A 57,671-nucleotide genomic window follows, 5' to 3' on the forward strand; every position below is an offset into this window, starting at 1 on the left:
ACCCCCTCGGAGAAACCGGTACCGTCCGCCGCCGCCGCGAACGCCTTGCACCGCCCATCCGGAGCCAACCCGCGCTGCCGGGAGAACTCCACGAAGCCGTCCGGCACCGGAATCACCATCGCCCCGCCGGCAAGTGCCAGCGAGCACTCGTCGTTGCGCAGGGCCGTCACGGCGTGGTGGATCGACACCAGGGACGACGAGCAGGCCGTGTCCATGCTGACCGTCGGCCCCTCCAGGCCCAGGACATAGGAGATCCGGCCGGAGGCGACGCTGGTCAACATCCCGGTCATCGCGTAGCCCTCGATACCCGTCGAGGAGGCGTCGACGGTGGAGGCGTAGCCGGTGTACATCACGCCGACGAACACCCCGGTATCGCTGCCGCGCAGCGAGCGCGGGTCCATCCGGGCCCGCTCGATGGCCTCCCACGTGGTCTCCAGCAGCAGGCGCTGCTGCGGGTCCATCGCCAGCGCCTCGCGCGGCGAGATCCCGAAGAACGCCGAGTCGAATCCCTTGACGTCGCTGAGGAACCCGCCCTCCCGCGCGTAGAACTTGCCCATCGCATCGGGGTCCGGGTCGTACATGCCCGCCACGTCCCAGTCGCGGTCGTCCGGGAACTCGGTGATCGCGTCGACGCCGTCGGCGGCCACGCGCCACAACTCCTCGGGCGTCGACACGTCGCCGGGGTAGCGGCAGCCCATGCCCAGGATGGCGATGGGCTCGGACCGGCTCGACTCCAACTCGTCGACTCGCGCCCGGGCCTTGTGCAGGTCGGCGGTGACCCACTTGAGGTAGTCGAGGAGCTTCTCGTCCTTGTTCAGCTGCCTGTCGCTCATGAGGACACCGCCCGAATCGAGTTCTCCAGTCCCGTGGCGGGACCCTGCTTGGCCAGCACCGACGAGCCGAGCCGTCCGGCCAGGTACAGCGCGAGGTGCAGGCGAAGGTGGTCCTCGCGCAGGGACCGGCCGAGCAGTTGCTCCGCCTTCTTGACCCGGTAGACCACGGTGTTCTTCGCGATGTGCAGGTGTTTGGCCGTGACGGCCACGCCCCGCTCGTTGTCCAGCAGACACCGCACGGTCTCGCGCAACGCGGCCATGGTCCGGTTGTCGGCGGCGAGCGGGCCGAGTTCACGGCGGACGAAATCGGCGGTCGCCTCGGCGTCGTTGCCGAGCAGGATCACCAGCTCCAGGTCGCCGTAGTCGCAGAGCCTGGACGGGCCCGGCTCGGTGATCCGGCCGACCCGCTCCGCGGTGACCGCCTGCTCGTGGGAGCGCTGGAAGCCGGCCACCCCGTCGCCCGGCAACCCGGACGCGACGTGGACGTGCGCGGGCAGATCCACCGGCTTGGGCGATCGCCCCAGCTCGCCCGGGTGATCGGTGGCCCGGCCGCCCCACGCCCACAGCCGACCCGGGCCCGCGGGGAGCAGCAACATCGAGGAGCAGCCGACCTGGTCCAGCAGGCGCAGCGCCGTGGTCTCCAGTTCGCGCCGGCTGTCCGGGGTGATCTCGTCCTGCCACAGGACCAGCGCGACGTGGTGCAGCGTCAGGTCGTACTGCAACCGGCGCAGCGCCTTTCGCGTGTCGACCGGCTTGCCCTTCAGGATCGCCGACACCAGTTCGAAGCGTTCCCCCACGGATCCGGCGAACCAGCGGTTGCGTTCGGCGGCGAACTTCTCGGTCACCGCGGCGGAGAGGCTCTCCATTCCCTCGAACAGGTCGGCGGAAATGGACCGCATCATGGCCGGCTGGTCCTGCGCCGGGATCTGCGCCTCGCACAATGCGAACAACTCGCGCGTGAAACGCGCGTGGGTGGCCCGGACACAACGAAGCAGCAGGTCGACCGTGGTGTTGTCGGCGATGCGTTCCCGAATGGCATTCGTGAGTTCCGTGGAAATCAGCCCGGTGATGGCACGCACGCCGCTGAGCCGCAATACGACCCAGAGTGCTATCGCCTCGACCAGCCGCGTTTCGCTACACGATCTTCGGTCGAAGCGGGCGAACGGCTCCCCGGCCAACTCGGCCAGCAGCAGACGGCTGTGCTCGATTGCCCAACCGGTTGCACCCGGACCGACACGGACGACGACCTCCTCGACCAACTGCGCGTTCGTCGCCGGAAGATGGAGAACGGAGTCGTCGGTGGGGCGCAGCAGATGCAGCAGCGAATAGGTGGATGTGATCTGTCGTTGCGCAGGAATAGCAGCCTGCGATATCGGATAGGCCGACAACGAGTAGCCTCCGTACCGGAAAGCGGGCGCGACTGGTCGTCGGCAGCCTTACACGGTTCCATCCACGGTGGGTAATCGACCGGTAACCGCATACCCGCGGCGAAATTACCGCGCGATGGGCGGCCGTGACCGGCCTACGGGATCGGCATGTCCTGGTGTTCCGCGCCGCGAACACCGTCCTGCGCGTGCTCGAACCGGCCGGTGTTTGCGGCGGTATGCCCGTCTCGGGTCGGCGTGCGCGCAGAGCCGCACGCGCCCTGCGCGGGTTCGGGCCGCGCAGGACGCGTGGGAGATCGTGGTGTGCGGCGCCGGCCCCTGCCGGGCGGCCGGAGGGATGCGCCGTTCGTCAGTTCGGTACGCGGTCGCCTTCGGCCCGCACGGGCGCCGGCGCGACCGGGAGGCCGGCCCGCTCCGCCTTCGGCCGGTGTCGTCCGAAGCGCCGTACCAGCGGCGTCTCCACGTACCGGTACAGGAGTGCGGAGCACACCAGTGCGACCCCGAGCACGGCGAGGATCAAGAGCACGCCGGTGCCCGTCGAGAACGTGCGGGTGGGGCCGATCAGGTCGGCGGCCTCGACGATGACGAGCCAGTGCACCATGTAGAACGCGAAGGAGATCTCACCCAGGAAGACCATCGTCGGTCCGCGGAACACCGAGGCGCCGCCCTGCCGGTCGGCGACCGCGGCGGCGGCGATCAGGGGTGCGGTCCACACGGTCGCCACGCCCGCCGTGCCGGCCAGGTACGGCTCGTACCGGGTGAGCACGTATCCGAAGACGGCCAGGCCGAAGGCGGGCGCCAGGCCGATGCGCGGCCATCGACCCGCCGCGACGATCCTGGCCAGGAGAATGCCCAGGACGAATTCGAGCGCGCGGGCCGGCGGGAAGAAGTAGACGAACCACACCTGGTCGAACGACACTTCGCCGGACACGGCGAAGGCGGCGAGGCGCGGCTGATCGTTCACCACGAACGTGCCGACCAGGAACACGCCCACGATCAGCGCGAGTACCGCCGCGACCGCCGGCCACAGCCACTCCTCGCGGATCCGGCGCAGCCCCGGCAGCAGGGCCGGAAAGAGCAGGTAGAAGAAGAACTCGCAGCACAGCGACCAACTCACCCCGTTGACCGCCGAGACGGTCCCGATGTCCGGGAACCACGACTGCTGCATGGTCGCCGACGCGAGCCAGTCGACCATCCGGGTGGGCCGGTCCGTCTCCAGCACGAGAAGGGCGGCCAGGCCGAAGGTGACCAGGTGCATCGGGCCGATCTTCACCAGGCGGCGGCGCCAGAAGGAACCGGCCGTGTCGTCCGAACGCGCGGTCCAGGTCAGGACGAAGCCGCTCAGGATGAAGAAGAAGCCGACCCCATAGGAACCGGAGAGGGCGAACGTCTTCCTGAGTTCCGTGCCCGCATCCCCCGGGACGAGCCGGGTGTACCACAGGATGTGCGTGGCGAAGACCAGCATGGCCGCCAGGAATCGCAGTCCCGTCAGCGACGGCAATCGTGCGGGTTCCGGGTGGGTGGGCGCGTGGGCACGGCCCACGCGGCTCGGGCCTGTTTCGCTGGTCACCATGTGAATGTCGGGGGTCGGAGGTCACGAGCCGGTTCTGCGCTTTCCCGAGCGGGACGCGGCGGATTCGATGGAAAATGGGTGGACGTGATCTGCGGGTGCGCAGGAATAATTGCCTGCGATATCGGATAGCCCGACAACGAGTGGCCTCCGTACTGGAAAGCAGACGCGACTGGGTGTCGGCAGCCTTACACGATTCCTACAGTGCCGGGTAATCACCCGGTAACCGCATCCTTTGTGGCGGAATTACCGCGCGGTGGGCGGAAATACGCGACCTGCGGATATCCTGCCATTCGCAGTCCGCCGATCGGTGACGACGAGGAGCGCTCGTGAACAAGCCGGCCACACAGGAGATCCCGATCGGAGTCGGCGCCGGAGCCGGCACGGTGCCGTGGGTGCTGTCCGGGCGAAGCGAGAAGGGTTTGCGCAGTCAGGCCGCGCGGCTGCTGGCCCGGCTCGACTCCGACGCGGCGCTGGACGTCGTCGACGATGTCACCGAGGTGGGCCGGTCGTTGGTGGCGGCCGGCGCGGCCTTCGAGTATCGGGCCGTGGTGCTGGGACGCGACCGGGCGGAGCTGGTCGTCGGGCTGCGGGCGCTCGTCGAGGAGCGGGCCGTGCCGAACCTGATCTCCGGCCGGGCGACCCGACAGGAGCAGGCCGACGGCCGGCCGGTGTTCGTCTTCCCGGGCCAGGGCACCCAGTGGGTCGGCATGGCGGTCGAGCTGTTGGACACCTCGCCCGCGTTCGCCCGGGAGATTCGGGCCTGCGAACAGGCGCTGTCGCCGCACCTGGACTGGTCCCTGGAGGACGTGCTGCGGGGAGCGCCGGGGACTCCGCCGCTGGACCGGGTGGATGTCGTGCAGCCCGTGCTGTTCTCGATGATGTTGTCGCTGGCCCGGCTGTGGGGCCGGTTCGGCGTCGAACCGAAGGCGACGGTCGGTCATTCGCAGGGCGAGATCGTCGCCGCGCACGTCGCGGGCGCGTTGTCGCTGGAGGACGCGGCGCGAATCGTCGCGCTGCGCAGCCGGGCCCTGACCGCCATCCGCGGCCGAGGCGAGATGCTGACCGTGCTGGCGCCCAACGACCGGGTGCGCACGATGCTGGCCGACTGGGACGGCGTATTGGCGGTGGCCGCGGTGAACGGCCCGGCCACCATGACCGTATCGGGCGACGTGGGCGCGATGGCCGAGTTCGGCGCCGCGTTGTCCGCGGCCCGGATGATGCGCTGGCGGGTGCCGGGAGTGGACTTCGCCGCACATTCGGCGCACGTGGAGGACCTGCGCGAGACGCTGCTCGACCTGGCGGCCGGGATCCGACCGGCGCGCGGCGACGTGCCGTTCTACTCGACGGTGACCGGCCGGCGGATCGACACCGACGAGCTGGACGCGGAGTACTGGTACCGGAATCTGCGCCAGACGGTGCGGTTCGACGATGCCGTGCGTTCGCTGGTCGCCGACGGCCACACGATCTTCGTCGAATGCAGCGCCCAGCCGGTGCTCACGGTCGGCATGCAGGACATCGTCGAGGAGCTCGGTCGTTCGGCCGTCTTGATGGCCACCCTGCGCAACGGGGACGGCGGCATGGGCCGCTTCCTGGCCGCGCTGGCGGAAGCGTACGTACACGGGATCGCGGTGGACTGGACGGCTGCGTTCGCATAGCGGGTCCAAGGGCCCGGCCTGCCCGCCGATCCCGCGCCGAGGCTTGGGCGCACCGGCTTCGGCGCCCGCCGGCATGCCGTCGAGCGCGGTGGTGGGCCGGCCGATCCCGGCGCCCGGCGCGGCCGTGTCCGGCACCCGCCGGGGTCGGGTCCCCGCCGGCGCCGGCCGCGGAGATCTCCTCGATTCGGCGTAGCGGGCGCAGTCCGGCCTCGACCGCGAAGAAGCCGGGCAACGGCAACGAGCCACGGCCGCAGTGCCGCTTCGGCGCATGCCGCGCGGCGGGTCGGCTTCGTCCGCAGGGGACGAAGGCGGCCCGCCGAGGTGGGGCGGGGTCGGTCAGGTCGACTCCGGGGCCACCGGGATGCGGCTGGTCATGCGTTCCATGCCGCTGATCCAGTTGTCGCGCAGCGCTGCGGTGGCGGCGGGCACGTCACCGGCGCGCAGGTGCTCGGCGATCCGGCAGTGTTCCTCCGCCTCGCGCTCCAGCAGCGTGTCCTCGCCGGCGATCAGGTGGGTATAGCGGCGCATGCCCGCCTTCACACTGGTCACCAGATCGAGCAACCGCTCGTTCGGGCACTTGCCGAGCAGCAGATCGTGCCACTCGTCGTCGTGCCACTCGATCTCCGACTGCTCCGCCACCGGATCCGGGAAGCCCCGGGCCAACCGCAGCAACTCCGGTGCCATCTCCCGTAGTTCATCGGGGTCCGAGAGCTCCAGGGCGAGCGATTCCAGTCCCGCGACGATCTCGCACAGCTCGCGGAACTCCTTGCTGCTGACCGGCGCGAACCGGAAGCCGCGCCCCTGATTGCTCTCCAGGACGCCTTCGCCGGCCAGGGTGATCAGGGCTTCGCGCAGGGGGGTGCGACTGACGCCCAACTCGGCGGCAAGCACCACCTCGTTGATGTCCTTGCCCGCCGCGAAGTCGCCTCGGTCGAGGCGCAGAAGCAACTCCTCGCGGATCTGCTCCCGCAGAGGTCGCCGCTGGATGGCCATGTGTCGGTTACTCCTTGTGTCGATCGGCGCCGATAACTGGTGCTTGACATGACGCACCGCACACACCTTGAATTATGAATACAGAATACATGAACGGGAGGTCGACGTGCGGTTGACGCGAGTGCCGGGATTGCTGTTCGGGGGTGACTACAACCCCGAACAGTGGCCGGAGGAGGTCTGGGCCGAGGACGCCAAGCTGATGGCCGAGGCCGGCGTGAACATGGCGACCGTCGCGGTCTTCTCCTGGTCACGCCTGGAACCCCGGCCCGGGGAGTACGACTTCGGCTGGCTGGACCGGGTGCTCGACCTGCTGCACGAGCACGGCATCGCCGCCGACCTGGCCACCGCGACCGCGACCCCGCCGCCGTGGCTGATCCGCGAGCACCCCGAGGCGTTGCCGGTCGACGCGAACGGGACCCGGCTCGAATTCGGCTCCCGCCAGGGCTACTGTCCGAGCTCGCCGATCTTCCGCGCGGCCACCGTCCGGCTGGCCCGGGCGATGGCGGAGCGTTACGCCGAGCACCCCGCCCTGGCGATGTGGCACATCGGCAACGAGTACGCGGACCACACGCTCGAGTGCTTCTGTGCCGAGTCCGCCCGGCACTTCCGGCGTTGGCTGAGCGAGCGATACGAGCACATCGACGGCCTCAACGACGCCTGGGGCACCTCCTGTTGGGGCCAGCACTACACCGACTTCGAGCAGATCGCCCCGCCGCGCAAGGCGCCGGGCCCGATCAACCCGGCCCAGGTGCTGGACTGGCGACGGTTCTGCTCGGACGCGCTCCTGGAGTGCTTCGAGGCGGAGAAGAGCGTGCTGCGCGAGGTCACCCCGGACATCCCGGTGACCACGAACTTCATGAGCATCCTGCACGGCCTGGACTACTGGAAGTGGGCCGGCGCCGAGGACATCGTCAGCGACGACGCCTACCCCGACCCGGCCGACCCCACCTCGCACGTGGGCATCGCGGTCAGCTACGACCTGATGCGCTCGCTCAAGCGGCGCCCCTGGCTGCTGCTGGAACAGGCCCCGAGCGCGGTGAGCTGGCGTGAGGTCAACGTGCCCAAGCCGCCCGGCAAGATGCGCCTGGACAGCCTCCAGGCACTCGCGCACGGCGCCGACGGGGTGATGTTCTTCCAATGGCGCCAGGCCCGGTACGGACCGGAGAAGTTCCACTCCGCCCTCCTGCCGCACGGTGGTGTGCAAACCCGCGGATGGCAGGACACGCTACGCCTGGGCGGCGACCTGCAAAAGCTCGCCGAGATCGCCGGCACCCACACCGCCGCGGACGTCGCGCTGCTCCTGGACTGGTCCTCGTGGTGGGGCCTGGAGGCCCCCGAGTCGATGCCGTCCAAGCGGCTGGAGCTCAAGCGACTCCTGAACGCCTGGTACGCGCCGCTGCACGCCCGCGGAATCACCGTGGACCTGGCCCCGCCGGACCGCGACCTGTCCGGGTACCGCGTGGTCATCGCCCCCAACCTCTACCTGTGCACCGACGAACAGGCCGAGAACCTGCGGACGTTCGGCGGCGAACTGATCGTCGGCCCGTTCAGCGGCGTGGTCGACTCGGCCGACCGGGTACACCCCGGCGGCGCGCCCGGTCCGCTGCGCGACCTGCTCGGCCTGAGCGTCGACGAGTTCTGGCCGCTGGCCGACGGGGTGGCCCAGAGCGTGCGATACGCCGACGGCACCCCGGGCACCGCGACCCGGTGGGCCGAGTGGCTTCGGCCCGAGGGCGCCACGCCGATCGCCGACTACGAGGGCGGCGACCTGGCCGGACAACCCGCGATCACCCGGCTCGGCCGGGCCACCTACGTGGGCTGCGCCCTCGACGACGTCACCCCGATCCTGACCGACGTACTGACCCGCGCCGGCGTGCGCCCGGTCGCGGACGTACCGCCCGCCGTCGAGGCGTGCCTGCGGACCGGGCCCGACGCCGACTACCTGTTCCTGCTCAATCACGGCACGACCACCGCGGCACTGACCCTGCGCGCCCCCGGCACGGACCTGCTGACCGGGCGCGACCTGCACGGCTCGATCGAGATCGGGCCCAGGGACGCCGTGGTGCTGCGCACCGCTCACGAGGGAGAGAAGTGACCCACCCCTACATACCCAATGCCGAGCCGGCCGTCCGGGCCGAGATGCTGGCCGCGATCGGGGTCGAGTCCGTCGAGGACTTCTACACCGACATCCCCGCCGCGCTGCGCCTGAACCGGCCGCTCGACCTGCCCGCGCCGATGAGCTCGGAAACCGAACTGGTCCGGCACATGCGCGGGTTGCTCGGTCGCAACACCGACACCACCGAGGTGCTCAGCTTCCTGGGCGGCGGCTGCTACCCGCACCACGTGCCCGCCGTGTGCGACGAGATCAACTCGCGCGGCGAGTTCCTCACCGCCTACGCGGGCGAACCGTACGAGGACCACGGCCGCTTCCAAGCGCTCTTCGAGTACGTCAGCATGATGGGCGAACTCCTGGAGCTGGACGTCGTCAACGTCCCCACCTACGACGGCTTCCAGGCCTCCGGCACCGCGCTGCGGATGGCCGCGCGCTACACCGGCCGATCCAAGGTGCTGGTCACCGCCGCGATCGGCGCGGACAAACTGAGCAAGCTGCACGACTTCCTCGCGCCCGACATCGAGATCGTGATGATCCCGGTGGCCGAGAACGGCGAGGCCGGCGCCTTCACCGTCGACGACACCGTCGCCGCGGTCTACCTGGAGAGCCCCAACCTCTACGGCGTGGTCGAGGCCCGGACCGCAGAGATCGCCGAACTCGCGCACGCCGAAGGCGCGTTGCTCGTGGTCAGCGCGGACCCGATCTCGCTCGGCGTACTCGCCCCGCCCGCCACGCTCGGCGCGGACATCGTCTGCGGCGACATCCAGTCGCTGGGCATGCACCAGAACTACGGCGGCGGTCACGCCGGTTACATCGCCACCCGCGACGAACCGCGCCTGGTCGCCGAGTTCCCCTCGCGTCTGTTCGGCATCGCGCCGACCGCGGTGCCGGGCGAATACGGCTTCGGCGACGTCTTCTACGACCGCACCTCCTTCGCACTGCGCGAGGAGGGCAAGGAATGGGTGGGCACCGCCGCCTCGCTGTGGGGCATCACGGCCGGCGTCTACCTCGCGCTGATGGGCCCGGAGGGCATGCGCGAACTGGGCGAGACGATCCTGGCCCGGACCCGCTACGCGATGGACGAACTCGGCGCAATCCCCGGAGTACGGGTGCGGCACGCCGCCGCCGTGCACTTCCGCGAGTTCGCGATCGAGGTGGCCGACACCGACGCGCTGCTCACCGCGCTGCGCGCACACGGCATCTACGCCGGCATCGCGCTGGACGCCACAACACTGCTGGTCTGTGTGACCGAGCGGCACACCAAGGACGACATCGACACGCTGGTGCGAGCGGTACGAGAGGTGCAGGGCTGATGGGTGCCGTCGGAGAATCCTTCGCGAAGTTGCCGATCGAGGCCAAGCCGCCGCTGCGCCGGTTCCACCAGGCGCGCTGGGACGAGCCGATCATCTTCGATCACTCCAGCCCCGGCCGGCGCGGCATCGGGGTGCCCGAGGCGGGCGTACCCGCCGTCGAACTGCCCGCCGGGATCCGGCGCGAGACGCCGCCCGCACTGCCGCAGATGTCCCAACTGCACGTGCTCCGGCACTACATGCGGCTGTCCCAGGAGACCGTTGGCGTCGACCTCGGCATCGCCGTCGGCCAGGGCACCTGCACGATGAAGTACAGCCCCAAGATCAACGACCGGCTCGTCGGCGACCCGAAGATCGCCGAACTGCACCCGGCACAGCCCGAGGACAGTGTGCAGGGCGTGCTCGCGATCTACTGGCACCTGGAGCAGATGCTCAAGGAGATCTCCGGTATGGACCGGGTCAGCCTGCAACCGGGCTCCGGTTCGGCGGCGATCTACGCCAACATCGCGATGATCCGCGCCTACCACGCCTCCCGGGGCGAGGGCGAGCAGCGCGACCAGGTGATCACCACGATGTTCTCGCACCCCACGAACGCGGCCTCCCCCAAGACCGCCGGGTACGAGGTGATCACCTTGATGCCGGACGCCGACGGCTACCCGGACATCGAGGCGCTGCGCGCGGCCGTGGGCCCGCGTACCGCCGCGCTGATGATCACCAACCCGGAGGACACCGGGATCTACAACCCCCGGATCGCCGAGTTCGTCGAACTCGTGCACGAGGTCGGCGGGTTGGCCTGCTACGACCAGGCCAACGCGAACGGCATCCTGGGCATCACCCGGGCCGCCGACGCCGGTTTCGACCTGTGCCACTTCAACCTGCACAAGACCTTTTCCACACCGCACGCGTCCGGCGGTCCGGCCGCGGGTGCCTGCGGCGTCGCGGAGAAGCTGGTGCCCTTCCTGCCCGGCCCGACCGTCGAGTTCGACGGCGAACGCTACTTCCTGGACGCCGACCGGCCGCAGTCGATCGGCAAGATCCGGCCCTACCTGGGGGTCACCCAGAACGTGGTGCGCGCCTACGCGTGGATCATGGCGCTGGGGGCCGAGGGCCTGCGGCAGGTGGCCGAGACGGCGGTGCTGAACAACAACTACCTGATGCACAAGGTGTTGCAGATCCCGGGCGCTTCCGCCCACTGGGACAAGCGCCGGCTGGAGCAGGTCCGCTACTCGTGGCAGGGCCTGTACGAGGACACCGGCGTGCACTCGGAGGAGATCGGCGTGCGCGCGGCCGACTTCGGGGTGCACTACTGGACCAGCCATCACCCGTACCTGGTGCCCGAGCCGTTCACCCTGGAGCCGACCGAGTCGTACTCCAAGGAGGACCTGGACGAGTACGCCGCGATCCTGGCGCACGTCGCGGACGAGGCGCGCAGCGAACCGGAGTTCGTCAAGGGCGCGCCCTACAACCAGACCGTGCACAAGATCGACCCGACCTGCCTGGACGACCCGGAGCAGTGGGCGATGACCTGGCGGGCGTACGTCCGCAAGCACCTCTCATGAGAGTCGGCCTGATCGTCAACCCGGTGGCCGGCCTCGGCGGTGCGGCCGGGCTCAAGGGCAGCGACGGCGCCGACGTGCAGCGCGAGGCGCTCGCCCGCGGCGCGACCGCCCGGGCCGGGGAGCGCGCGGCGGTGGCCGTACGCGCGCTCCTGGCCGCCCGCCCGGACGCCGTCGTGGTCACCGTGCCCGGCGCGATGGGCGAGAACTCCGTGCGCGCCGCCGGCGCGGTGCCCGAGCTGGTGGCGTGCGCACCGGGGGAGCCGTCCTCGTCCGCCGACACCCGGGCGGGCGTCCGGGCGTTGGCGGCGGTGGACCTGCTGCTGTTCGCGGGCGGCGACGGCACCGCGCGGGACGTGCTCGACGCCGGGCCGACCGCGCCGGTGCTCGGCATTCCGGCGGGCGTCAAGGTCTACTCCGGCTGCTTCGCGGTCGGCCCGGCGGCGGCCGGCCACGCCGCCGCCGAGTTCGCCGGGGACACCGCCGACGCCGAGGTGGTGGACCTGGACGAACAGGCCTACCGCGAGGGCCGGGTCAGCCCCCGGCTCTACGGCACGCTGACCGTGCCCGCGGCCCGGGTACGGCTGTCCGGCCGCAAGACCGGCTCCTCGGGCGCCGCGCCGGAGACCGTCGAGGGCATCGCCCGCGAAGTGGTCGCCCGGATGCGCCCGGGCGTGCGCTACATCCTGGGCCCGGGCACCACCACGCGCGCGGTGGGCCGCGCGCTGGGCGCCGAGTCCACGCTGCTCGGCGTGGACGTGGTCGCCGACGGCGTGCCGATCGGGGTCGACCTGAGCGAGCGCGCGCTGCTCGACCTGGTGGACGGGCACGAGACGGACGCCGTGGTATCGGTGATCGGCGGCCAGGGCTTCGTGCTCGGTCGCGGCAACCAGCAGATCAGCCCGTCGGTGCTGGCCCGCGTGCACGGCCTGACCGTGCTCGCCACCCGCACCAAGCTGGCCGCGCTCGGCGGCCGGCCCCTGTTGGCGGACACCGGGGACCCGGCCACGGACGCGCGGTTGAGCGGTTTCGTCAAAGTGATCACGGGCTACCGCGAGAGCGTCCCCTATCGAATTGTTCCTGCGAGCGAGGAGTGCTCTGGATGAACGGGATGACTGGATCCCTGCACGGCAAGGTCGCCATCGTTACCGGCGGCGGCTCGGGCATCGGCCGGGCCACCGCGCTGATGTTCGCCGCGGAGGGGGCGGACGTGGTGATCGCCGACATCGACGCGGCGGCCGCGACCCGCACCGCGGAGGAGATCACCGCGCAGGGCGCCCGGGCGGTCGGGGTCAAGGCGGACGTGTCCGCCGAGGCGGACTGCGTGTCCGTGGTGTCCACGGCGGTGCAGACCTTCGGCGGTCTGCACGTGCTCTTCAACAACGCGGGCATCATCCGGCGCGCGGACGCGATCGGCACCACGGTCGACGAGTGGGACCGGGTGATGGCGGTCAACGTGCGCTCGGTCTTCCTGATGTGCAAGCACGCCGTCCCCGCGATGAGCGACGGCGGCTCCATCGTCAACACCGGTTCCGGCTGGGGCCTCAAGGGCGGCGGCAACGCGATCTCCTACTGCGCATCCAAGGCCGCCGTGGTCAACATGACCCGCGCCCTGGCGATCGACCACGCGGCGGCGGGCATCCGGGTCAACTCGGTCAACCCCGGTGACACGGACACCCCGATGTTGCGCGAGGAGGCCCGGCAGTTGGCGGAGGACTGGACGGCCTTCGCAGCCGACGCGGCGGACCGTCCGATGGGCCGGTCCGGCACGCCCGACGAGATCGCCCGCGCGGTGTTGTTCCTGGCCTCCGACGCGGCCAGCTACATCACCGGCACCGCCCTCGTCGTAGACGGCGGCGGCCTCGCCTAGTCATCCCGGCCCCGTGCCCGTCGTCGCCATCGGCGACGGGCCCGGGCCCGGTCCCAGCACGCGTACGTCCCGCACACATCCCCCCGGAGGCACAACGTGTCATTTTCCCGCGCAGCGAAGACCGTCGCCGTGCTGGCCGCCGGTGCCGCACTCGCCGCAACCACCGGTTGCGGCGGGAGCAGCGGCTCCGGCTCCGGCTCCGGCAAGACCACCGTCACCTGGTCGACCTGGGGCAACCCGGAAGAGCTCGCCCGCTTCAAGGACTTCGAGAAGGACTTCGGCAAGCGCCACCCCGACATCAAGCTGAAGCTCCAGGCGGTCCCCTCCTACAGCGACTACCACTCCAAGCTGCTCACCCAGCTCTCCTCCAAGACCGCACCCGACGTGTTCTACGTCGGTGACGACTTCATCGGGAAGTTCGTCTCCGCCGGGGTGGTCTCGCCGCTCAACGACAAGATGGCGGCCCCGGACAGCAAGGCCAAGCCGGAGGACTTCTTCGACGGCCTGTACGGCGGCGCCAAGAAGGACGGGCAGATCTACGGCATACCCAACGACGCCAACCCCGAGGTGCTCTGGTACGACAAGCAGGCGCTCAGGGACGCCGGCATCACCGAGGACCCGGCCGCGCTGAACGCCCAGGGCAAGTGGACGATGGCCACCTACCTGGAGATGAACCGCAAGCTCAAGGCCGCGGACAAGGCCGGCTCGATCTTCTACAACTGGTACGGCTCGACCTACAGCATGATCAACGGCTTCGGCGGCAAGGTCTACGACGGCGGCAAGTTCGTCGGCAACACCGACCCCAAGTCGCGCGAGGCATTGAAGACCCTGGCCGACGGCTACCAGAACGGGACCTTCCTGGTCGCCGACAACCTGCCCGAGGGCAACGGCTCGGACGTGCAGTTCATCAAGCACAAGGCGGGCTTCTCCGCGGGCGGCCGCTGGATGATCGACACCGTGAAGAAGGGACAGCAGGACAACTACGACATCGTGCCGTTCCCGTCCCAGACCGGCCAACTGATGCCGCAGACGGTGGGCACCTCCTTCCTGGCGCTGAACAAGAACGCCAAGAACGCGCAGGCGGCCTGGACGTTCCTGTCCGAGTTCGTCTCCAAGGACGGCCAGACCGTGCGGCTGAAGGGCGGCGGCAACGCGGTCCCCTCGGTCAAGGGCGCGGACAGCGTGGTGATGGAGGGCTACCCCGCACACGCGCAGACCTTCGTCGACGCCCGTGACGGCGGCTTCGCCAACTACCCGGAGGAGGCCGGCGTCCCGGAGCTGACGGCGAGCATCAACGACCTGCTGATGAAGTTGTGGACCGGCAAGATCGGCTTCGACCAGGCGATGAACGACCTCGGCTCGCTCGTCTCCGCCAAACTGCACTGACCGGGGGCCGCCGTGACCACGTCCACGCTCAGCCGCACCACCGACGCACGGCGCCCGGCCACCGAAACGCCCGACAGCCGCCGGTCCCTTCGGGGCCGGCGGCGCCGGGAACGGTGGTGGGCCGCCCTCTTCCTCGGGCCGCAACTGGCCGCTCTGCTCGCCTTCACGCTGGGACCGCTGGGCTTCGCGGTCGTGCTGGCCTTCATGAAGTGGGACGGCCTGGGCGAGAAGTCCTGGGTCGGCCTGGACAACTTCCAGACCCAGCTGTCCGATCCCACCTTCCGTGACGCGGTGCTGAACACGCTGACCCTGGGCCTGATCACGGTGCCGGTGGGTCTGGCGCTGGCCCTGCTGATCGCGATGGCGCTGAACAACGTGCGCGGCAAGACCATCTACCGGGTGATCTACTTCCTGCCGGTGGTGACCAGTTCGGTGGCCGTCGCGGTGATCTGGCAGATGTTGCTGGCCAGTGGCGACCTGGGGATGCTCAACAACACCGTGCACGACTGGTTCGGCATCACCCTGCCGGACTGGCTCAACGACCCGGACTGGGTGATGGTCGCGATCGCGGCGGTGACCATCTGGTCCTCGCTGGGCCTGAACGTGGTGATCTTCCTGGCCGGCCTCCAGTCGATCCCGGCGCACCTGACCGAGGTGGCCCGGATCGACGGCGCGGGACCGGTGCGCATCTTCCGGCACGTCACGCTGCCGCTGCTGTCCCCGACCATCTTCTTCTCCTTCGTGGTCGCGGTGATCAGCTCGTTCCAGGCATTCGACCAGATCTACGTGCTGGTCGACCCGGACCACAACGAGGGCGCCCGCACGATCGTCTACCAGGTCTACGACCTGGGCTTCAAGAAGTTCGAATTCGGCGCCAGCAGCGCCGCCGCCCTGCTCCTGACGCTGATGACGATCGTGGTGACCGTGGCGCAGTTCGGCATGCAGAAGCGCTTCGTCCACTACGAGTCGTAAGAGAGGATGGTCGTGATGGTCACTGCCATCCGCCGACGTTTCGGCACCGTCGCACTGCACACCCTGCTCATCGTGGGTGGGCTGCTGATGACGTTCCCGTTCGTGTGGATGCTGCTCACCGCGTTCAAGAGCGAGGGGCAGATGATCCAGGATCCGCTGGCCTGGCTGCCGGACCCCTGGCGCGCGAGCAACTTCCCCGACGCCTTCGACGCGATGCCCTTCGGCCGCGCCTACTGGAACAGTTTCTACATCGCGGTGATCACGGTCGTGGCGACCCTGCTCACCGCCTCGATGGCGGCCTACGCCTTCACCCGGATCGAATTCCCGTTCTCCCGCTCGCTGTTCGTGGTCTTCCTGCTCACCCAGATGGTGCCCACCCAGGTCACCCTGGTGCCGCTGTACGTGATGTTGTCGAAGCTCGGCTGGATCGACACCCACCTGGCGCTGATCCTGCCCGCCATCGCCAACCCGTTCGCGGTGTTCATGATGCGGCAGTTCATCCGGGCGGTGCCGATCGAACTGGAGGAGGCCGCCCGGCTGGACGGCGCGAACCGCTGGACGATCTTCACCCGGATCGTGCTGCCCAACATCAAGCCGGGCATGGCCGCGCTGGGCATCATCGTCTTCCTGGGCAGCTGGAACAGCTTCATCTACCCGCTGATCTTCCTCAACTCCGAGGACAAATTCACCGTTCCGATGCTGCTCGCCTCGTTCAAGGGCCAGCACGGCGGTCTGGACTACGGCATGCTCCTGGCCGCCTCGACGATCTCCGTGGTGCCGATGCTGATCGCGTTCGTGATCGGTCAGCGGAAGATCATCAGCAGCATGGCGGCATCCGGCATGGGAGGACGCTGAAATGACCGCGCACGACCGAGCCCCACTCGACGCGGTGACGTTGGATCTGCGCGAACGGCCGTTCACCGACCGGGGTTCGCGGCTGCTGGTCCTGGCACAGGAGGACGGCGACCTGTGGGTCGCCCGGTCCGAGTACGAGACCCGGCTCACCGACACGACCGTGCTCACCGGGTTGCGGATCGAGTCGGCCGGCGGCGACCCGCTGCCGATCCGGGCCGCGCACCCGGACCGGATCTCCTTCGCGGGCGGCGTACACCTGGCCTTCGCCGATCCGGACACCCTGGTGCTGGTCGGCGCCGGTGCCCGGGCCCGGTGGACGGCCGCGGACGGCACCGCGCACGAGGCCGTGATCGAGGGCTGCCGGGTCCTGATCGGCGAGGCCGCCCCGGCGGACGGGCCGACCGTGCTCGCCGCGGCCCGGGCACGCTGGAGCGCCTGGTTCGACCGGATGCCGACCGTCCGCGCGGACCTGTACGAACGGGCCGCCATGGCGTGGTGGACGCTCGGGGTGAACCTGCTGCCGATCGGCTTCGCGGGCGGTCGGGAGGGCCTGGTCCCGTCCCGGTTCGGCTACGTCGGCGTGTGGAACTGGGACTCCTACTTCCACGCCATCGCCCTGCGGCACGGCGACCCCGAACTGGCCCGGGACCAGATCCGGATCCTGCTCGCGCACCAGCGGCCCGACGGGCTGATCCCCGATGTCGTGCACGACGAGGGCGTGTTGGCGGAGACCGACGACCTGCCGCGCTCGGACCGGGCCCGCCTGGCCGAGCACGTCGGCCAGGCGCTGGGCGAGGAAGCGGCACGGACGGCCGCGGCCGGCGAGGTGGTACCGGTGACCAAGCCGCCGCTGACCGCGTGGGCGGTCTGGAAGATCCATCGGGCCGCCCCCGACCTCGCCTTCCTGGCCGAGGTCTACGAGCCGATCGCCCGCTCCCAGGAGTGGTGGCTGACCCACTCCGACCCGGACGGCGACGGACTGGCGGAATACCTGCACCCGTACTCCAGCGGGCTGGACGACAGCCCGGTCTGGGACTACGGCCCGCGCGCCGAGCCGCCGGACCTGAACGCCTACCTCGCGCTCCAGTTCGACGTGCTGGGCGACATCGCCGAGGCGCTGGGCCGGATCGAGGACGCCGCGACATGGCGGCAGCGGGCCGCCGCGCACACCGAACTCCTGGTGGCCCGGCGGTGGGACGGCAAACGCTTCACCACCGTGTCGGCGGGCCGCGTGGTCTCGGTGCGCACACCGCTGGAACTGCTGCCGCTGCTCACCGGACGTCTGCCGCGCGAGATCGCCGACCGGCTGGTCGAGGACCTGCGCTCGCCCAGCTTCTGGGGCGAACGCCCGGTGCCCACCGTGGCGTTCGACGATCCGACCTTCGATCCCGACGCGATGTGGCGCGGGCCGGTCTGGCTCAACGTCAACTACCTGCTGATCGAGGGCCTGCGTCGATCCGGATACCCGGACGTGGCCGACGAGTTGACCGAACGCACGGTGCGGATGGTGGCCGAGGGCGGCGGGCTGTACGAGTACTGGAACCCGCTCACCGGCGGCCGGGCCGGGCGCGCGACGACCGGATTCGGCTGGTCCAGCGCGCTGTTCGTGGACCTGGCCAGGAGTTGAGCAACACCGCCCGCAGGCGCCGGATCCGGCGCCTGCGGGCGGCCCGTTGCGGCTCAGCGGGTGCCGAGCACGTCGGCCAGGTCGTAGCGGGCCGGTTCGGCGAGTTGTTCGTAGGTGCACTCGGCCGGATCCTTGTCGGTACGCCACCGACGGAACCGGGTCGTGTGCCGGAACCGGTCGCCCTGGACGTGGTCGTAGGCCACCTCGCAGACCGACTCCGGCCGCAGCGGCACCCAGTCCGAGAGCCGGCCGCCCGACCAGCGGGTGACCGCGCCGGGCAGCCGGTCGGCCTCGTGCGCCTCGGCCTCGGCCCAGTGCGCCCACGGGTGCCCGGTCGGATCCGCCATCCGGTAGGGCGCCAACTCCCGGACCAGTTCGGCCCGTCGGGCCGCGGTGAACGCCGCGCTGACGCCCACGTGTTGCAGCCGCCCCCGGTCGTCGTAGAGGCCCAGCAGCAGCGAGCCCACCACCGGGCCCGACTTGTGCTCGCGGTAGCCCGCGACCACGCAGTCCGCGGTGCGTTCGTGCTTGACCTTGACCATCGCCCGCTCGTCCGGCAGATACGGCCCGGCCGGGTTCTTGGCCACGATGCCGTCCAGACCGGCGCCCTCGAACCGGTCGAACCAATCCTGTGCCCGTGCCACATCGGTCGTGGCGGGCGCCAGGTGGATGGGCGCCGTCACCTCGGCCAGTGCCCGCTCCAGCGCGACACGGCGCTCGGTCAGCGGGCGGGACAGATACGACTCGTCGTCCAGGGCCAGCAGGTCGAACGCGACGAACGACGCCGGGGTGGTCTCGGCCAGGTGCCGCACCCGCGAGGCCGCCGGATGGATCCGGTCCTGGAGCCGATCGAAGTCGAGCCGGCCGTCGCGGGCGATGACCAGTTCGCCGTCCAATACGCAGCGCGGCGGGAGCAGCCGCAACACCGCGTCCACCACATCCGGGAAGTAACGATCCAGCGGCTTGGTGTTACGGCTGCCGATCAGCACCTCGTCGCCGTCCCGGAAGACGATGGCCCGGAACCCGTCCCATTTGGCCTCGTAGTGCAGGCCGGCGGGAATCCGCGCAGCCGCCTTGGCGAGCATCGGCTTGACCGGGGGCATCACGGGAAGGCGCATGCGCCTCAGTGTGCGCGGGCGCCGTACCGGTCGCCTCCGCAGCGGCCGAACGGCGGTATGCCATCGGGACGAAGTCGGGCGAATCTGCCTACCCTGAGGGATGAGCGCTGCCGAGGAATTCGAGGTCGACGGCAGGTCCGTCCGGGTGAGCAACGTCGACAAGGTCTACTACCCCGCGCGCGGCTTCACCAAGGGTGACGTGGTCCGCTATCTGATCGCGGTCGGCGAAGGAATGTTGCGCGGCCTGCGCGATCGACCCACCACGCTGCAACGTTTCCCGGACGGCGTGGACGGCGAGTCGTTCTTCCAGAAGCGAGTGCCCAAGTCCCTGCCGGAGTGGATTCCCACCGCCCGGATCACCTTCCCCAGCGGCCGGCACGCGGACGAGATGGCCCCGGACAGTGTGGCCGCACTGGTCTGGGCGGGCAACCTGGGCTGCCTGACCTTCCACCCCTGGCCGGTCCGGCGCAGCGCCACCGAACACCCGGACGAACTGCGCATCGACCTCGACCCGCAGCCGGGCACCGACTTCGCCGACGCGGTCCGCGCCGCACACGCGATGCGCGAGGTACTGGCCGACTACGGCCTGACCGCCTGGCCCAAGACCTCCGGCGGACGCGGCCTGCACCTGTACGTGCCGGTCCGCCCCGAGTGGGAGTTCACCGAGGTGCGGCGCGCGGTGATCGCGCTGGCCCGCGAGCTGGAGGCGCGCATGCCCGATCGGGTGACCACCGCTTGGTGGAAGGAGGAGCGCGGCGAACGCATCTTCGTCGACTACAACCAGATGGCCCGGGACCGCACCATCGCCGCCGCCTACTCGCCGCGTCCCACCGCCCGTGCGACCGTCTCGGCGCCGCTGACCTGGGACGAGGTGGACGACGCGCACCCCGACGACTTCGACCTCGCCACCATGCCCGAGCGCTACGCGCGGCTCGGCGACGTGCACGCGGACATGCCGTCGCACGCCTTCGACCTGGGCCGGGTGTTCGAACTGGCCGAGCGGCAGGCCCGCGACCACGGCGCGGGCGACCTGCCCTACCCGCCGGACCACCCGAAAATGCCCGGCGAACCACCCCGGGTGCAACCCAGCCGCGCCCGCGAGCACTGAACCGGAAACACGAAGCCACCAGAAGAAGCCACCAGGAAACACCAGGAAACGCCAGGAAACACCAGGAAAAACCAGGAAAAGAGTCCCTCATGTGTCTGTCGCTTCGCGCCCCCGTGTCGCTCCACAGCCCGGTTTCGATCCACAATCCACTCTCGAAACGCACCCGATCGTCCGTACGCAAGGACGTGGGCCTGCTCGCCCTGCGGATCGGCACCGGCGGCGTGCTGTTCGCGCACGGCGCGCAGAAGTTGTTCGGCTGGTTCGGCGGACACGGCGTGGCCGGCACCGGCTCGGCGATGGAGCACATGGGCTTTCGGCCCGGTCGGCAGAGCGCGATCGCGGCCGGTCTCGGCGAGGCCGGCGGCGGGGTGCTCCTCGCGCTCGGCCTGGCCACCCCCGCGGCAGGTGCGGCGGCGGCCGGCGCGATGGCGGGCGCGGTGGCCGTGCACGCGCCGGCCGGCTTCTTCGCCCAGTCGGGCGGCTTCGAATACCCGGCGTTCCTCGGCTTCGTCGCGGCCGGGCTCGGCCTCGCGGGTCCCGGGCGGTTCTCGGTGGACCACATGACCTGCCACGTCCTCGACCGCCCGTGGGTGGTCGGCCTCGCGTTCACCGGCAGCGCCGCCGCGGCCGCCGCCGTGATCGGCAGGCGCCGGGCCGCGGCCCGGGACGAGACGGACGCCTCGACCGAGTAGGGATCAGCGAGCGGCGCCGGCCCAGTCGAGCAGTCGGTCGACGGGCCACGTGGTGATCACCCGGTCGGCCGGTACGTCGCACTGTTCGGCCCGGGCACAGCCGTAGCCCTGCCAGTCGAGTTGGCCGGGGGCGTGCGCGTCGGTGTCGATGGTGAAGTGCACCCCCGCGGCGAGCGCCAGGCGGAGCAGCCGGGACGGTGGATCCCGGCGCTCCGGGCGGCAGTTGATCTCCACGGCGGTGTGCGACTCGGCACACGCGGCGAACACCGCGTCGGCGTCGAACACGGACTCCGGGCGCTGCTTGCCCCGGATCAGTCGACCGGTGCAGTGGCCCAGCACGTTCACCCGCGGATTGCGCACGGCGGCCAGCAGTCGGCGGGTCATGGCCGGCTCCTCCATCCGCAATTTGGAGTGCACCGAGGCGACCACGACGTCCAGGCGGTCGAGGAGATCCGGCTCCTGGTCCAGTGAGCCGTCGTCGAGGATGTCGCACTCGATGCCGGTCAACAGCCGGAACGGAGCCAACTCGGCGGCGAGTTCGGCCACCACGTCCAACTGCGCGCGGAGCCGCTCGGCGGTCAGTCCGCGGGCCACGGTCAAGCGCGGCGAGTGGTCGGTGAGGACGACCCACTCGTGCCCCAGGTCCCGCGCGGTGCGGGCCATCAGGTCGATCGGGCTGCCTCCGTCGGACCAGTCGGAATGCATGTGACAGTCGCCGCGCTGGGCGGCGAGCAGTGCCGCGCCGTCGGTGGGCACGGGCGACGGGCGGGATTCCAGATCGGCCAGATAGCCGGGTACCCGGCCGGCGTGCGCCTGCTCGACGACGTCCGCCGTCTTCGGCCCGATCCCCTTCAAGTCGCCGAGCGTGTGCTGCTCGACCCGGCGGCGCAGGTCGTCGGAAGCCAGCCCGGCCACCACGGCGGACGCGGTGCGGAAGGCCTTGACCCGATAGGTGGGCGCCTGGTCGCGTTCGAGCAGGAACGCGATGCGTTCCAGTGCGGCCACGGGGTCGGGGGCGGGCGGGGGAGCGGACGCGGGTCGTGGAGCCATGGGGGGACTGTGGCCGCACCGGGCGAAGGTAAACCGCGCCGGTGGGCCGATCGGCGCCCGTGCGGACGAGCCGGCGTGCGGGAGCAGGCTTCGGCGTCACCCGGGCCTGGTGGGTCCCTTTCGGACCGCCTACGTCCCGCGCGGCGTCGCGGTCGGCGAACGGCTGCTTCGGACGGCCGGCCCGGGTGCGGAGTGCGGGCACCCGCGGTCAGCGACCGGGTTCCTCGTCCTTCAGGAACTTGCGGATCTCCTCGCGGAGTTCGGGCGAGTCGGTATGCCCGTGTACCGCCACGGCATGTTGACTTGCGGCCAGGACGACCTCGTCCTCGGCTCCGGCGATGGTGAGCGTGCACCCGGACTCACTGGGCATGTCCCGGCAATCGGCGACCTTGCGCATGACGTCCTCCCGGACTGGGATCTCGTCCCCCGAGGGGCACGGCCCCGGACCCGACGGCACGAGGCCATGTTCATAGTTTAGTGCGTTTTGCGCCTGGGCTTCGGGTCGGCCCGCAGCGCCCCGCACCCCCTGTCGCAGGTGCGTCGGGGCGAGCTCGGGCTGTCGCCGGCGGATGCGTGGGGTCGGCCGGGCGGCCCGGCCCCGGGGCTGCGGCCCGTGATCGTTCGGGTCGCACCGGTGACCGGGCCGCCGGTGTGCGGGCGGGGCCGGCGAGCCGCCGAGGTCAGCCGTTGGCGAACTCGTGCACGCCCCACCAGCCGCTGTCGTCGCGGTAGATGCCGATGCCCGCCTCGGTGTGGGTCGGGTCGGTCTGGTTGCGGTAGTGGCCGGGACTGTGCCGCCACATGTCCTGGAACTTCTCGGCCGCCTGCCGGGCGGTCATGGCCGGGTCGCCCCACCACACGATGTTCTCGGACACGCCGGTCCGGGCGCCGGTGACCAGGACGTCGACCTCGGGGCCGGAGTGGGCGAAGCCGGTACGGCGCATGTGTTCGGCCCACTTGCGGGCGAAGTCGCTCAGGTCGGCGCTCGCCCGGAGCGGGCGCAGGCCGACCTTCGCGCGTTCGGCGTTGAGCAGTTCCAGGGACATCGCCTCGGCATCGGCGATCGACCGGGAGGCGGGCCGGTTGTCGCGCACGGTGGGATTGGCCCCGGGCGGCCCGTCCGCCGCCGACGCCGTGGTGGGTCGGGCGCTCTTGGCGGCCGGGGCCTTGGCGTCCGTCCCCGCGCGGCTCGCGCCGGCGGCCGCGGTCGGCTTGTGGGTTGCGGGCGCCGTGCCGGTGCTCGGGACGGCCCCGGTGCTCGGGCTCGTGCCGGTGGGCAGCCCGGGCGCGGCCGACGTCGGTGCCGCCGACGCGGTCGACGCCGATGCGGTGTCGATCGGGGCCGCCGGCCGGGCCGCGTCGTCGTGCCGCTCGGCGGGCGAGCCGCAGCCGGCCAGCACGAGGGCGGCCAGTGCGGCGGCGAGGGTGGTGGACACGGCCCGGTGGTGTCGGTGCTGCCGGTGGTGTCGGTACTGCACGATGCGCAACTCCTCGAAAGGTACGGCTCGTCGCCCGGCACGAACGCCGGGGACACCAGGGAGAGCCGCGGGGCGCGGGTGGATAACGGAAATCGGCGCGGTTTTTCGCGTCGGGTCGGGCGGGCGATGGAGTGGGCCGGGTCGGGCGGGTGCATGCGCCGGATATGCGTGCCGGCTGCCGGCTGCCCGGGCCCGGGTGCGTCAGGCAGGTGCGGCGAACACCTGGGTCCACCAGGTCGTCCCGCCCGGGCCGACCGTGGCGCCGACACCGATGTCGGTGAAGCCGCAATCGAGGATGTTGTCCCGGTGGATCGGACTGGCCAGCCACTGGGCGACCACGTGCGCGGCGTCCGATCGACCCCGATCGAGGTTCTCGCCCCACTGCCGCCACCGGTAGCCGGCGGCGGTGATGCGAGCGTCGGCGCGTACCCCGTCCGGGTTCGAGTGGTCGTAGAACCGCCGGGCGAGCATGTCGTCGGAGTGTTTGCGGGCGGCACTTCGCAGCCGGTCGTCGACCCGGACGGGAGCACAACCGTGCTCGGCCCGGGCGGCGTTGACCAGGTCCACCACGGTGCGTTCGAGCCGCGCGCGGGGGTCGGCGGAGGCGGTCGAGCGGGTGGCCGAAGGCTCGGTCGCGGGCTCGGTCGAGGGCGGCGGGGCGATGGCCGGCGTGGTGGCCGGCGGCGGCGCGGTGGTGGGCGTCGCGGAGGGTGCCGACGCGGCTGCGACGACCGGCGGGTGTGCGGCGGGCGCGCTTCGGGTCGGCGGGTCGTGGTGGGGGCGGTCGACGATGACGACCGCGGCCAGGACGACCAGGACGATCGCGGCGCCGCCGGCCGCGATCCGGCGGGGTCGGCGGGCCGAACGCGGCGCGGCGTGGCCGGGGGAGGGAGGGCCGGCTTCGGTGGGCCCGGCGGCCGGTTCGGTGGACACGCTCCCGCCCCGACCCGGATCGGCGGGCGAGGCCGCACGGTCGGCGGGGCTCGGATCGTCGCCCGCGCTCGGATCCCCGCCCCGGCTCGGCGGGGCGCTGCCGCTCGGATCTCCCGGCGGGCTCGGCTCCCCACCCGTGCCCGGCCGGCCGACCATGTGCGGATCGCCGGCGGCATTCGAGTACGCAGCCGCGTTCGGGTCGCTTGCCGTGTTCGTGTATGTGACTGCGCTCGGGTCGCTCGCCGTGTTCGAGTGCACAACCGTGCTCGGGTCGCCGGCTGAGTACGTGCCCGGGTCGCCCGCCGTGTTCGAATACGCCACCGTGCCCGGGTCGCCGATCGGGTCCGCTGTTTCGATCGGTGCCCATGGGCTCTGGCGGAGCAGGTGCAGCAGTACGGCCGTCGGCGGCAGTAGGGCCAGGCCCGCGAGCAGGCCCTCGACCGGGGCCAGGTCGTACCGGTGCGCGCCGCATGCGCCGCACGTCCGGGCGTGCCGGGAGATGCGCTTGCGCCACAGCGGGGTCGGCCGGCCGTCCCAGGGCGCGAGCAGCGCGCCGGCCTCCGCGCAGCGGGGATCGGCGGCGAGTGCGCGGACCACCACGCGGGCGGCCTCCAACTGCTCCTTCATGCGCTGGACCCGGACCGCCACGTGGGTCGCGGGCAGGTCCAGGGCGGTGGCGAGTTCGGCCCGGGTCAGCGTGCCGGCCGCCTCCAGCCACCACAGGGCGAGCAGTTCGCGGGTGTCCGGATCCAGCCAGCGGGTCGCCTCGGCAACGTCGCGGCGCTGCCCGGACAGGCCCAAGCGCAGGATGGTCAGGTCGGCGAAGTCGGCGGCCGGGTCCGGGTATTCGGCGATCTCGTCGAGCGGCGTGGTGAGCGCGCGACGGGCGTGCCGGCGGCGTACCTGATTGATCGCGATGGCCACCAGCCAGGACCGGAAGCGCTCCGGATCGCGCAGGCCGCCGAGGCCGGACACCGCGCAGAGCATGGTCTCCTGCACGACGTCGTCGACGTCCGCGTGCCCGTTCAGCGCCCGGCCGACGATGTTGTACACCAGTGGCAGCCAGTCGGCCACGAGCCGGTCGCGGGCACGCAGATCACCGCCCTGGGCCGCGACGACCAGGGCGGTGTTGTGCTCGTTGTCCACGTACATCCACTTTCCTCGACCGGCGTGACGGGCCCGCTCCCGTCCATCCGCCACTCGGGAGAGCACCCGGGTCGGCGCGGATAACGGAAATCGCCGGACGAGTTCCGAACGTACCCACCCGGCGTCGCCGGGCGGCCCGCCCCCCGACGTCCGCCCTCGGAGTCCGTCTCGGAAACCACCCCGAGGTCGCCGGTCGCGGCGGCCGGCCTCGGGGGGAGTCGGGCGTCGCGCCGGTCAGTTCGGCTCGGCCGCCAGCAGGCGCTCGACCCGGGAGCGCACCTCGGGGGTGTCCAGCCCGCGAATGGTCACCGTGGTCCGGCGCCGCAGCACGTCGTCCACGGTCATCGCCCACTCGTGGTCGCGCGCGTAGGCGACCTGGGCCCAGATGTCCGGCCCGTCCGGGTGGATGCGCTCGCCGAGTTCGCGGTCGGCCCGCACCAGCGCGGCCAGGTCGTAGGCGAGGTTGCCGTAGTGCGACGCGAGGTGGCGGGCCACCACCGGGTCGACGCCGTCCTCGGGGGTGGCCTCGCCGAGCAGCCGGTGCGCCACTGCCTCGGGGTTCGCCGAGCCCGGCAGCGCCACCCGACGCAGCGGGGCCGCCATGTCCTGCTCCAAGGCCACGACACCGGCCTTGGCCAGCTTGTCCAGTACGGTGCGGCCGATGTGCCGGTAGGTGGTCCACTTGCCGCCCGCCACCGACAACATGCCGCCGCGCCCCTCGGTGACCACCGTCTCCCGCTTGGCCTCGCTCGTGGCGCCCGCCCCGCCGGGCAGGACCCGCAGGCCGGCGAACGCGTAGGTGATGTCCTCGCGACGCAGCTGCGCCGGGTCGACCGCGCTGCCCGCCTCGTCCAGGATCTGGGCGATGTCGGCCTCGGTGGGGGAGACCTTGCCGGGGTCGCCCTCGTAGGCCTCGTCGGTGGTGCCGAGCAGCAGGTGCTCCTCCCACGGAATCGCGAAGGACACCCGGTACTTGTCGATCGGGATGGTCAACGCGGCCCGCCACGGCTGCTGTTGGCGCAGCACCAGGTGCACGCCCTTGGACAGCCGGATGCTCGGTTCGGCCGCCGGGTCCTCCATCCGGCGCAGGTGGTCCACCCACGGGCCGGTCGCGTTCAGCACGACGCGCGCGTTCACGCCGAACTCGGCGCCGTCGAGTCGGTCGCGCAGTTCGGCGCCGGTGACCCGGCCGCCGGCGTCCTTGCGCAGGCCGACCACCTCGGCGTGGTTGAGCACGACCGCACCGGCCTCGACCGCCGCGCGCACGGTGGTCACCGCGACCCGGCTGTCGTTCATCTGGTGGTCGCCGTACACGGCGGCGCGGCGCAGGCCCTCCTTGCGCAGGGCCGGGACGAGTTCGAGCGCGTTGTCCGGGCCGATCACCTTGCCCAGGCCGTCACCGAAGGCGGACAGGGCCGAGTACAGGAACACGCCGGCGCCGAGCTTGGCCGAGCCGTGCGGGCCGTCCTTGTAGACCGGGACCAGGAAGGACAGCGGCCGCACCAGGTGCGGGGCCACGTCGCGGGCCAGCGTGCGGCGTTCGCGGTGGTTCTCCGCGACCAGCTTGAGGTTGCCGGTCTGGAGGTAGCGCAGGCCGCCGTGCACGAGCTTGGAGGACGCGGACGAGGTGGCGCCGGCGAAGTCGCCGGCGTCGACCATGGCCACCCGCAGCCCGGTCTGGGCCGCGGTCCAGGCCACCGCCGTGCCGAGGATGCCGCCGCCGATGACGAGCAGGTCGTGGGTGCCGCGCGAGAGTTCGGCACGGCTGTGGGCACGAGCGGGAACGGTCGGATCCGTGGCGGTGCTCATCACGCGTCTTCTTTCCACTGGGCCGGCTGCGAAGCGGTGGGACGGGGTCCCGGTCCGAATCTACGTGGTCGGCATTGTCGAACGACGAACGACAGTTTTCATTGCCGGTCGGGCAATGGTCAAGTGCCGCCGGTCCGAAGCGGCCGCCCCGGGCGAGCCGCGGACCGGTCCGCACCCCGTGCCGCGGCCCGGGGGCGGGCGTCCGGCCCCGGGGCGTCAGTACGGAAAAGTCGCCCCCAGGTCGCGCGAGATGGCGCGCGCCGCGTCGCGGACCGAGGCCACGAGCGTGGGTCGCGGCGCGTCGTCGGCGACGATCCGCTCGACCGCGCCGCTGATGCCCACCGCGCCCAGCGGCGTGCCGCGCCGGTCCCGGATCGGCGCGGCGATGCCCGCCAGGCCCGGCACCGACTCCTCGATGTCGCAGGCCCAGCCGCGCTCGCGCACGGTGACGCTCTCCGCGTCGATCGCGGCCGGATCGATCAGCGTGCGGGTGGTGAAGGCGACCGGGGCGCTCTCGTTCAGCTCGGCCCGCGCGGCCGGGTCCACCGCGAGCAAGACCTTGCCCCACGCGGTGGAGTGCAGCGGCAACATCGCGCCGATCTCCAGCACCTGACGGCTGTCGTCCGGGCGGAAGACGTGGTGGATGACCAGCACGCCGCCCTTGTGCAGCACCCCGATGCGCACGCTCTCGCCACTCGCGCGGGCCAGGTCGTCCGCCCAGACCAGGGCCCGGGCGCGCAACTCGTGCACGTCGAGGTAGGAGCTGCTCAGCCGGAGCAGTTCGGCGCCGAGCTGGTACTTGCCGCTCTTGGCGTCCTGTTCGACGAACCCCTCCTGGTGGAGCGTGCGCAGGATGCCGTGCGCGGTGCCCTTCGCCAGGCCCAGGGTGGTGGCCACCTCGCTCAGACCGAAGCGCCGTTCGCCGCCGGCGAGCAGCCGCAGGATCGCCGCTGCGCGTTCGAGCGACTGGATGGGACCGGGCATACCAACTCCTCCATCGAAGATCAGGTTGGCAATGAAGATCGGGTTGGCAATGTAGAACAGCGGTCGTACGCATGCCGGTCGGGTCCACGGCCCGCCCGCCGGGCCCGGCGCTCGCGGGCGGGGTCGGGAACGAGATGTTCACGGACTCTTGACGGCGGCGCAACCCGCGGAGAACACTGCCGGACAGCGGTCGTCAATGTCGAATGCCAGTCGGAGTCATCTGCCGGATCGAACGGACCACGCCCAACGATTCTTCCGATCCGCGTGCGATCGGGATTCGCCCGGTGTGCGCACTTCACGGCACCGCAGCGGTCGTCCTCCCGGCACCGCCCTGATGTGGTGCGGATTCCCGCAACCCCGTACGGCGCGTCGATTCGGCGCGCCGTACGCCCGTCCGGCGCCGCATCCCGGCGCCGTCCCACCCGTGCAGTCAAGAAGGGGCCGTGTTGTTGTGACGAGCGACAAGATCTTCATCGGCGAGACCCTGGGTACGGCCATCCTGCTGCTCCTGGGCGTCGGCGTGTGCGCGGCGGTCACCCTGAACCGGTCCAAGGCGCAGAACGCGGGCTGGTTGGCGATCACCTTCGGCTGGGGCTTCGCGGTCCTGGCCGGGGCGTACGCGAGCGTGTCGTTGTCCGGCGCGCACCTCAATCCCGCCGTCACGTTCGGCATAGCCGTCAAGACGGGAGAATGGGACAAGGTGCCGGTGTACCTCGCCGGGCAGTTCACCGGTGCGGTGATCGGCGCCGTGCTGGCCTGGGCCACCTACCTGGGTCAGTTCAAGGAGCACGGCGAACCCGTGCTCGGCGTGTTCGCCACCTCGCCGGAGATCCGCAACCCGGTGCAGAACCTGATCACCGAGACGATCGCCACCACCGTGCTGGTCATCGTGATCCTGACCCAGGGCCTGACCGACGGGCTCGCCCTCTCCGGCACCGGCATCCTGATGACCGCACTCCTGGTGGTGGGCATCGGCCTGTCCCTGGGCGGTCCGACCGGCTACGCCATCAACCCGGTCCGCGACCTCGGCCCGCGCCTGGCACACTCGCTGCTGCCCATCCCCAAGAAGGGCGGCTCGGACTGGGCCTACGCGTGGGTCCCCGTGGTCGGTCCCACCGTCGGCGGGCTGGCGGCCGGCGGCCTGTACCGGCTCGCGTTCTGAGCCCGCACGTCCGTACCGACCCCGACCTTTCCCTCGGATCCTTCGGAAGAGGAGCCATGTCCGACACCTACATCGCCGCGATCGACCAGGGCACCACGTCCAGCCGATGCATCATCTTCGGCGCGGACGGGCGCATCGTCGCCGTCGACCAGCGCGAGCACCGGCAGATCTTCCCGCGCCCGGGGTGGGTCGAGCACGACGCCGCCGAGATCTGGAGCGTGGTGCAGGCCGTGGTCGCCGGCGCGCTCGCCCAGGCGGGCATCCGGCGCGAGCAGATCCGCGCGCTGGGCATCACCAACCAGCGCGAGACCACCGTGTTGTGGGACCGCCACACCGGGGTGCCGGTGCACAACGCGATCGTGTGGCAGGACACCCGCACCGACGCGCTGTGCCGGGAACTGGGCGGCAACGTCGGCCAGGACCGCTTCCGGGTGGAGACCGGCCTGCCGCTCGCCAGCTACTTCGCCGGTCCCAAGATCCGCTGGCTGCTCGACAACGTCGAGGGGCTGCGCGAGCGGGCCGATCGGGGCGACATCCTGTTCGGCACGATGGAGTCGTGGGTGGTGTGGAACCTCACCGGCGGCCCGGACGGCGGGGTGCACGTCACCGACGTCACCAACGCCTCGCGCACGATGTTGATGAACCTGGAGACGCTGGACTGGGACGACCGGATCCTGCGCGCGATGGACGTGCCGCGCTCGGTGCTGGCCGAGATCCGCTCCTCCTCCGAGGTGTACGGCACCGCCCGCGGCATCCTGGAGGGCGTCCCGGTCGCCTCCGCGCTGGGCGACCAGCAGGCCGCGCTGTTCGGGCAGACGTGCTTCGAGGAGGGCGAGGCCAAGAGCACCTACGGCACCGGCAGCTTCCTGCTGATCAACACCGGATCGCGGATCGTGCAGTCGCATCACGGCCTGCTCAGCACGGTCGGCTACCGGCTCGGCAAGGAGGCGCCGGTCTACGCGCTGGAAGGCTCGATCGCGGTGACCGGGTCGCTGGTGCAGTGGATGCGCGACCAGATGGGACTGATCTCCACCGCGGCCGAGATCGAGACGCTCGCGCTGACCGTCGAGGACAACGGCGGCGCCTACTTCGTCCCGGCCTTCTCCGGACTGTTCGCGCCCTACTGGCGTTCGGACGCGCGCGGCGTGATCGCGGGTCTGACCGCGTACGTGAACAAGGGACACATCGCGCGGGCCGTCCTGGAGGCCACCGCGTGGCAGACCCGCGAGGTGGTGGACGCGATGGAGCGCGACTCCGGGGTCAAGCTCGCCACGCTCAAGGTGGACGGCGGGATGACCGCCAACAACCTGCTCATGCAGACCATCGCCGACGTGCTGGACGCCCCGGTGGCCCGCCCGTTCGTGGCCGAGACCACCGCGCTGGGCGCGGCGTACGCGGCCGGGCTCGCGGTCGGCTACTGGCCCGACCTGGACTCGCTGCGGGCGAACTGGCACCGCGCCGCCGAATGGACCGCGCGGATGGACGACGCCACCCGCGACCTGGGCTACCGCAACTGGCGCAAGGCGGTGGCGCGCACGATGGACTGGGTCGAGGAGGGCGACCCGGCCCCCGAGCCCGCCTGACCTCTGCCACGGGCCGCGTCGCGGGTGGGCGCCGAGGGCTTCCTCGGCGCCCACCCGCGGGCATGATCACCGATCGGTCCGGACCGTTCAGCGTGTGGGCAGGTGCCGGGCGAAGAACCCTTGGACGTACCGGCGCACCGTGGGCACCGACACGGCCGGGTCGATCGCGCCGATCAGGGAGATCCGGTCGGCGGCGGACATCAGGCCGGCGGCCTGGAGCCGGGGCGCGAAGACGGCATGGTCGGTGAACACGTGGTGCGCGGCGGACTCGATCCGGTGCCGCGGGACGTGCCGGCGGGAATGCGCGAGCAGCGCGGACCACGAGCGTTCCAGGTTGCGCCGGTCGGGGAAGCCGTCGGTGTCCAGCAGGAGCAGCGGCCGATCGGTGCCGTCGCGGGCGATCGGGTACAACTCGCCGTCTCGGCCGGGCGCGGGCGACGGGTGGTCCAGATAACCCTCCAGGTTGATCGCGGCGGCGATCCGGCGATCCTCGTACATCGTCTCGGCCGCGGTCGTGCCACCCGCCGAGTGACCGTAGACGCCCACCCGGCGCAGATCCAGCGCCCGGTGCAGGCCGTCGGGCAGCGGCGCGCCGGTCGGATCCGGGTTTTCGCCGCGGGCCAGGACCGTCAGTCGATCGAGCACGAACCGGGTGTCCGCGATCCGAGTGTCGATCATGGTGCGAAACAGCCCGGGGTCGGTGCGCGCGTCGAAACGGAGGACGGTCCACCGGACCCGGCCCTCGCGACCCGCCATGTCCACCGGGAATTCGACCACGGCGCCGTCGCCCGGGTGGTCGATGCACACCACCACGTAGCCCCGACTCGCCAATTCCTCGGCGACGCCGGTGCCCATGCCGCGCGGGTCGGCGCCGCCGGGACTGTACAGCAGCACCGGGCGGCACTCGGTCCGCGCGGGCGCGTTCGTGTACGCGTGGGTGCTCGTGGCCGCCCAGTCCACCCCCGTCGCGGGCAACTGCGCGTGGGTCGGCCGCGCGGCCGACCCGAACGCCTGCCCGGCTTCGGCACTCAGTTGCGGTGCGACCGGGCAGCCGCGCACGGTGCGGGCCGGGTAGAACACCGTGACCATCACCTCCCGCACCGGGATCGGCTCCCACGGGTCCGGTCGGGAGCGGTCGACCAGGTACAACGTGCAGGCCCCGATCGCATACGGGCCGGTCGGCGGTGGGAGCCGCAGCACGACGCCGGTCGCCGGCCGGGAAGCGGCGGGTCGGGCGGACGCGGGTCGGGCGCGGGCGACGCCGCCCGCGAGGACGAGTGCGGCGGCGGGCACGGCGGAGGCGATGAGCCGTCGTCGGTCGATCCCGGCGGGTCGGTCGGCTGCGTCGCGAACCATGGAAACTCCTCGTGTCGTGGTGGGCGAATCGGCCACGGGATCGCTGTGACCCACGCCCTTGCGGCGTTCGATGCCTCCTGGATGAATGCCGGAGGCATGTCCCGAAGGCTGGCATCCGGCGTGGACGACACGCGAAGGTTGAGGCTCGGGCCGAAAGGATGGCGCCGGGCCGGCAGGGAGAGTAGTGATCCGGATTCACTTCACCGCCGCCGACTTCGCCCGGATCCGGTTCGCCCCCCGACCGGCCCCACTCCAGGAACTCAACGCCGCGTTGACGCGGATGGTCCACCCGGACGACGCGCTGCTGCACGGTCGTTGGCGGCAGGCGCTGCTCCGGACCCTGCCGGCGGCCGTCGAACCGCTCCGGGATCTCGTCCCCGGCGGGCACCCGCCCATGTTCATCGACGTCTTCGACGATTCGCTGACCGGTGGCCTGGACACGGTCCGGGCCACCCACCCGGAGACGGTGCGAACCGAGCTCGAACGGGTGTACGCCGGACATCCCGTGCCCGCGCCGCGGTGGATCCGCGACCTGCACCGCGGTGACGCGGACGCCTGGCGGGTCGTTCGCCGAGCCCAGCACGCGGCCTTCGAGGCGGTCCTGGCCCCGGTGTGGTCCCTGGTCCAGGACCTGCATCACGCGGAATTCACCCGACACGCGCTGACCATGGCCGAACACGGACTCGGCGCGACCCTCGCCGAGCTCGTTCCGGGCAGCCGACTGCACGACGACGTCTGGGAGTTCGCCGGGGCGGTCGACGAGGACATCGCGCTGCGCGGGCGCGGACTGCTGCTCCTGCCCACGTTCCACTGGAGTGCGCACCCGCTGGTGTCGAACCTGCCCGAGCGTCCCGTGGCCGTCACCTACCCGGCGGGCCCGGGCCTGCCGCTCGCACTCGCCGGACCCGGCGGCACCGAGGACGCATTGGCCGCGGTGATCGGCCGGACCCGGCTCGACCTCCTGCATCTGCTCGCCGCCGGGCACACCACCGGCGACCTCGCCCGCCGGCTCCGGGTCAGCAACGCGACCGTCTCCGCGCACACCGCCGCGCTGCGTGCCGCGGGACTGATCACGACCACCCGCACCGGCCGCTCGGTCCGGCACGAACGCACCGCGCTGGGCGCCCTGTTGGTCGGACGGCACACCGGCTGACGGCGCGACCGCGGCCACCGGCTTCCGGTTGTGGCCGAAGGAGTGGACGCGGTTCGGCGCGGGTGACCTCGCCGGTGGTTCGATGCCGCCCGACCGCGGCGACCCGGCACGCGACGCGCGGTGGGGGAAGGGACGGTCAGCGCAGCACCGTCGGCGAGGCCGCCTTGGCCGCGAGCAGGCGGGGCGTGCCCGATCCGTCGGCGGGCGTGGCGTAGACGTCACGGCCCCGGCCGTACATCACGGTGTGGTCGTCCAGCCAGGCCGCCTGGTCGTCGATGCTCTCCCGCTCGGCCAGCGGGGTCTCGCGCATCGTGGCCAGGTCCAGCACGTGCAGTCGCCATGTGGTGGGGCCGGAGCGCTTCTTGAACGCGATCCGGGTGCCGTCCGGGGACAAGGAGGGGCATTCCAGATTCTCCCGGACCGTGTGCGCCTCCCAGTTCGCGTAGTCGCCCTCGACCAGGTAGGTGCGCCCCTTGGTGGACACGGTGGCGTAGAAGCGGTTGTCGTCGGCGGCGAACGTGACGCCCCAGTAGTTGACGTCGGCGGAGCGGTAGCGCTTGCCGTCGATGGTCAACGGGATGGCCTCGATGTTGATCAGCGTGTAGTCGGTGCGGGTGTCCAGGATGCCGGTCCAGGTGGAGAATCCGGTCTTGTTGTAGGACTCGCCGGTGACGAAGACGGTCCAGGACACCATCCGTCCGCTCGCCGAGACCCGGGCCCGGCTCGGGGTGCCCGCGAGTTCGATCCGGCGCCGGACGTTCATCGCCGGGTCCACGATCAGCGCGTCGGTGCCGGGCAGCGGGCCGCCGCGGGTCTGGAGGCAGACGCCGGTAGCGGCACCGACGGCGAAGCGCTCGCAGCGCAGTCCGCTGTCGGTGCGGGCCGGGCCGGTGTTGCCGGCCGGGTCGATCGCGGTCGCGGCCACGGTGCGGTGGCCGCCCTTGCGGGCGGTGTCGACGAACACCAACTGCCCGCCGGCGGCCAGGTCCAGCGGTCGACGCTCGACCGCGGAGTCGTCCTCGCGATCGGCCGCGAAGGTCGAGTAGCCGACCGCCACCCCGACCAGCACCAGCAGGCCGAGCAGCAGGCCGAGGGCGCGCTTCATCCGGTCACCTCCGGCAGTGCGGTCCGCGACGGCAGCAACCGCCGGGCCACGACGAGTGCGCCGACCAGGCCGGCGCCCATGACGAGCAGTGCGGGGCCCGAACCCCACAACGTCCAGGCCGCGCCGAAGAGCACCGAGGAGAACAGCCGGGCGCCGGCCTGACCGGTCTGGAGCAGGGCCAGACCGCTGGTGCGCAGGTGCACCGGCAGCAGCGGCCCGGCGGCGGCCATCAGCACACCGTCCGTGGCGGCGTAGAACAGGCCCTGCAGGACGAGCACGCTCAGCAGCACGGTCCACAACAACAGCGTGCCCGGAGCCCCGCCGCCGTCGGGTGCGGCGGCGACCGCGTAGGCCGCGAGCAACGCGAGGTGGCCGCCGAGGAAGACCCGGAACCGGCCGACCCGATCGGCGAGTCGACCGAGCGGCACCGCGAGCAGCAGATAGGCGCCGGCGGTACCCAGCGGCAGCAGCGGGAAGTAGCGCAGCGGGATGTCGAATCCGTGTTGCAGCACCAGGTACACGAACGTGTCGCCGACGGTGAGCAGTCCGAGCATCGTCGCGGCCAGACAGGTGCGCCGGAACGGGCGCAACCGCAGCAGGGCGAACGCGGCCCGCAGCGACGACTCGCGCCGCGGAACGGGCGGTTCGTGGTGATCGCGTACGTACAGCGCCATCAGCAGCACCGCGAACATGGCCACGCAGAAGCTCACCACGAACACGGCGTCGTACGCGTCGTGGGTGGCCCACAACACGGCGAACGCGGCGAGCGGTCCGAGGAACGCGCCGACCGTGTCCATCGCGCGGTGCACGCCGAAGGCCCGACCCAGGTCGGGCGCCGGGGTGCTGAGCGTGATCAGCGCGTCGCGCGGCGCGGTGCGCAGCCCCTTGCCGGTGCGGTCCGCCGCCAGCACCAGGCCCAGCCCGGTGACCGACGAACCGGCCAGCGGGAGGCCGAGTTTGCACACGGCGGACAGCCCGTATCCGGTGCCCGCCACCAGCTTGCGCCGGCGGGTGCGGTCGGCCACCTGGCCGCCGAGCAGGCGGACGAAGGCGGTGACGCCGAAGTAGGTTCCGTCCAGGAGCCCGTACTGCAATGGGCTCAGTCCCAGGGTGAGCACGAAGTAGGTGGGCAGCACTGCGGTGACCATCTCCGAGGAGATGTCGGTGACCAGGCTGACGGCGCCGAGCGCGAGCACGTTGGCCGGGACGTTGCGCGCGAATCTGCGCGGTGCCTTGGCCGCGGTGATCCCGCCGGCCTGATCCGCGCGCCGGGTGGCGGCGATGTACACGGGCGGTCCTCCCTCGATCCGTCCGGGGACGGTGGACTCGGGTCGGGTCGGAGCGGTACGGGTTGCTCGGAACGGGTCGGCCGGGGGCGGGACCGAGGAGCGGGACGGGGTTCGAGGCTGGTGACAACAGCCTTACGGTCCACGGCGGTTCGGGTCGGGTACGGGCCGGCCGGGGAAGTGGTCGCCGGCCGGCCCGCACGTTCGGTGGACTCAGTGGCAGCCGACCGGCCCGAAGGAGTCGAGCTGCTTGCCGTCGTAGCGCACGAGCTGTCCGGAGTAGCTGTCGGCGGAGAGGGTCAGCTTGAGCACGGCCGGCGAACCGGTCACCCGCTTCTCACTGTTGGGTTGCGGACTCTCGAAGTCGTACGGGTCCGCACCACCGGTGCCCACGAGCAACTCGCGGATGCCGGCGGGGTCCGCCTTGGCCTTGGGATTCTGCGGCGCGTAGCGCTCGTAGAGGTGGTCGTGCCCGTTGAGGATCAGATCGGTGTGCGCGTCGTAGAGCACCTGCCACGCGGTCTGACTGACCTTGTCGGCCTGCGGCCCCGAGCTGTACAGGGGTCGGTGCCAGTAGGCGGCCACGCAGCCCTGCGAGTTCTTCGCCAGATCCGCCTTGAGCCACTGGATCTGCGCCGAGTTCGCCGACATCGACTGCTCGGTGTCGAGCGCGATGAAGTGCCAGCCGCCGCGGTCCCAGCTGTACCAGGTGGTCCCGTTCGGGGTGGCCCGGTCACCGAAGTACGCCTTGTACCCGGCCTCGGAAGGGTTGTCGTCGGCCTCGTGATTGCCGGGCGCGGGACGGGTCTTGGCCTTGAACCGGCCCCACGTGGTGTCGTAGTACTTGCGGTAGTCGGAGAGGCTGCCGGTGTCGTACTGGTTGTCCCCGAGCGTGATCACCTCGTCCGGGTTGATCGCCTCGACCCGCCGTGCGGTCTGCTCGGCCCCGCACTCCTGGCTCGACGTGCAACCCGGGTCGGAGATGTCGCCCGCGGCGACGACGGTGAACGAGGAGCCGCCGGCCTGCGGGGTGCCGACCACCGCCGCGCTGGGCGCGGACAGGTTGCCCGCCGCGTCGCGGGCCCGGACGGTGTAGGTGTAGCCGACTCCGGTGGTCAGGCCGGTGTCGGTGTAGGAGGTGCCCGCACTGGTTCCGACCGTGACGCCGTCGCGCAGCACGTCGTAGCCGGTCACCCCGACGTTGTCGGTGGAGGCGGTCCAGCCCAGCGAGACGCCGGTGGGCGTGGTGCCGGTCACCCGCAACGCGGTCGGCGTGGTGGGTGCGGTGGTGTCCGGGCCGCCTGCGCCGAATACCTCGAACTCCCAAAGGGAGTAGCCGTATTCGGTGCCCCGAGTGGTTGCGTACACGCGTACGTGGCGGCCGTGGGTGGACAGTGCGCCGACGTCGTCGGTGCCGCCGTCGCCGGCCGACGTGTTGTAGACCTTGGTCCAGGACGCGCCGTCGGGCGAGACCTCGATCCGGTAGGCCTTGGCGTAGGCGGCCTCCCAGGTCAGCTTGACCCGGGAGATGGAGACGTCGGAGCCGAGGTCGACGCTCAGCCATTGGGCGCCGGCACCCTCCGTACTCGCCCACCGGGTGGTGGACTTGCCGTCCACGGCCTTGGCCGGGCCGAGCGTGGAGTCCTCGCTGGACGAGGCGGTGGCGGGTTTGCCGCGGGAGAGCAACACCTCTGCGGCGGAGGCGGTCTGGCCGAAGGTCAGCACGGTCGCCAGCATGGCGATCACCGCGATGACGGCGGGAAATTTGGGCAGTCGGGACACGGCGCGCCGAGCACTGCGAAACGAGGGACTTCGGCGGGTCGGGCGCGGGGGCAGGGACAGGTGCACGTCGTCCTCCAACGTTGAGGAGCCGATCGTCGTGCCTGAGCCGGGCAGGATGGTGCGCTCGAATGGGCCGGAAAGTGCCGTTGCGTGACGTGGCACCACCGCGGTCGGGTGGCCCGCGGTGCTCCAACAGGAGCCTCCGGTCCGGTTGTTGGCCCTGACGATCCCAAGGTGCCGAGCGCGCCGTCAAGACTTGTTAGGAAACTTTACTAACAAGACTTCGGGGCGTCGCGCCCCGGTGGCGGGCCGTCCCGGCCCGCGCCGCGCGGACGTCACGAGGAGGACATCACGCAGCGGGCGTCACGGGGTGGGCGTCACGCAGCCGGCGTCACCGGTGGGCGGCACGCGGCGGACGTCACGGGGCGGGCGGGTGCTCGAAGGTCGGGCCGGCATCGGCGGGCGCGTGGTTGAGGACCAGGACGCCGATCACCGTGGCCAGGGTGAAGACCAGCACGATCAGGCCGGCCAGGATCAGCCGGCGGCGGCGTTCGCGGCGCTGCCAGTCGCCGTGCGCGGTGCGGTACGCGTCGGGGGCCGGGTGGATGCCGGCGGCCAGGATCTCCAGTGCCTCGCACAGTTGTTCCTCGGTGCCGGGAGGGGTGCTCGCCTCGGTGTCGGGAGGGTTGTTCATCGCCGTACCTCCATCGCGTGCGTGAGAGTGGCGAGCCCACGCGCGGTGTGCGTCTTGACGGAGCCGACCGAGATGCCCATGGTCGACGCGATCTCCTTCTCCTTCAGCCCCAGCCAGTGGCGCAGCACGAGTGCCTCGCGCTGGCGCGCCGGCAACTCGCGCAGCGCACGGATCAGCGCCTGCTGGTCGTCGCGCAACAGCGCCGAGGTCTCGGCCGAGGCCACCGTGTCCACGGGTTCCTCGACGTGTCGGCGGGCGACCTGGAGATGGCGTATTCGCATCCGGACCAGATTGCACACCACCGAGCGCAGATAGGCCGCTGCGGCTTCGGGTGTACGCAGTTTGCGGAATTTGCGGTAGATCTCGTAGTAGGCCTCGGCGACGATGTTCTCCGGATCGTCGGCGCCGAGCAGGGTGGCGAGCCGGAGCATCGAGGGATAGTGCAGGTCGAACAGGCGCGCGACCTGCACCTCGCGGTCGGAGTCGGCCGCGCTCGTCGCGAGCTGCGGCGCCGACGGCGGGACGGGCACCGGGCCCGAGACCTGAGCCGGGCCCGGTATGTGCGCCGTGCCGGGAACCCGAGCCCTGCCCGGGGCGGCCTGCTCCGAGGCGGGCACGGTGCGCGGCGCCGGCGGCGCGTCGGCATCGCGGCGCAGGCGTTTCACGAGCCGTTCGCCTCCTTCCCCGCGATGCCCCGGCCGGTCAGCCGGGACGGCAGGGCCGTGGTGTCCGTACCGCGTGCCGCGCCGACCCGGTCGAACACCCCGGTCAGGGCCAGGGTGACCGCCAGGTTGAGCAGCAGCGCGGCGAGCCCCGCGTACATCTGCACGCCGTGACCTCCCAGTTCGACCCGGACCAGCGAGACGAAGCCCTCCCGCACGACCGCGACCGTACCGGCCAGCATGCCCACCGCCCAGCCCGCCAGCAGCGCCCGATGGTGCAGACGTCGGGTGAACAACCCGATCACCACGGCCGGGAAGATCTGCAGGATCCACACTCCGCCCAGCAGTTGCAGGTTGATCGCGGCCTGATCGCGCAGTCCGAAGACGAACGCCACCGCACCCACCTTCGCGATCAGCGACACCAGCTGGGCGACTCGCATCTGCCGCTTCGGCGTGGCCGTCGGGTGGAAGTACTCGACATAGACATTGCGCACGAACGAGGTCGCGGCGGCGATCGACATCACCGCCGCCGGCACCAGCGCGCCGACGATGATCGCGCCGAACACCAGACCGGCCGGGAAGGCCGGCAGCAGCCGGTCGACCAGGAGCGGCACGGCCGCCTCGGCGGTGCCCGACGGCGCGTCGACGTCCACCGCCAGCGCCGCGATGCCCAGCACGCCGAACATCGCCAGCACCGAGGTCCACGCGGGCAGCGCGATCGACACCCGGCGCAGCGTGTCGGGGCCGGCGGCGGCGAACCCGGCGGTCAGCACGTGCGGGTACAGCAACAGCGCCAGTGCCGAACCGAGCGCCAGGGTGGCGAAGCCCGCCTGCTGGTGCGGGCCGAGCACCAGCGACGCGTCGACCGGCCCGCGCCCGGCGAGCCGGTGATCCGCGGCCTCGAACACCGGACCCGGCCCGCCGAAGCGGCGCAGCACGAACACGACCGCCACCGCGGCGGAGCCGAAGATGGCCACCCCCTTCAGCGCCGAGATCACCGTCGGCGCCCGCAACCCGTGCCGATACGTGGCGATCGCCAGCCCGGCGAACAGCGCGACCATGCCCACGTCCCCGGCCGCGCCGCGCGGATGCAGCCCGGCGGCGGCGAGCACGGCACGGATGCCGAGCACCTGAAGGGCCAGGTAGGGCATCGTGGCCAGGATCCCGGTCAGCGCGACCACCAGGGCCAGTGCCGGCGAACCGTACCGGCCCCGGACGAAGTCCCCGACGGTCAGGTAGCCGTGCCGGCGGGCCACCGTCCACAACCGGGGCAGCAGGACGAAGGCCATCGGGCAGACGATCACCGTGTACGGCAGGGCGAAGAACGCCGACGCGCCTCGGCCGTACACCTGGCCGGGCACCGCGGTGAAGGTGTACGCGGTGAAGATCGTGCCGCCGAGCAGGAACCAGGTCCAGACCGCGCCCAGGCCGCGATCGGCCAGCGCCCAGTTCTCCAGGGACGGCAGGTCGTGACTGCGGTGCAGCCGCGGCGCGGTCACGGCCAGTAGCGAGGCGCCGCCGACGACGATCAGGAAGGCCGCGGTCATGGCCCCGTGGGTCATCCGTCACCGTCCGGATCGGCGTGCGAGCCCGGGCACGGTTGCCGCGAGCGTACCGACTTTATCGGCCGCCTCCGGCGTGCCGGCGTGGCCGAAAACGCCCGCGGCACCGGTCGGGCACCTCGCGGAGATCCGTTGGACATCGGCTGTCATCGGCTGTCAACCAAAACGCGAGCCCGCGCAACTCTTCCACAGGGCCGGCGAACCGGCGGCCCGGAGCACCGAACCGCAGGAGGCGCGATGACCGGGGACCGTGTCCCGTCCACCGCCGCACGGGCCCGTGCGGCACGCCGGATCGCGGCCGGCGGCTGCCTCACCGCACCCGTCGCGGCGCTGTTGTGGGTGCCCGCGTACGCGCGCCGAGGGCCGGAGTTGGCCGGCATCCCGTTCTTCTACTGGTACCAACTCGCGTGGGTGCCGGGATGCGCCGCCGCCATGTTCATCGCCCACCTGCTGCTGCGCCGGCCCGACCGGCGACATCCCTGACCCACGCCGTCCCCCGGCCCGACGTCGCCCCCGGCCCGACTGCGCCGACCGACCGATCCGGCTAGGCCGTCGCCCCCGGCCGATCCGGCGGCTCTCGTCCGTCGCTCTTTCGTCCCCTGCCCGATGAGGAGTACGCGTGCCCACCACGACCGACACCCGCAGCCCGCGTTCGTACCACCCGAGAACGATCCTGATCTGGACCGTCGTCGCGCTGATCGGCGCGGCCGGCTGGGGCGTGGTCGCCCTGGCCCGAGGCGAGGAGATCTCGGCCGTCTGGCTGATCTTCGCGGCGGTCGCCTCCTACGCGATCGCCTACCGCTTCTACTCCCGCTTCATCACCCGACGAGTGTTGGAACCGGACGACACCCGGGCCACCCCGGCCGAGCGGCTCGACGACGGCGTCGACTTCCAACCGACCGACCGCCGGGTGCTGTTCGGCCACCACTTCGCCGCGATCGCCGGCGCCGGGCCGCTGGTGGGCCCGGTGTTGGCCGCACAGATGGGTTATCTGCCGGGCACCATCTGGATCGTGGTGGGGGTGATCTTCGCCGGGGCCGTGCAGGACATGGTGATCCTCTTCCTGTCCATGCGCCGGGACGGCAAGAGCCTGGGCCAGATGGCCCGCGAGGAGATCGGCCGGGTCGGCGGCGTCGCGGCGCTGATCGCGGTGTTCGTGATCATGATCATCCTGCTCGCGGTGCTCGCCCTGGTCGTGGTCAACGCGCTGGCAAACTCGCCGTGGGGGACCTTCTCGGTCGCGCTGACCATCCCGATCGCCCTGTTCATGGGGGTCTACCTGCGCTTCCTGCGACCCGGTCGGGTGGTGGAGACCAGCGTGATCGGGGTCGCGCTGCTGCTGGCCGCGATCGTCGGCGGCGGGCAGATCGAGGACACCGCGCTGGGCGACGCGTTCACCTGGAGTCCGACCACCCTGGTGTTCTGTCTGGTCGGGTACGGCTTCGTCGCGTCGGTGCTGCCGGTGTGGCTGCTGCTGGCCCCGCGCGACTACCTGTCCACCTTCATGAAGGTCGGCACCATCGTGCTGCTCGCCGTCGGCGTGCTGGTGGCCGCGCCGAACCTGAAGACCGATGCGATCAGTTCCTTCGCGGGCTCCGGCTCCGGGCCGGTGTTCGCCGGGTCGATGTTCCCGTTCCTGTTCATCACCATCGCCTGCGGCGCGCTCTCCGGCTTCCATGCCCTGGTCTCCTCCGGCACCACGCCGAAGCTGATCCAGAAGGAGTCGCAGGTCCGGATGATCGGCTACGGCGCCATGCTGATGGAGTCGTTCGTGGCGATCATGGCGCTGATCGCGGCGTGCGTGATCGACCCCGGTCTGTACTACGCGATGAACGCCCCGGCCGGAGTGCTCGGCGCCACCGCGGAGAGCGCCTCGCACGCGGTGGCCGGCCTCGGCTTCACGATCACCCCCGAGGACCTGCGCGCGGCGGCCTCGGCCGTCGAGGAGAAGACCCTGATCGCCCGCTCCGGCGGGGCACCCACGCTGGCCGTGGGCATGTCGGAGATCTTCGCCGACGTGTTCGGCGGTTCCGGGATGAAGGCGTTCTGGTACCACTTCGCGATCATGTTCGAGGCACTGTTCATCCTGACCACCGTGGACGCGGGAACCCGGGTGGGCCGCTTCATGCTCCAGGACATGCTCGGCAACGTGTGGAAGCCGATCGGCCGGACCAACTGGAAGCCCGGCATCTGGATCACCAGCGCCGCGGTGGTCGGCCTCTGGGGCTACTTCCTCTACGCCGGCGCCACCGACCCGCTCGGCGGGATCAACCAGCTCTTCCCGCTGTTCGGCATCGCCAACCAGCTGCTTGCCGCGGTCGCGCTCACCGTGGCCACCACCGTGCTGATCAAGTGCGGCAAGCTGCGCTGGGCCTGGGTCACCGGTGTCCCGCTGGCCTGGGACGTGGCGGTGACCTACTCCGCCGGGTGGCAGAAGATCTTCTCCGACGATCCCCGGGTCGGCTTCTTCGCCCAACGCGACCGCTACGCCGATGCGATCGACGCGGGCAAGGTACTGGGCCCGGCGAAGAACATGGACGACATGCACACCGTGGTGTTGAACTCCACCGTGGACGGCGTCCTGATCGCCCTGTTCCTGGTGCTGATCGCGCTCGTGATGGGCAACGCGGCGATCGTGTGCGTACGTGCGGTCCGCGCCGGCGGGTCCGTGCCCACCACCGAGACGCCCTACGTCGCATCGACGCTGGTGCTCGAACCGGTGGGCGCACCGCGGGAGAAGGAACTCGCCCGGACGGGCGGCGGCTTCGGCGACCGGGCGGATCGGTCGTGACCGGGCCGGCCCCGAGCGCCGCCGGTCGGATCGCGCCGATCCGGCTGATCCGGTGGATCCGGTGGTACCTGCGGGAGATCTCCGGTGCGGCGGACTACGACCGGCACTGCCTGCGACACCTGCGCGAGCATCCGGATCGGCCGGTCCCCACCCGCCGGGCCTACGAGGCCTGGCGGACCAGGCGGCGCGAGGAGCACCCGCAGACCCGCTGCTGCTGACCCCGGACCCGAACCGGGATCCGGCGACCGACATGCGCCGACCCGTTGTCGGCGTCCCGGATCCAGGATCCCGGATCCCGGATCTTTGGAAGGCGGGAACGTCGGGCGGCGTCGAAGGATTTTCGACGCCGCCCGACGTGCGTTCCACGTGCGTCCGGCATGCACCGCCATCGCCGAACGGCCGAGCACCGACGTCGGGAGCCGCCTCACGTGACGACCCGACGGCGCGGCCGGCACGGCGGGTCGGCCGACGGCTCCGGGGGGAACGCGCCCGGGCGGTGCAGGTCGGCGATCAACTCGTCCACCCGTCCCCTGCTCAGGTGCCGCATCACATACAGGTGCACGTACGTGCGCGGCACGCCGTCCACCGGAACGGTTTCGGCGGCGAGCGAGTAGCGGTGGACGATCTCCGCGCGCGGTTGCCGAAAACGCACGGTCAATGCCTGCGGGCTGCGGGCCACCCACAGGTCCCGGCCGAGCCGGTGCTGGAGGTCGAGCAGCCGCTCGTGCACGTACCCGGCCAGTCGATCGCAGCCGGCCGCCAGCCGGACCTGGTCGTCGTAGGAGTGCCGGGCCAGGTGGTCCCACATCAGCAGCGCGGAGAAGCCGTTGCGCGAGCCGGCGAACGTGGTGTCGGCGGCGCCGATGTACTCCGAGGACTTGGGCGGGGTCATCTGCAGGCCGGTGCGGCTCATGAACACCCCACAGGCCCACGGCGTACCGAACCACTTGTGCCCGCTCATCGTCAGCGAGTTGACGTCGGCGATCCGGAAGTCGAACATCGGCGGCGCCTGGTCGACCATGCCCACGTTCCGGGCCATCTCCAGGAACGGCGCGTACCCGGCCCCCAGCGCACCGTCGATGTGCAGCCAGTACCCCGAGCGTTCGTCGTGGTCGCCGGTCGCGGCCCGGCGGATCCGCCGCCGGTGCAGCCCGTACTCGGTGCAGATCCCGCGCACCGTGCGGGCCACCGCCGCGACGTCGTCGTAGGCGCCCTTGAACGTGGAGCCGTAGTTGAGGCTGACCAGGATCGGATACCCGCGGGAGGCGAAGAAGCGCACCAGGACGGCCAGTCGGTCGATGTCGATCGCCCCGTCCGCGGTGGAGGGCACCTCGGTCGGCCAGGGCGTCCCGGGCCGAAGCGGATTCTCGTTCGGGTAGCGGGTGCTGCCGACCGCGTGGAAGGTGTCGATGGCCAGCGCCCGCACGGCCTTGGTCAGCGAATAGTGGGTGTCCTCGGAGAAGAACGCGATCGGATGGAAGGCGTTGGGACTCTGTCCCTCGCCGGCGGGAGCCTGTTCGCCGGTGATCGCGCCCGCGCCGCGGTCGTGCCCGCGCAGCAGCCTGCCGGACAGGTAGTCGCGCGCGTTCCACAGACCGTAGAGGTTGCCCTCACTGGAGCCCATGGTGAGCAGATAGCCCCAATACGACTCCGGATCGCGCTCGTCGTGCGGCCACTTGGCGTGCCACAAGGATGCGAAGTAGTCCAGCACCGCCCGCTCCAGCACCTTGGAGTTGAGCGTGTACGAACTGGACTGGAACGGGTCGCCGACGTTGTTGAGATGTCGGTCCAGGTAGTGGGCAAGACGCGACCGGTAGTCCAGGTCGCTGGTGACCTGGTAGCCCGCGAAGTTGCGGGTCTGCGTGTCGATGTGGCTGCGGAACAGCGCCTCGGCCTCGGCGTACTGTCCGGGGTCCAGCCCGCCGGGGGGCAACTGCACCTTGGCGAAGGGCACTTCCGGAACGCCGATGTAGGCGTCCCGGGGGTCGGCGGACGGGGGAGTGCCGTACCGGGGGCCGCCGACGAGCCGCAGGTCGCTGAAGGTCTTCTGCCACGGGGCGTCCTCGGGCCCGAACGGGATGTCCGAGGGGGCGTCGTCGTCGTGAGCCATCAGGGCCGGTCCTTTCGCTTCGCTAGACGGTGTGCGGTACGCCGACCCGGTCACTGCGCCGTCGGGGCGAGGCTGCCGGCGGCATCCGTCGGGCGCGCATCCGGGGCCGGTGCCGCCGCCGTCGGATCGAGGGTCGGTCCGGCCGGCGCGGGCATGCCGCCCAGGCGCGCGTACCGTTCCGGTCGGGCCACGCGCAACCGGTACGCGAACCCGATGCCGGCCACGGTGACCGCGGGCAACAACCAGGGCAGCGCGGTGACCACCGGATTCGTGGTCCCGGTCAGCACGTCGAAGTTGGACACCACGAGAACGGCCGCAGCGGTCAACCCCACGGCCCCCAGCACGGGCGCGACCAGGGTCTGCCACCGACCCTCGCGGCGGCGCCGGAAGTAGCCCACCACGGCCACCGACGCCAACGCCTGGAGCAGGATGATGCCGAGCGTGCCCAGCCCCAGCATGCTGGTCGACATGTTCACGTACGGGTCCAGGCCGGCGGCGGCGAACGCGACCACCACCACCACGCTGAAGCCGCTCTGCACCAGGCTCGCCCGATGCACCGACCCGTGCCGCCCGTGCGCCGCGCACAACCGGGCCGGCAACAGCCCGTCCCGGCTCAGCGCGTACATGTACCGGTTGGCGGCGTTGTGCAACGCCAACCACGCGGCGAACAGGCTCGTGCACAACAGCACCTGCATGGTGACGGTGGCCGGGTGCCCGAGATAGCTGTCGCCGAGCCGGAAGAACAGGTCGCCCAAGTGCTGTTCGGCCTCGGTGCGGACGCGGCCCGGGCCCACCGCGCCGACCGCGACCCAACTGGTGAGCGCGTAGAAGGAGGCGACCACCACCACGGCGATCACGGTGGCCCGCGGCACGCTGCGCCGCGGCGCCTTGGCCTCCTCGGCGTACAGGGCCGCCGACTCGAAGCCGAGGAACGATGCGAATCCGAACATCACCGACACGCCCAGCCCCGGGGCGACCACATGCTCCGGGGCAAAGGAGGTGAGCGGCAGCGAGGCCGTGCCGTGCCGGCTCAGGATGGCGATGTCCAGCGCGAACAACATGGCGATCTCACAGATCATGCACGCGGACAACAACCGCGCGCTGAGCTCCGCCTCGCGGTAGCCCAGCGCGCCCACCACGAGCAGCCCGACGAACGCCCAGACCTCCCACGGCAGATCCAGCCCGTGACCGGCGGCCACGTCCTGGGTGAAGTAGGCGAAGGCGCCCAGGACCCCGACGGTGGCCGCGTTGTACGCCAGCACCGCCAACAACCCGGCGCCGGCCGCGATCGGGCGGCCGAGGCCGTGTGCGATATGCGCGTAGAAACCGCCCATGTTGCTGATCCGCCGGGCGATCGCGGCATAGCCCACGGAAAAGCACAGCAGGGTCACACCGGCGAAGACGAACATGGCCGGGACCCCGGGACCGGTGCCGATGGCGAAGGACAGCGGGACGGTGAACACCATCGCGGCCAGCGGGGCGGCGGCCGCGATGATGATGAACACGATCTTCGGCGTGGTCAGCGTGCGCCGGAAGTCGCGGCCCGGCGCGTCGGGTGCGGAGCCGGTCATCTCAGGTCAGCCGCAGGATCTCGACGGCTTCCGGCAGGCCCATGTACGCCAGGCGGATCGCGGCCATCTCGTCCGTCCAGCGCTCGGCCCTCGCGTAACGCTCCTCGGCGTCGGTGTCCACCAGCCGAGTCCCCGGCCACACCTGGTAGTCGCCCACCAGATCGGCGTGTTGCCGCAGGCCCTCCTGGAACAGGTGCTCGCGGACCATGATGTATTTCCGGTCCGGAATGGTGTCCCACAACGACCGGCCGCGCCGGATCACGTGCAACAGCCGGTCGTGCGACTCGGGATGACGCAGCAGGTGCTCGCGCACGATGGAACTGCCCACCGTCAGATGGCGGATCTCGTCGATCGCCGCCCCTCGGGCGATCGCCGCTGCGGCCGGGTCGAGCACGCACCACTTGCGCTCGCTCAACTCGGCCGCCGGCGCCAACACACCCTCGATGACGACGGTGAACACCGCGACGCCGCCGATGAAGTCGCCCTCGTCGCGCACCGTGCGCACCGCGAAGTCGAGGATCGGGTCCAGCACGTCGTGCCGGTAGTCGGTGGTCAGCTCGTCGATCGTCGCGTGCAGGTCGGCGGCGGGCACACCCAGCTCCACCAGGTGCCCGCGAAAGACCATCGAGTGCCGGGCCTCGTCGATCAACTGGGTCGCGAAGAAGTCCAGTTCGGCGACTCCGGGCGCGCCGGCCACATAGTGCGCCAGCGCCCGGGTGCCCTGCTCCTCGGCAACCGAGCGGCAACCCAGCTCCAACAGTTGCGCATCGCGCAACGGCCCGTCCACGCGCATGTGTTCCGGCGTGGGCTCGGCCGCGGTGTGCCCGGTCCGCACCCGGTCGCGCAACGTGCCCTGGGCGACCCCGCGCAGCCAGTAGGCCAGGCCGCACTGCTCGGCGGTCAATTCCAGGTTCATCGCGCCGTCGAGCAGACCCGGCGCGGTATCCCAATCGGTCTCGGGCGGTATGGACGTTGCCATGACGGGAACTCCCGGTTCGTGAGGGTGGCTCAGTCGAGGGTGGTCGTGGTGTCGGCGCGCCAGCCCTGCCGGCGGCGCACCCCGTGGAACTCGACGTCGTGCAGCCGGCCGGCGAAGCCGATCAGCGGCCGACCCGACCCGGCGCGGGCGTACACGATCTCCGCCACGAGCAGGTCCTCGCCCCCGCCGAGCGGGATGTGATCGCTCAACCGGCAGTCGAACCACGCCAACGCGTCCACCAACAGCGGGATGTCGGTGCCCGGATCGAGCTCGGACCGGACCAGGTCGAACTGGGCGAGCCCGGCCGGCCGGCGCGGATTGGCGAACCAGTCGGCGAGCAGGGCCTGACGCGAGGAGAGCACGTTGACGAAGAACCGGCCGCTGCGCCGGATCAGCTCGGTCATCGGCGAGCCGCCGCGCAGGCACACCCCGAGCCGCAGCGGCTGCTGGGAGAGCACCGTGGTGGTGGAGACCGTGGCGCCGTGTGCCGACTCCCGGTACGCCGAGGTCAACACCGCCACGCCGGTGGGCAGCAGTCGCGACATCTCGCGCAACTCGCGCGCCCGGTCGCCGCCGGGTCGAGGCCGATCGGCGACGCCGACCGTCGGCTCCGGGCCGGCCGACCCCGCGCTCATCGGCTCGGCCGGGCGACGGAGGCCGCCGCCGGGGTCGATGCCGGCGCCGGCGCCGCTCCCGGCTCGCCGCCCGCGCGGCCCTTGCCGAACAACCGCCGCGACAGCCGGGCGAAGTCCTCGTCCGGGACCGGCTCGAACGGCAACGCGAACGGCTTGAGGAAGTTGCCGAACACGCCTCGATCGGCGAACAGGTGGATGGGGACGGCCAACAGCGCCCACTCCGCACCGCTCACCCAGATCCACACGCCGATCACCGCCGCCTGGGTGATCAGGCTGTGCATGGTGTTGTAGGCGATGTAGTAGCCCTTGGGGATGCGCCCGGTGGAGCTGCGCCGGAAGGCGATCGCCCCGGGGATGTAGCCGATGAGGTCGATGTAGACGAACAGCAGGACGGCCGGCAGCCAGCGCACGTCGCCGCTGTGCGCGATGAACAGCGCCAGCGAGACGCCCAGCCCGACCAGGTATTCACCGCGGTGGAGGCGGAAGGTGGTAGGGGACTCGAACACGTTGACCTGATCCATCTGAACTCCACTGGTCGAGGGTGCCGGGCTCAGATCCGCAGCGGTCCGCCGTTGAAGTACTCGACGAGGTGCGGCGAGGACGAGGTCCGGCCGGGCGGGTGGAAGGCCAAGGGGTGCAGGGCCGAGGACAGGTAGGCGATCTCCGGCGACTTGATGAAGGCGATGCCGCCGAGGAGTTCCACCGCCTGCTCGGACACCGTGGCCAGCGACTTCTGGATGGCGAACCGGGCGGTCAGCGCCGCGGCGACGGATTCCTCGCCGGTGACGCCGTCGCGCAGCGCCCGGGCGGTGCCCTCGGTCAGGCCGACGGCCGCCTCCAGTTGGATGCCCAGCGCCGCCCGGTCGGTGACCGTGCCGCGCTCGCGCTTCATCACCGACTCGGTCAGCGCCGACGCCGCGCCCACGTAGGCGGAGGTGATCAACAGCTCGAACCAGACGAAGGTGGCCTCCTGGAGATCGTCCAGCCGGCCGGGATCGTCCGCCGTACCCCGGATCACCAGGTGCTCGGGCACGTGCACGTCGTGCAGTCGCACCTCGTCGCTCTGTGCGGCGGCCAACACCGGACTGTCCCAGAACGGGTGCACCGAGATCCCGGCGGAGTCCGCCGGGATCAGCAGCACCGCGAGCGAGGTCCGGCCGTCCGCGTCGGGCAGCGTGACGCTGGCCGTGAGCAGGTCCATCGAGCGGGAGAGGCTGCACGGCTTCTTCGCGCCGTTGACGACGAACCCGTCCGCGACCGCCTCGGCGGTCACCGACGGACTGAGGATGTCCTGCTGGGTGCGCCCCTCGGCCCAGCCCGAGGCCAACAACATGCCCTCGGGTGCGATCCGGGCCAACAATCGCTTCTGCTCCGGCGTCGGCGGCACCACCCGGTCCGCGAGGGCGAACAACATCGCCACGGTGAAGTTGTGCATGGTGGCGCCGGCCGCCAGCGAGGGCGAGTACGCGCCCAGTGCCCGGGTGACCCGGACGGCGTCCAAGGCGTCCGCGCCGACGCCGCCGTAGGCCCGGGGCACGAGCAGAGCCGCGCCGCCGTGCTCCTTGAAGATGTCCACCACGGGACTGTCGCGCGCCTCGCGCTCGGGCATCGGCAGCGCGTCCAGTGCCTTCAGCAGGCCGGGATGGTGACGCTCGCAGGTGTCGCGGGCGATGTCGAGAGAAAGCATCCGGGGTCGCCTCCGGTATTTGAAGGGAATGCCGTGGGCCCACCGTCACACGACACTCTGACTGCCTCCTGACATCATTCTGATGACGCGATATCCGGCACCGAAGGCGATGTTCTGACACGGCGATGACGCCGGACTGACGGCCGGCCGACAAACTCTCTCCGGCATTGCGTGCGGCGGTGCTCCGCATCATCATGAGCGGTGGATCGTGACGCCACGGGCAGGGAGACCCAATGACACAGGGAATGATACGGGGAACAGTGACGGAGGCGGCACACGCCTCGGCGGAATACGCGCTGGAGGCGATTCGGAAATACACGCGCGCGGAAAACCCGAGTTCCTTCCTCGCAGTCAACCGAGGAAATTCGTATTTCACGCTGCCGGGCCGCCCGGGAATCATCGTCTACCGCAGTGCCGGAGAATACCTGGTCCAGTTCGGCGGACCCTTCGCGCCGGACGAGTCGTACGTGGACCTCATGCGGGCCTTCACCGAGTACACCGCGGCCCGGGGCCGGCGCCAGGCGATCATCCAGCTCCAGCTGCACGACGCCCGCATCCACGCCCGGCACGGCTACACGGTGAACCAGGTCGGCGCGTCCTACGCCGTCGACCTGGGCGGCTTCACCGTCGCCGGGACCCGGTACATGCAGCTGCGCAACAAGATCTCGCGGGCCCTGCGCAGCGGCCTGACCGTGGTGGAGGCCGACTACGAGCAGTGGAAGGAGGGCGTCGCCGACATCGACCGGCGCTGGCTCCCGCTCAAGGGCGAGGGCGCCCGCCCGCTGGAATACCTGGTCGGCCAGACGGGCGGCGACATGCAACGGCTGCGCCGGTTGTTCCTCGGGCACATCGACGGCGAGGCCATCGGATACGTCTCCTATTCACCCGTGTACGGCACGTACGAGGGATGGATGCACGACCTGAGTCGGCGTCTGCCGGAAAGCCCGGCAGGTGTCATGGAGGCCTGCAACAAGGCGGCGATCGATACCTTCCGCGCCGAGGGGGTGCCCTGGTTGCATTTCGGCTTCACGCCGTTCACCACGCTGGAGGAAGAGCGCGAGGTGCCCGGTCACAGCCCGGGCTTCAAGTGGCTGATGCATTACCTCTGGGAGAATCAGGTCGTCTACCCGGCCTCGTCCCAGTTGGCCTACAAGGACAAGTGGAATCCGACCCTGGTCACCACGGAGTACGCGGGATTTCCGGACGGGGCGAGTGCGGAGGGGTTCGTCAATATCTGGCGGGCCGCGAATGCGATGTGACGAGCGAGCGAACGAGGCCATGGTGATCCGGACCGACGGGAGATGCGGATGTCGATGAGCGCGAGTACGCACACGGATGTCGAGAAGAATTCGATCGAGGAAATGCAGGCACAACTGACCGAGGGCTTCCTCGCGTTGTGCGCGGACCCGGACGACGCCGAGGCGGCCGGCCGCGCGGACGGCGCGCTGCACGCGCTGGACGTACTGCTCGCGCCGGACGCGGCAGGCTCACCGGCCGACGGCCCGTTCCAGTAGCGCGCGCAGCCGGGCCGGGTCGGTCCGCGCCAGCCCGGGCCACTGCCGGGTCACCGCGGCCGGCCCGCCCGCGGCATGGAACTTGGCGGCGATCAACTCCCGGTGCCGGGACCGCAGTTCCGGGCCGAGGCCACCCCGGGGAATGCGGTACTCGCGGACCAGCACCCGGCCGTCGTGCAGTTCGACCCGCACCCGGGCCGGCGTCGGCTTCTCGGCCGCGGTGAAGTCCCCGGCCGGTGCGCGCGATGCGGGAGCCAGATCGAGCAACTCCGCGCCGCCGAACTCCGCGAGCCAGGCTCGCCCCGCATCGCCCGCCTGCCGCAGCGCCTCCCCGAACGGCGCGTCGCCGGCCAGGAGTTCGCGGGTCATCGCGGGGTCGTGCACGAGTCGCACCTTGGCCGCCAGTCGCCAGCGCTCGGGTGTGTCGACCCGGGGCGCGGCGAAGTCCTCGATGACCAGTTGCCCGGTCAACAGCGCGGTGGCCACCGGGTAGGGGGTATCGAGCACCAGCGCACCGATCGGGGTGCGCGGCCCGTCGAGATAGGGCCGGGCCTTGCGGGCGGCGAAGAGCGTGTAGACGGAGCACTCCACGATCACCTCGCGCACGTCCTCCACCGCCCACGTGCCCAGGTCGGTGTGCAGGTCGACGGCGCAGTCGACGGCCGCGTCGATGCCGGGACCGCCGGGGTGCAGCTTGAACGAGAGCGTCTCCGTGTGCCAGCGCCGCCCCAATCCCAGGGTCAGCGCGTCCGGCAGCGGCACGGTGGCGAACCGGGCGAGGAAGCCGTCGGGATGCTCGACGATGTCGGCTGCGCCGTGCAGGCCACCGGCCGCGGCGTCGCAGGCGTCCAGGCCCATCCGGACGGCGACCGGGACGTGCAGCAGTCGGGCGTCGCCGGCGATGAAGCCGCGCAGCAGGGTCCACGGCGGCGCGCTCAGGGCCAGTGCGAGGGCGTCGAGCCAGCGTCCGGCCGGGGCCCGTTCGCACGCGAGTCGGCCGGCGACCGCGCCGACGACGTGGGTGTGCAGCGCGGTCTGGCCGCGGAAGGGGCCCAGGGTGGCCGCCGAGGTGATCCGCGCGGCGCACTCGTCGGCCAGGATCACCGCGCGCAGCAACTCGGCGCCGGAGAGCCCGAGAGCGTGTGCGTAGGCGAGCGGGACGCCCACCGTCGAGGGGCCCAGATGGCCCGCGTAGGCGGTGTCGTCGAGATTGAGCCACGCGCCGACCCCGCCCAGGACGCGCGCGGATTGCGCGGTGTCGGCCTGGAACGGGGTGCCCAGCGCGCGGACCAGGCGGTGTCCGTCCGGCTGCTGCAACCCGGTTCGGATCGCCGCGAGTTGGGAGAGCACGTGGGTGGCGGCGAGGTCGATCACGCGTTGCGGGACGTCGGACAGTTCCAACCCGGCGGCCCAGTGGGCCAATTGTTCCAGCGGCCCGCCGTCGCCCTCGGTCGGCGCTTCGGGGGCGGCGGCCTCGACCCGGCGGCCGCTCACCCGCCGGTTCGCTTCGGCGAGGCGAGCACGTGCAGCGCGCGGGGCAGCACCTCGACGGTGATGGTGCCGCGCTCGGTGGGCACCACCTCACCGTCGTGCTCGAAATGCAGCGGCAGGCCGTCCAGTCGCTCCAGGGTGACCGATCGGCCGCGGGCATAGGTCGAGCCCGCCGAGTCGAGATGGCCGCCGGTGCGCATCAGTTCCAATGCCGTCTCGGCGGGGGTGTCGGGGTCCAGCACGCACACGTCCAGCAGTCCGTCGTCGCGGATCGACCGGGGGAGTACGTTCAGCACGCCGGCCCGATGCCGTCCGCCGCCGACGTTGGCCAGGATCGTGCGGCCCGACTGGACCACCGTCCCGTCCACGAGCACCCGGCCGGGATAGGGCCGATAGGTGCGCAACGACTCCGCGATGGCCTGTTGGTAGCGCGGGCGCCCGGCGATGGGCGAGGACCTGGCCCGGGCGGTCGCGTCGGCGAACAGGCCCGTGCTCAGGCCCAGTACGACCAGCCGATCGGGTTCCACGAGCCGGGCCAGGTCCAGGCGACGGTGCTCGGCCTCGCCGGCGAGTACGGCGTGCAACGACTGCCACCACGGGACGTCGTCCCACAACGAGCGGTAGTTGGAATTCGCGGTGCCGCCGGGCAGGACGGCCAGCGGGGGCGGTGCGGCGGCCCCGCCCCCGACCAGGCCCGCCACCACGTCGCGCAGCGTCCCGTCGCCGCCGATGGACACCACCAGGTCGGCGCGCTCGGCGCCGGCCGCCAGCTCGGCCGCCAACGCCGTGGCGTGTCCGGGGTGTTCGGTGGGCGCGACCCGCACGTCGTCCGAGTGCTCCCGAAGGATGTCGGTGACCGCCGAGAGATACTCGGCGGTCGTGGAGCCGGCCCGCGGGTTGAAAATGATTACGATGTTGGGAAAGCGATTTCCGTGAGTCCCGAACTCGTCCAAGGCCGGTCCACCGCCCGTTGTCTCGCCGTTAACCATTTCCGGATGCGGGGCCTGGAGATGATCCCTCGACGCCTTCACCGGCCTGTCGGAATACACACTGCGCGATGCGTCTGATCTCGCTCTGACACGGTTCTGACCGCGGTTGGGCTCGACGCTTCTTGATCCGCGGCATTCCGGTGCCAAGATCGGAAAAGCCGGTGCGTCCGACTTCCGGCAAATGATTCGTAAATACTCTTGTAGGCATGGCAGGGTAATGTGCAACGATTCTGCCGATGACTGCCGATCGGTCATGGATCGGGGGTGATCAAAAAGACGAGGTGATATGTTTGGGCCAACCAATGACTGGTGCTGCGTCTTTGACCATCGGGGGTATGAGATCTCGGCGCGGGGATGAAGATCGATTTTCTGGCGTTTAAAATTTGTCGCATAATTGCGAAATGCCCGATGTCGACGTCTTTTTTGACGTTGGTCGGCTCGGGCTCGGCCGCGGTGCGGGTGTGGGGGAACACAGTCGCGCCGTCGGCCCGGGGGTACGGGGGACTCGCTGTCGTATGGCCGGGTTGCCGTGTGCTTCGCCGGGCCGGGTGGCCGGAGGGGAATGGCGTGCGCCGCTTTCGGCGGCGCGCTTTCGCCTTCCCGGGGGTTGACTGCCCGGTTCGTACGATTCAGGGTGTGGATGCGCAGGAGGCGTGATGCTTACGTTCCAGCTGCTGGGAGCCATCGGGGCAAGATCGGAAAAGGGGGAATTGCGATTGTCGGGGACGCTCCAACGAACGCTCTTGGCCGCGCTGCTGATAGCCGAAGGGAGTCCGGTATCGAGAGGCGGCCTGATCGACGAAATGTGGGGGAGTAACCCTCCGGTTGTGGTCGAGAACGCCATCCAGGCACACGTCAGTCGACTTCGCCGCAAGCTCGCGGCGCTCGAGGACGATCCCGAGAAAACCAGGTTACTCACCGAGCACGCGGGATATCGCCTCATTCTGGACGGCGCGACGCTCGATGTGGCGGTCTTCATCCAGGAATACGAGCGGATCAAATTCGGCAATCTTCCGCGCGGCGTGGCGGCCCGGGAAATACGTGGCGTGCTCAAGATTTGGCGGGGACCGATCTACGGCGGCTCGCACGTGGGTCAGGCGTGTCAGGCCGCGGCCGCGCGCTACGAGGAGACCAGGCTCGCGTTGCTCGAATTCCTCTTCGACTGTGAGCTGGAGAACTTCGAGCACCGGCGGATCATCCCGGAGCTGCAGACCCTCCTGGTCGAGCACCCCTACAACGAGCGCTTCCGCCAGCAGCTGATGGTCGCGCTGTACCGCTGCGGCCGACAGACCGACGCGCTCGACGTCTACCGAGGGTTGCACATCCAACTGTCCGAGGAACTGGGGCTGTCGCCGTCGCCCATCATGCGGGACTACGAACGGGCCGTGTTGGAACAGGACCCCTCGCTGCACGTGCGGTCCACCTGAGGACAGGGGCAGACGTCATCGCGATGTCAGTGCCCGGTCAGCGGGGGCCGGCACAGTGGAACACGTGAACGGCACCGAGTCCCCGGGACTCGGGTCGGGATCGGGAGAGGTGCCCGGAGCGGCTGATCGGGGACCGAAGGCATTGCCGAGGTCGGATTCCACGGAGTCCACGCAGGTTCGAATCCTGCCCTCTCCGCACACGCAGAACCGGGCCGAAGGCCCGCCGCCGGCGTCACCGCCGATGCGGGGCCCGGAGCCGGAGACCCGTCGCGGTCGGCACGGGCCGGCAACGCAGGCACCCCACGAGGCACCGCGGACCGACGAGGCCGGCGCACGACCCGCCCGCGCTCCGCGGAGTTCGGCCGGTCCGCTTTCGACCCGGCCATCGTCGACCCCCGGTCTGTCCTCGGCCGGATCACCTCCGGCCGGTCTGCTTTCGGCCGATCCCCTTCGTCCGGGTCTGTGCGCATCCGCGCCGCCCACCGTTCGGGTGGGTCAACGCCGATCGCCCGTGCTCGACCCGCGCACGCATGCGACGGGCCGACCACGGGCGACGGGAAACGCCACCGGCAGGGTCACCGGTGAATCGCCGGCAACACCCGCTCGGCGATCTCCTCGAGCTGTCCGGCGGGCTCCAGCGAGCCGACCCGGATGACGATGTGCCGGGCCCCGGCGCGGACGTAGCCGGAGAGCCAGTCCGCACACTTGGCCGCCGAACCCCAGCCGTAGGCCTGGATCCGCGCCATCTCGGCCAGCGAACGCCGGTAGTAGCGCTGCGCGTAGTGTTCCAACTCGGCCTCCGCCGCGGCCTCGTCCCGGTTCACGTTGACGGTCGCGTACAACCCCGGGGTGACCGCGTCCGCCGGCCGCCCGGCCTCGCGGACCAGCTTCCCGATCTGCTGCCACGCGTGTGCGTAGGCGGAGACCGAGGGCAGGTACGGCAACCAGCCGTCGTAACGCCGGGCCACCCGGCGCAGCACCGCCGGCGTATCACTGCCGGCCAGCCACAGCGGCGGCCCGCCGATCCGCGCCGGACGCAGCAGCAGGTCCAGGTCCGCGGCCTGCAGATGCCGGCCGACGAAGTCGGTCCGGGCGCCGGGTTCGCCGCTGCTCCAGGCCCGGCGCCACAGGTCGACGATCTCGTCCAGGCGGCCGGCCCGCCCGGCGTAGGCCGCCCCGACGGCGGCGAACTCCCGTTCCGTCTCCGGGATCGGGAAGCCCGAACCCAGGCCCAGGGTCAACCGGCCGGCGGCCACGTGGTCCACGCTGGTGATCAGGTTCGCGCCGATCAACGGATGCCGCAGGGCCGGGGTCAGCGCCGCGGTGCCCAGGCCGATCCGGTGGGTGGCCGCCGCGGCGGCGGACAGCACCACCAGCGGATCCAACCGCGCCCGGGCGATCAGCGAGTCCCCGGCCCACAACGAGTCGAAGCCGAGCAGTTCGGCCCGGACGGCGAAGTCGATCAGCGGGCGTGCGTCCAGGGCACCGACGATGGCCAGTTCGCGGGTCGGCAACAGGATCCCGAAGTGGGGCAGGGCAGAGCGGGGCATGGCGTGCTCCTTGACGGGTACCGGGACGGCGGTCGGGCCGGCACGCGCGGATCAACCGCGCGCGGCGGCCTCCAGTCGGTAGAGGTGACCGCAGAAGTCCTGGGTGATCGCTTCCACGTGGGTGTCGATGAAGAAG

Annotated in this window: 49 protein-coding genes and 1 tRNA gene (1 of these 50 running past the window's edge); 22 read left to right on the top strand and 28 right to left on the bottom strand. The window is 71.2% G+C overall.

Features of this window, described 5'->3' with window-relative positions; translation table 11 throughout:
- From ACFZBU_RS37795 to ACFZBU_RS37805, 3 genes are all read right to left on the bottom strand, one after another.
- Nucleotides 1-833: beta-ketoacyl synthase N-terminal-like domain-containing protein (locus tag ACFZBU_RS37795; RefSeq protein WP_391588280.1), on the bottom strand; the 833-nt coding region annotated here is incomplete at its 3' end.
- Nucleotides 830-2,221, bottom strand: coding sequence for a PucR family transcriptional regulator (locus tag ACFZBU_RS37800; protein ID WP_391588281.1), 1,392 nt, complete (start codon nucleotides 2,219-2,221; stop codon nucleotides 830-832). The genes ACFZBU_RS37795 and ACFZBU_RS37800, both read right to left, overlap by 4 nt.
- Nucleotides 2,222-2,567: 346 nt before the next feature.
- Nucleotides 2,568-3,788, bottom strand: a complete 1,221-nt coding sequence (locus ACFZBU_RS37805) for an acyltransferase family protein (protein ID WP_391588282.1) — start codon at nucleotides 3,786-3,788, stop codon at nucleotides 2,568-2,570.
- Nucleotides 3,789-4,117: 329 nt separating this feature from the next.
- Between ACFZBU_RS37805 and ACFZBU_RS37810 the strand changes: the two genes are divergently transcribed.
- Nucleotides 4,118-5,446, top strand: a complete 1,329-nt coding sequence (locus tag ACFZBU_RS37810; RefSeq protein WP_391588283.1) for an acyltransferase domain-containing protein — start codon at nucleotides 4,118-4,120, stop codon at nucleotides 5,444-5,446.
- A gap of 336 nt (nucleotides 5,447-5,782) precedes the next feature.
- Here ACFZBU_RS37810 and ACFZBU_RS37815 read toward each other — a convergent pair whose 3' ends face one another.
- Nucleotides 5,783-6,439, bottom strand: coding sequence for a GntR family transcriptional regulator (locus ACFZBU_RS37815; protein WP_391588284.1), 657 nt, complete (start codon nucleotides 6,437-6,439; stop codon nucleotides 5,783-5,785).
- A 106-nt stretch (nucleotides 6,440-6,545) separates the two neighbouring features.
- On the opposite strand from ACFZBU_RS37815, the gene ACFZBU_RS37820 reads away from it, so the two are divergent.
- The 9 genes from ACFZBU_RS37820 (at nucleotide 6,546) to ACFZBU_RS37860 (ending at nucleotide 18,128) form a co-directional block, all read left to right on the top strand.
- Nucleotides 6,546-8,534 (top strand): beta-galactosidase, encoded by a 1,989-nt coding sequence (locus tag ACFZBU_RS37820; RefSeq protein ID WP_391588285.1) that lies wholly within the window; start codon nucleotides 6,546-6,548, stop codon nucleotides 8,532-8,534.
- A complete protein-coding gene (gene gcvPA / locus ACFZBU_RS37825; protein WP_391588286.1) occupies nucleotides 8,531-9,865 on the top strand; it encodes an aminomethyl-transferring glycine dehydrogenase subunit GcvPA in 1,335 nt (444 codons plus the stop codon). The genes ACFZBU_RS37820 and gcvPA overlap by 4 nt, the downstream gene beginning before the upstream one ends.
- Entirely contained in the window at nucleotides 9,865-11,421 is a 1,557-nt protein-coding gene (gcvPB, locus tag ACFZBU_RS37830; protein ID WP_391588287.1) for an aminomethyl-transferring glycine dehydrogenase subunit GcvPB, read from the top strand. The genes gcvPA and gcvPB overlap by 1 nt, the downstream gene beginning before the upstream one ends.
- Nucleotides 11,418-12,524, top strand: a complete 1,107-nt coding sequence (locus ACFZBU_RS37835) for an ATP-NAD kinase family protein (RefSeq protein WP_391588288.1) — start codon at nucleotides 11,418-11,420, stop codon at nucleotides 12,522-12,524. Before gcvPB ends, ACFZBU_RS37835 begins: the two co-directional genes overlap by 4 nt.
- Nucleotides 12,521-13,288: an SDR family NAD(P)-dependent oxidoreductase gene (locus tag ACFZBU_RS37840; RefSeq protein WP_391588289.1), complete on the top strand. Its 768-nt coding sequence runs from the start codon at nucleotides 12,521-12,523 to the stop codon at nucleotides 13,286-13,288. Before ACFZBU_RS37835 ends, ACFZBU_RS37840 begins: the two co-directional genes overlap by 4 nt.
- A 96-nt stretch (nucleotides 13,289-13,384) precedes the next feature.
- Complete coding sequence (locus tag ACFZBU_RS37845; RefSeq protein WP_391588290.1) at nucleotides 13,385-14,674, top strand: ABC transporter substrate-binding protein; 1,290 nt, start codon at nucleotides 13,385-13,387, stop codon at nucleotides 14,672-14,674.
- 12 nt (nucleotides 14,675-14,686) lie between these two features.
- Nucleotides 14,687-15,646 carry a carbohydrate ABC transporter permease gene (locus ACFZBU_RS37850; RefSeq protein WP_391588291.1) on the top strand — a complete coding sequence of 320 codons (960 nt, stop codon included), beginning with the start codon at nucleotides 14,687-14,689 and terminating at the stop codon, nucleotides 15,644-15,646.
- Nucleotides 15,647-15,661: 15 nt separating this feature from the next.
- Nucleotides 15,662-16,501 carry a carbohydrate ABC transporter permease gene (locus tag ACFZBU_RS37855; protein WP_391588292.1) on the top strand — a complete coding sequence of 280 codons (840 nt, stop codon included), beginning with the start codon at nucleotides 15,662-15,664 and terminating at the stop codon, nucleotides 16,499-16,501.
- A 1-nt stretch (nucleotide 16,502) separates the two neighbouring features.
- Nucleotides 16,503-18,128 carry an amylo-alpha-1,6-glucosidase gene (locus tag ACFZBU_RS37860; protein WP_391588293.1) on the top strand — a complete coding sequence of 542 codons (1,626 nt, stop codon included), beginning with the start codon at nucleotides 16,503-16,505 and terminating at the stop codon, nucleotides 18,126-18,128.
- 53 nt (nucleotides 18,129-18,181) lie between these two features.
- On the opposite strand, the gene ACFZBU_RS37865 is transcribed toward ACFZBU_RS37860, so the two are convergent.
- Entirely contained in the window at nucleotides 18,182-19,246 is a 1,065-nt protein-coding gene (locus tag ACFZBU_RS37865; protein ID WP_391588294.1) for an ATP-dependent DNA ligase, read from the bottom strand.
- A gap of 100 nt (nucleotides 19,247-19,346) precedes the next feature.
- Between ACFZBU_RS37865 and ligD the strand changes: the two genes are divergently transcribed.
- Together ligD and ACFZBU_RS37875 are read left to right on the top strand one after the other, a co-directional pair.
- Nucleotides 19,347-20,354 (top strand): non-homologous end-joining DNA ligase, encoded by a 1,008-nt coding sequence (gene ligD, locus ACFZBU_RS37870; RefSeq protein ID WP_391588295.1) that lies wholly within the window; start codon nucleotides 19,347-19,349, stop codon nucleotides 20,352-20,354.
- Nucleotides 20,355-20,443: 89 nt separating this feature from the next.
- Complete coding sequence (locus tag ACFZBU_RS37875; protein WP_391588296.1) at nucleotides 20,444-21,046, top strand: DoxX family protein; 603 nt, start codon at nucleotides 20,444-20,446, stop codon at nucleotides 21,044-21,046.
- 3 nt (nucleotides 21,047-21,049) lie between these two features.
- Here ACFZBU_RS37875 and ACFZBU_RS37880 read toward each other — a convergent pair whose 3' ends face one another.
- The 6 genes from ACFZBU_RS37880 to ACFZBU_RS37905 all read right to left on the bottom strand — a co-directional run bounded on the left by ACFZBU_RS37880 (nucleotide 21,050) and on the right by ACFZBU_RS37905 (nucleotide 28,446).
- Nucleotides 21,050-22,096, bottom strand: coding sequence for a PHP domain-containing protein (locus tag ACFZBU_RS37880; RefSeq protein WP_391588297.1), 1,047 nt, complete (start codon nucleotides 22,094-22,096; stop codon nucleotides 21,050-21,052).
- 208 nt (nucleotides 22,097-22,304) lie between these two features.
- Nucleotides 22,305-22,493 (bottom strand): DUF1059 domain-containing protein, encoded by a 189-nt coding sequence (locus ACFZBU_RS37885; RefSeq protein WP_391588298.1) that lies wholly within the window; start codon nucleotides 22,491-22,493, stop codon nucleotides 22,305-22,307.
- Between the two features lie 283 nt (nucleotides 22,494-22,776).
- Complete coding sequence (locus ACFZBU_RS37890) at nucleotides 22,777-23,574, bottom strand: CAP domain-containing protein (protein WP_391588299.1); 798 nt, start codon at nucleotides 23,572-23,574, stop codon at nucleotides 22,777-22,779.
- Nucleotides 23,575-23,775: 201 nt separating this feature from the next.
- Entirely contained in the window at nucleotides 23,776-25,659 is a 1,884-nt protein-coding gene (locus ACFZBU_RS37895) for a sigma-70 family RNA polymerase sigma factor (RefSeq protein WP_391588300.1), read from the bottom strand.
- 228 nt (nucleotides 25,660-25,887) lie between these two features.
- Nucleotides 25,888-27,462 carry an FAD-dependent oxidoreductase gene (locus tag ACFZBU_RS37900; protein ID WP_391588301.1) on the bottom strand — a complete coding sequence of 525 codons (1,575 nt, stop codon included), beginning with the start codon at nucleotides 27,460-27,462 and terminating at the stop codon, nucleotides 25,888-25,890.
- A 216-nt stretch (nucleotides 27,463-27,678) separates the two neighbouring features.
- On the bottom strand, nucleotides 27,679-28,446 hold the full coding sequence (locus tag ACFZBU_RS37905) for an IclR family transcriptional regulator (protein WP_391588302.1): 768 nt from the start codon (nucleotides 28,444-28,446) through the stop codon (nucleotides 27,679-27,681).
- Nucleotides 28,447-28,897: 451 nt separating this feature from the next.
- Here ACFZBU_RS37905 and ACFZBU_RS37910 point away from each other — a divergent pair, with 451 nt between their 5' ends.
- Nucleotides 28,898-29,608 carry an MIP/aquaporin family protein gene (locus ACFZBU_RS37910; RefSeq protein ID WP_391588303.1) on the top strand — a complete coding sequence of 237 codons (711 nt, stop codon included), beginning with the start codon at nucleotides 28,898-28,900 and terminating at the stop codon, nucleotides 29,606-29,608.
- A gap of 56 nt (nucleotides 29,609-29,664) precedes the next feature.
- A complete protein-coding gene (glpK, locus tag ACFZBU_RS37915; protein ID WP_391588304.1) occupies nucleotides 29,665-31,191 on the top strand; it encodes a glycerol kinase GlpK in 1,527 nt (508 codons plus the stop codon).
- Between the two features lie 87 nt (nucleotides 31,192-31,278).
- Here the strand turns inward: glpK and ACFZBU_RS37920 are convergent, their stop codons facing one another.
- Nucleotides 31,279-32,547: an alpha/beta hydrolase gene (locus tag ACFZBU_RS37920; RefSeq protein ID WP_391588305.1), complete on the bottom strand. Its 1,269-nt coding sequence runs from the start codon at nucleotides 32,545-32,547 to the stop codon at nucleotides 31,279-31,281.
- A 184-nt stretch (nucleotides 32,548-32,731) separates the two neighbouring features.
- Between ACFZBU_RS37920 and ACFZBU_RS37925 the strand changes: the two genes are divergently transcribed.
- Nucleotides 32,732-33,700, top strand: coding sequence for an ArsR/SmtB family transcription factor (locus ACFZBU_RS37925; RefSeq protein WP_391588306.1), 969 nt, complete (start codon nucleotides 32,732-32,734; stop codon nucleotides 33,698-33,700).
- 136 nt (nucleotides 33,701-33,836) lie between these two features.
- On the opposite strand, the gene ACFZBU_RS37930 is transcribed toward ACFZBU_RS37925, so the two are convergent.
- The 6 genes from ACFZBU_RS37930 to ACFZBU_RS37955 all read right to left on the bottom strand — a co-directional run bounded on the left by ACFZBU_RS37930 (nucleotide 33,837) and on the right by ACFZBU_RS37955 (nucleotide 40,791).
- Nucleotides 33,837-34,805 (bottom strand): hypothetical protein, encoded by a 969-nt coding sequence (locus ACFZBU_RS37930; RefSeq protein ID WP_391588307.1) that lies wholly within the window; start codon nucleotides 34,803-34,805, stop codon nucleotides 33,837-33,839.
- Nucleotides 34,802-36,094, bottom strand: a complete 1,293-nt coding sequence (locus tag ACFZBU_RS37935) for an MFS transporter (protein WP_391588308.1) — start codon at nucleotides 36,092-36,094, stop codon at nucleotides 34,802-34,804. Before ACFZBU_RS37935 ends, ACFZBU_RS37930 begins: the two co-directional genes overlap by 4 nt.
- Nucleotides 36,095-36,304: 210 nt before the next feature.
- Complete coding sequence (locus ACFZBU_RS37940; protein ID WP_391588309.1) at nucleotides 36,305-37,939, bottom strand: discoidin domain-containing protein; 1,635 nt, start codon at nucleotides 37,937-37,939, stop codon at nucleotides 36,305-36,307.
- Nucleotides 37,940-38,291: 352 nt separating this feature from the next.
- Nucleotides 38,292-38,567 carry a hypothetical protein gene (locus ACFZBU_RS37945; RefSeq protein WP_391588310.1) on the bottom strand — a complete coding sequence of 92 codons (276 nt, stop codon included), beginning with the start codon at nucleotides 38,565-38,567 and terminating at the stop codon, nucleotides 38,292-38,294.
- The gene (locus ACFZBU_RS37950) at nucleotides 38,564-39,232 is read right to left on the bottom strand and encodes an RNA polymerase sigma factor (RefSeq protein ID WP_391588311.1); all 669 of its coding nucleotides are present in this window, start codon (nucleotides 39,230-39,232) and stop codon (nucleotides 38,564-38,566) included. The genes ACFZBU_RS37945 and ACFZBU_RS37950 overlap by 4 nt, the downstream gene beginning before the upstream one ends.
- Nucleotides 39,229-40,791: a sodium:solute symporter gene (locus ACFZBU_RS37955; protein ID WP_391588312.1), complete on the bottom strand. Its 1,563-nt coding sequence runs from the start codon at nucleotides 40,789-40,791 to the stop codon at nucleotides 39,229-39,231. Before ACFZBU_RS37955 ends, ACFZBU_RS37950 begins: the two co-directional genes overlap by 4 nt.
- Before the next feature lie 237 nt (nucleotides 40,792-41,028).
- On the opposite strand from ACFZBU_RS37955, the gene ACFZBU_RS37960 reads away from it, so the two are divergent.
- The 3 genes from ACFZBU_RS37960 (at nucleotide 41,029) to ACFZBU_RS37970 (ending at nucleotide 43,800) form a co-directional block, all read left to right on the top strand.
- Entirely contained in the window at nucleotides 41,029-41,274 is a 246-nt protein-coding gene (locus ACFZBU_RS37960; RefSeq protein WP_391588313.1) for a DUF3311 domain-containing protein, read from the top strand.
- A 136-nt stretch (nucleotides 41,275-41,410) separates the two neighbouring features.
- Entirely contained in the window at nucleotides 41,411-43,582 is a 2,172-nt protein-coding gene (locus ACFZBU_RS37965; RefSeq protein WP_391588314.1) for a carbon starvation CstA family protein, read from the top strand.
- Nucleotides 43,579-43,800 carry a YbdD/YjiX family protein gene (locus ACFZBU_RS37970; protein ID WP_391588315.1) on the top strand — a complete coding sequence of 74 codons (222 nt, stop codon included), beginning with the start codon at nucleotides 43,579-43,581 and terminating at the stop codon, nucleotides 43,798-43,800. The genes ACFZBU_RS37965 and ACFZBU_RS37970 overlap by 4 nt, the downstream gene beginning before the upstream one ends.
- Nucleotides 43,801-44,006: 206 nt before the next feature.
- Here the strand turns inward: ACFZBU_RS37970 and ACFZBU_RS37975 are convergent, their stop codons facing one another.
- Genes ACFZBU_RS37975 through ACFZBU_RS38000 form a run of 6 tightly spaced genes read right to left on the bottom strand, consistent with a single transcriptional unit; the run spans nucleotide 44,007 to nucleotide 50,564 of the window.
- Nucleotides 44,007-45,692, bottom strand: coding sequence for a pyridoxal-dependent decarboxylase (locus tag ACFZBU_RS37975; RefSeq protein WP_391588316.1), 1,686 nt, complete (start codon nucleotides 45,690-45,692; stop codon nucleotides 44,007-44,009).
- Nucleotides 45,693-45,742: 50 nt separating this feature from the next.
- Nucleotides 45,743-47,263: an APC family permease gene (locus tag ACFZBU_RS37980; RefSeq protein WP_391588317.1), complete on the bottom strand. Its 1,521-nt coding sequence runs from the start codon at nucleotides 47,261-47,263 to the stop codon at nucleotides 45,743-45,745.
- Between the two features lies 1 nt (nucleotide 47,264).
- Entirely contained in the window at nucleotides 47,265-48,242 is a 978-nt protein-coding gene (locus ACFZBU_RS37985; protein ID WP_391588318.1) for a VlmB-like protein, read from the bottom strand.
- Between the two features lie 29 nt (nucleotides 48,243-48,271).
- Nucleotides 48,272-48,877 (bottom strand): flavin reductase family protein, encoded by a 606-nt coding sequence (locus ACFZBU_RS37990; protein ID WP_391588319.1) that lies wholly within the window; start codon nucleotides 48,875-48,877, stop codon nucleotides 48,272-48,274.
- Complete coding sequence (locus tag ACFZBU_RS37995; protein WP_391588320.1) at nucleotides 48,874-49,398, bottom strand: hypothetical protein; 525 nt, start codon at nucleotides 49,396-49,398, stop codon at nucleotides 48,874-48,876. The genes ACFZBU_RS37990 and ACFZBU_RS37995 overlap by 4 nt, the downstream gene beginning before the upstream one ends.
- Before the next feature lie 29 nt (nucleotides 49,399-49,427).
- Complete coding sequence (locus ACFZBU_RS38000; RefSeq protein ID WP_391588321.1) at nucleotides 49,428-50,564, bottom strand: acyl-CoA dehydrogenase family protein; 1,137 nt, start codon at nucleotides 50,562-50,564, stop codon at nucleotides 49,428-49,430.
- Nucleotides 50,565-50,797: 233 nt separating this feature from the next.
- On the opposite strand from ACFZBU_RS38000, the gene ACFZBU_RS38005 reads away from it, so the two are divergent.
- On the top strand, nucleotides 50,798-51,823 hold the full coding sequence (locus tag ACFZBU_RS38005) for a phosphatidylglycerol lysyltransferase domain-containing protein (RefSeq protein ID WP_391588322.1): 1,026 nt from the start codon (nucleotides 50,798-50,800) through the stop codon (nucleotides 51,821-51,823).
- Nucleotides 51,824-51,877: 54 nt separating this feature from the next.
- Nucleotides 51,878-52,078 (top strand): hypothetical protein, encoded by a 201-nt coding sequence (locus tag ACFZBU_RS38010; protein ID WP_391588323.1) that lies wholly within the window; start codon nucleotides 51,878-51,880, stop codon nucleotides 52,076-52,078.
- Here ACFZBU_RS38010 and ACFZBU_RS38015 read toward each other — a convergent pair.
- Both ACFZBU_RS38015 and ACFZBU_RS38020 read right to left on the bottom strand, forming a co-directional pair.
- The gene (locus ACFZBU_RS38015) at nucleotides 52,052-53,572 is read right to left on the bottom strand and encodes an MmgE/PrpD family protein (protein WP_391588324.1); all 1,521 of its coding nucleotides are present in this window, start codon (nucleotides 53,570-53,572) and stop codon (nucleotides 52,052-52,054) included. The genes ACFZBU_RS38010 and ACFZBU_RS38015 overlap by 27 nt on opposite strands.
- Nucleotides 53,569-54,522, bottom strand: a complete 954-nt coding sequence (locus tag ACFZBU_RS38020; RefSeq protein ID WP_391588325.1) for a diacylglycerol/lipid kinase family protein — start codon at nucleotides 54,520-54,522, stop codon at nucleotides 53,569-53,571. Before ACFZBU_RS38020 ends, ACFZBU_RS38015 begins: the two co-directional genes overlap by 4 nt.
- Before the next feature lie 692 nt (nucleotides 54,523-55,214).
- Between ACFZBU_RS38020 and ACFZBU_RS38025 the strand changes: the two genes are divergently transcribed.
- A complete protein-coding gene (locus tag ACFZBU_RS38025) occupies nucleotides 55,215-55,985 on the top strand; it encodes a BTAD domain-containing putative transcriptional regulator (protein ID WP_391588326.1) in 771 nt (256 codons plus the stop codon).
- A gap of 103 nt (nucleotides 55,986-56,088) precedes the next feature.
- A tRNA-OTHER gene (locus ACFZBU_RS38030) sits at nucleotides 56,089-56,181 on the top strand.
- Between the two features lie 379 nt (nucleotides 56,182-56,560).
- On the opposite strand, the gene ACFZBU_RS38035 is transcribed toward ACFZBU_RS38030, so the two are convergent.
- Complete coding sequence (locus ACFZBU_RS38035; protein WP_391588327.1) at nucleotides 56,561-57,535, bottom strand: LLM class flavin-dependent oxidoreductase; 975 nt, start codon at nucleotides 57,533-57,535, stop codon at nucleotides 56,561-56,563.
- Between the two features lie 51 nt (nucleotides 57,536-57,586).
- Nucleotides 57,587-57,671 carry the 3' end of a thioesterase II family protein gene (locus ACFZBU_RS38040; RefSeq protein WP_391588328.1) on the bottom strand. The gene runs 707 nt beyond the window's last position, so the window shows 85 of its 792 coding nt (coding positions 708-792); the start codon falls outside the window, past its right edge — the gene reads right to left on this strand; it ends in the stop codon at nucleotides 57,587-57,589.

Origin of the sequence: Embleya sp. NPDC008237, assembly GCF_042956465.1 — a bacterium.
Classification (GTDB): Bacteria; Actinomycetota; Actinomycetes; order Streptomycetales; family Streptomycetaceae; genus Embleya.

Coding starts and splice junctions, on each gene's coding strand:
- ACFZBU_RS37815 (WP_391588284.1), bottom strand. CDS start 6,439: ATGGCCATCCAGCGGCGACCTCTGCGGGAGCAGATCCGCGAGGAGTTG.
- gcvPB (WP_391588287.1), top strand. CDS start 9,865: ATGGGTGCCGTCGGAGAATCCTTCGCGAAGTTGCCGATCGAGGCCAAG.
- ACFZBU_RS37835 (WP_391588288.1), top strand. CDS start 11,418: ATGAGAGTCGGCCTGATCGTCAACCCGGTGGCCGGCCTCGGCGGTGCG.
- ACFZBU_RS37840 (WP_391588289.1), top strand. CDS start 12,521: ATGAACGGGATGACTGGATCCCTGCACGGCAAGGTCGCCATCGTTACC.
- ACFZBU_RS37855 (WP_391588292.1), top strand. CDS start 15,662: ATGGTCACTGCCATCCGCCGACGTTTCGGCACCGTCGCACTGCACACC.
- ACFZBU_RS37860 (WP_391588293.1), top strand. CDS start 16,503: ATGACCGCGCACGACCGAGCCCCACTCGACGCGGTGACGTTGGATCTG.
- ACFZBU_RS37865 (WP_391588294.1), bottom strand. CDS start 19,246: ATGCGCCTTCCCGTGATGCCCCCGGTCAAGCCGATGCTCGCCAAGGCG.
- ligD (WP_391588295.1), top strand. CDS start 19,347: ATGAGCGCTGCCGAGGAATTCGAGGTCGACGGCAGGTCCGTCCGGGTG.
- ACFZBU_RS37875 (WP_391588296.1), top strand. CDS start 20,444: ATGTGTCTGTCGCTTCGCGCCCCCGTGTCGCTCCACAGCCCGGTTTCG.
- ACFZBU_RS37880 (WP_391588297.1), bottom strand. CDS start 22,096: ATGGCTCCACGACCCGCGTCCGCTCCCCCGCCCGCCCCCGACCCCGTG.
- ACFZBU_RS37885 (WP_391588298.1), bottom strand. CDS start 22,493: ATGCGCAAGGTCGCCGATTGCCGGGACATGCCCAGTGAGTCCGGGTGC.
- ACFZBU_RS37895 (WP_391588300.1), bottom strand. CDS start 25,659: ATGTACGTGGACAACGAGCACAACACCGCCCTGGTCGTCGCGGCCCAG.
- ACFZBU_RS37900 (WP_391588301.1), bottom strand. CDS start 27,462: ATGAGCACCGCCACGGATCCGACCGTTCCCGCTCGTGCCCACAGCCGT.
- ACFZBU_RS37905 (WP_391588302.1), bottom strand. CDS start 28,446: ATGCCCGGTCCCATCCAGTCGCTCGAACGCGCAGCGGCGATCCTGCGG.
- glpK (WP_391588304.1), top strand. CDS start 29,665: ATGTCCGACACCTACATCGCCGCGATCGACCAGGGCACCACGTCCAGC.
- ACFZBU_RS37920 (WP_391588305.1), bottom strand. CDS start 32,547: ATGGTTCGCGACGCAGCCGACCGACCCGCCGGGATCGACCGACGACGG.
- ACFZBU_RS37930 (WP_391588307.1), bottom strand. CDS start 34,805: ATGAAGCGCGCCCTCGGCCTGCTGCTCGGCCTGCTGGTGCTGGTCGGG.
- ACFZBU_RS37945 (WP_391588310.1), bottom strand. CDS start 38,567: ATGAACAACCCTCCCGACACCGAGGCGAGCACCCCTCCCGGCACCGAG.
- ACFZBU_RS37955 (WP_391588312.1), bottom strand. CDS start 40,791: ATGACCCACGGGGCCATGACCGCGGCCTTCCTGATCGTCGTCGGCGGC.
- ACFZBU_RS37960 (WP_391588313.1), top strand. CDS start 41,029: ATGACCGGGGACCGTGTCCCGTCCACCGCCGCACGGGCCCGTGCGGCA.
- ACFZBU_RS37975 (WP_391588316.1), bottom strand. CDS start 45,692: ATGGCTCACGACGACGACGCCCCCTCGGACATCCCGTTCGGGCCCGAG.
- ACFZBU_RS37980 (WP_391588317.1), bottom strand. CDS start 47,263: ATGACCGGCTCCGCACCCGACGCGCCGGGCCGCGACTTCCGGCGCACG.
- ACFZBU_RS37985 (WP_391588318.1), bottom strand. CDS start 48,242: ATGGCAACGTCCATACCGCCCGAGACCGATTGGGATACCGCGCCGGGT.
- ACFZBU_RS37990 (WP_391588319.1), bottom strand. CDS start 48,877: ATGAGCGCGGGGTCGGCCGGCCCGGAGCCGACGGTCGGCGTCGCCGAT.
- ACFZBU_RS37995 (WP_391588320.1), bottom strand. CDS start 49,398: ATGGATCAGGTCAACGTGTTCGAGTCCCCTACCACCTTCCGCCTCCAC.
- ACFZBU_RS38000 (WP_391588321.1), bottom strand. CDS start 50,564: ATGCTTTCTCTCGACATCGCCCGCGACACCTGCGAGCGTCACCATCCC.
- ACFZBU_RS38005 (WP_391588322.1), top strand. CDS start 50,798: ATGACACAGGGAATGATACGGGGAACAGTGACGGAGGCGGCACACGCC.
- ACFZBU_RS38010 (WP_391588323.1), top strand. CDS start 51,878: ATGAGCGCGAGTACGCACACGGATGTCGAGAAGAATTCGATCGAGGAA.
- ACFZBU_RS38025 (WP_391588326.1), top strand. CDS start 55,215: ATGCTTACGTTCCAGCTGCTGGGAGCCATCGGGGCAAGATCGGAAAAG.
- ACFZBU_RS38035 (WP_391588327.1), bottom strand. CDS start 57,535: ATGCCCCGCTCTGCCCTGCCCCACTTCGGGATCCTGTTGCCGACCCGC.